The organism is Streptomyces sp. NPDC025721 (assembly GCF_055558595.1).
This window is the reverse complement of sequence record NZ_JBVHMF010000018.1, coordinates 57672-113514: the sequence shown is the minus strand read 5'-3', so window position 1 is coordinate 113514 and position 55843 is coordinate 57672. Positions and strand designations below refer to the sequence as shown.

Here is a 55843-nt window from a genome sequence, read left to right as displayed (position 1 = left end):
ATCCTCGCCGATCTGCGCCTGCCCGACCACCAGCGGCAGCTCGCCGAACTCGGCGTCGAGCCGTTCGAGCTGGTCGTCGTCAACCTCTACCCGTTCAAGGAGACCGTCGCCTCGGGCGCGAGCCCTGACGAGTGCGTCGAGCAGATCGACATCGGCGGCCCCTCGATGGTCCGCGCCGCCGCCAAGAACCACCCGTCGGTCGCCGTCGTCGTCAGCCCGAACCGGTACGCCGACGTCCTGGCCGCCGTCCGCGACGGCGGCTTCGACCTCGCCGCCCGCAAGCGGCTCGCCGCCGAGGCGTTCCAGCACACCGCCGCGTACGACGTGGCCGTCGCCTCCTGGTTCCTGGACGGCTATGCGTCCAACGAGGAGTTCCCCGAGTTCAGCGGGCAGACGTACGACCTCCAGCAGACGCTGCGCTACGGCGAGAACCCGCACCAGGGCGCCGCGCTCTACAGCGACGGCAGCGGAAAGGGGCTGGCCGGGGCGGAGCAGTTGCACGGCAAGGAGATGTCGTACAACAACTACGTCGACACCGACGCCGCCCGCCGTGCCGCGTACGACCACGAGGGCGTCTGCGTCGCGATCATCAAGCACGCCAACCCGTGCGGGATCGCGGTCGGCACGGACGTCGCCGACGCCCACCGCAAGGCGCACGCCTGCGACCCGGTCTCCGCGTACGGCGGCGTCATCGCCGTCAACCGGCCCGTGTCGGTGGCTATGGCCGAGCAGGTCGCCGAGATCTTCACCGAGGTGATCGTCGCTCCCGGGTACGAGGACGGCGCCGTCGAGATCCTCGCGCGCAAGAAGAACATCCGCGTCCTGCGCTGCGCCGACGGGCCTGAGACCGTCACCGAGTACAAGCCCATCGAGGGCGGCCTCCTCGTCCAGGCCAAGGACCGCTTCCAGGCCGAGGGCGACGACCCCGAGACCTGGACCCTCGCCACCGGGGACGCGCTGACGGCGGCCCAGCTCGCCGAACTGGCCTTCGCCTGGCGCGCCTGCCGCGCCGTCAAGTCCAACGCCATTCTTCTCGCGAAGGGCGGCGCCACGGTCGGCGTCGGCATGGGGCAGGTCAACCGGGTCGACTCCGCCAGGCTCGCCGTCGAGCGCGCCGGGGCCGAGCGCGCCACCGGCTCCTACGCCGCCTCCGACGCCTTCTTCCCGTTCCCCGACGGGCTTGAGGTCCTCACCGCCGCCGGGGTCGCCGCCGTCGTCCAGCCGGGCGGGTCCATCCGCGACGAAGCCGTCATCGAGGCGGCGGCCAAGGCGGGAGTCACGATGTACCTGACGGGGACGCGGCACTTCTTCCACTAGGACCCTGGCGGTACGCCGATCCTTCACAGGGCGCGGGGACCGCGCGCCCGGCCGTGACGTGCTCGCACGTCACCACCGGCCCCGGCGGGGCGGACCGGTGGTCTTCGGACCACCGGCCGGTGGGGCAGGCCGCGCGGTTCCCCGCGCACGCGGCCCCGCGGGTCGGCCGATGACCCGTTCGTCATCTACACCGCTCGCGGCCCCGCGCACGCGGCCCCGCGGGGTCGGTCAGGACTGGTCCTTGATGACCACGGTGTGGACCATCTTGTCGGCGAAGGTCTGCTTCTTCGCGTCCCACAGCGGCCAGAGGAACCCGAGGTAGCACGGCAGGCCGTCCAGGACGTGGAGCAGGCGGCGGCCGAAGGCGAGGCCGAAGCCGAGGGTGGAGCCGTCGTGTTCGCGCAGGAGGCGGATGCCGACGATCTTCTTGCCGGGGGTCTGCCCGGTGCTGCCCTCGCGGTAGCAGAGGAAGAGCATGGCGACGAGGCTGAGCAGGCCGCCGATGAGGATCAGCGCGACGGAACCGCCGGAGACGTGCGGGTTGGGGCACGCGTCGCGGGGGATGCCCGCGTCGTCGCAGTCCTGCCAGCGGTCGGCGAGCTTGACGGACATCTGGGTGTAGCCCGCGATGACCAGGCCGCCCGGTACGAGGTTGAACATCAGCGCGTCGAGCAGCGTGGCACCGAGCCGGGCGCCCCAACCGGCCAGCGGGGGCATGCCGGGCGGCAGGTTCCCCTGCGGGTAGCCGTACGGCGCCTGGCCCGGGTAGCCGCCGCCGGGGTAGCCGTAGCCGCCGGGCTGCTGCTGTTGCTGCGGGTATCCGGGGTAGCCGCCGGGCTGCTGCTGGTACGGGCCCGGCTGCTGCGGGACGCCCTGGCCGTACGGGTTCTGCGCGTAGGGCGGCTGCTGCGGCGGCTGGGACGGTCCGCCGTACGGGTTTCCGGGGCCGGGAGGGCCGGGGGGTTGGCTCACGTGCTGCTTCCTTACGCGCGCGGCTGGGACGACAGGGCCGGTCGGGACGGCGGCGGCCGGACCGCATCCGTCGTATATCCGTCGTACTGGCCCAATCGGGGGACGAGGCCACATCGTGGGGCCCCTGTGCCCCGGCGCGCAAGGGACCAGAGGTGTCGGACCGAGGTCGGGACGGTGCCTCCACGGTGCGGCGGTCCGGGCAGCGGCCGGGGCACCGGTCGAGGCACCCGTCCGGGCGTCGGCGGGCGTCGGCGGGGGCCGGGCACGGCACAGGCGGCGCTCAGGTGGCACCCAGGCGGGGTTCGCGCCGGGGGCGGATTGGTCCGGCGCGGGTCCGATCCGCGAGAATGGCGGGCATGACCGCCCAGATTCTCGATGGCAAGGCCACCGCCGCCGCGATCAAGTCCGAACTCGCCGAACGCGTCAAGGCGCTGAAGGCCCGCGGGATCACCCCCGGCCTCGGCACGCTGCTGGTCGGCGACGACCCGGGCAGCAAGTGGTACGTCGCGGGCAAGCACCGCGACTGCGCGCAGGTGGGCATCGGCTCCATCCAGCGTGAACTCCCGGACACCGCCACGCAGGAGGAGATCGAGGCGGCCGTCCGCGAGCTGAACGCGGACCCGGCCTGCACCGGCTACATCGTGCAGCTCCCGCTCCCCAAGGGCATCGACACCAACCGGGTGCTGGAGCTGATGGACCCGGCCAAGGACGCGGACGGGCTGCACCCGATGAGCCTCGGCCGACTCGTGCTCAACGAGACCGGGCCGCTGCCCTGCACCCCCAACGGCATCGTGGAGCTGCTGCGCCGCCATGGCGTGGAGATCAACGGCGCCGACGTGGTCGTGGTCGGCCGCGGCATCACCGTGGGCCGCTCGATCGGCCTGCTGCTGACCCGTAAGTCGGAGAACGCGACGGTCACCTTGTGCCACACCGGCACCCGTGACCTCTCCGCGCATCTGCGACAGGCCGACATCGTCGTGGCCGCCGCCGGTGTGCCGCACATCATCAAGCCGGAGGACGTGAAGCCGGGCGCGGCCGTCCTGGACGTCGGCGTGAGCCGCGACGAGAACGGCAAGATCGTCGGTGACGTGCATCCGGGCGTGGCCGAGGTGGCCGCCTGGATCTCGCCGAACCCCGGTGGCGTCGGCCCGATGACGCGGGCGCTGCTCCTCCAGAACGTGGTGGAGGCGTCCGAGCGGGCCGCGGGCGATGTCGGCTGATCCGGGTCCTGCGGCAGGGGCCGCGGACTTCGGCGCCGGGGGGCCGGGGACCGGCCGGACGCCGGGGGAGGGCCGTGAGAACGGCTCGGGCCCGGCGCCGGTGCCCGCGCCCGCGTCCGCCGGGCACTCCTCTGGGCACTCCCTCGGACAGGCGGCCGGAATCACCGGGGAGCACGGCAGGCACGAGGCCGGGCCCGGCAGGACCACCGCGCGTCCCGAGGGCGGCGGCCGGGCGGCGGGCAAGGACGCCCCCGCGCCCGCCCGGCAGTGGCCGATCCTGCTGGTCATCTGCGGCGCGGCCATCGGGCTGATCGTCACGGCGGCCGGCGCCTTCCGCGCGGGCACGATCGTGATCGGGGCGTCGCTGCTGGTCGGCGCCGCGCTGCGCTGGGGCGTGACGGCGGTCGGCATGCTCGCGGTCCGCAGCCGGTTCACTGATGTGATCACGTACGGGCTGTTCGGTCTCGCGATCGTGCTGCTGGCGCTGATGGCGCAGCCGGATCCGCTGATCAGGATTCCGTTCCTGGAGGACATCATCCACTTCTCGGTGCGGTAGCCCGGAACGGTGGGCTGACGCGGGGCCAGGTTCTTTGGGGGCGCCGCCGCGTGGGCGCTCCGCTTAGGTCGCCAGCGGCCCCCGGCGGGGCACCCCGGTTGTTTCCCGACCAACGGCCGGTGGTGGGTTGCTCGCGCGGTTCCTCGCGCCCCTGGCGGGGCGGGGCCCCTTTTGCATGGGGGGCGGGCCGGTCTTTTTGGGGGCGCGGGGAACTGCGCGGCCAGCCATGGCGCTTCGCGCAGGTCGCCAGCGGCCCCCGGCGGGGCAGCCCGGTTGTTTCCCGGCCTCCGGCCGGTGGTGGGTTGCGCGCGCGGTTCCTCGCGCCCCTGACGGGGCGGGCCCTCTTTCGTATGGGGGGCGGGCCGGTCTTTTTGGGGGCGCGGGGAACTGCGCGGCCAGCCACGGCGCTCGCGCAGGTCGCCACCGGCCCCCGGCGTGGCAGCCCGGTTGTTTCCCGGCCACCGGCCGGTGGTGGGTTGCGCGCGCAGTTCCTCGCGCCCCTGGCGGGGCGCATCCCCCGGGGCGGGCGCTGGGCCGCGACAGCGGTGGCGCGGACGAAGAGCTGGCCTCGGAGGCGGCCGGGGCCCGGCACCCGGCAATAGCAGGTCCGGACGAGTTCGGGGAGGCTGTCCGGAAAGTCCCCCCGACAAGGGGACACCCGTTCTAGCGTTGCCCCCGGCGGGGGACTCGTTGAGATAGGGGGCACGATGGGGCAGTGGGAGCCGTTGGCGGAGCGGATTCCGGTGGATGTGCGGCGGCTGGCCGTGCAGTTACGCCGGATGAAGGACCGCGGCGGCCTGACGGTCCCGGCGCTGGCGGCGCGCACGGCGCAGTCCGCGGAGTCGTGGGAGAAGTACCTCAACGGCAGGCAACTGCCGCCGCTGGACGCGGTGGAGGTGCTGGCGCAGGCGAGCGGCGCGGACTACGACCGGGTCGGCGCGCTGTGGAAGCTGGCGGAGAAGGCCGCGACCGGCACCGGCGACAGGGGCCGGGGCAAACCCGTACCGCATCCCGATCCGCTGGACCCGCTGGGCCCGGAGGAGGGCCTGCCGGGCAACCGCCGCCGCAGGGCGCTGCTGTTCGGTACAGCGGGGGTGCTGGCGATCGGCGCGGCGGTGACGGTGCTGCTCGCGGCGGGCCCGAGCACCGGGCGGGCCCCGGCGCCCGAGGCGGCGCCGACGGTGACCGACCGGGCGGGCGCGCCGCTGACGCCGGGAGCGAAGGGCGCGGCGCCCCGTACGTCGCCCGGCACGGGCGGCGCGCCGGGAAGAACCGCCCCCACGGCCGAGCCCTCGGTGACGGTGATGACGGGCGACGGCTCCCCGTCCGCCGGTCCGCCGGGAACACCCGGTGCCACGGCCACCCACGGCGCGGGCCCCGGCAGCGCGCCGAGCGGTGGCGCTCCCGGCACCGTACCGACCGATTCCGGGTCCCCTTCGGCGCCCGCCTCCGGAGGAACCGTTTCTCCTACGAATACGCCCACGGGTCCGCCGTCCCCGACCGCGAGCGCCACCGGCCGCGGCGGCCTGTGCCTCGGCCTGCTCGTCGTCAACCTCTGCGTGGGCGGCCAGGGCTGAGACGCGCGGACCCGCGGCGCACCGCGCAAACCCGCGGACGCGGGTCCCGCGCGGCACGGGAACGTCACCCGGCGGCCTTCCCGGTGACCGGGGCCACACGCCCTCGCGTCACCGGCGGCGCCGCCGCGCGATAGCCTGACAGACGGCTCTCTTGACGACGAGAGAGTCACGTTCCGGGGCCGCTCGGGCCACTGCCGGGGCGGCAATGCCAGGTACCCGCAGGAAAAGGCCAGGAGAAGGCAATGACTCGCACCCCCGTCAACGTCACCGTCACCGGAGCGGCAGGCCAGATCGGCTACGCCCTCCTCTTCCGCATCGCCTCGGGCCACCTGCTCGGCGCGGACGTGCCGGTGAGGCTCCGTCTGCTGGAGATCCCCCAGGGCCTGAAGGCCGCGGAGGGGACCGCGATGGAGCTGGACGACGCCGCCTTCCCGCTCCTCCAGGACATCGACATCACCGACGACCCGAACGTGGCCTTCGACGGCGCCAACGTCGCGCTGCTGGTCGGCGCCCGCCCCCGCACCAAGGGCATGGAGCGCGGCGACCTGCTGGAGGCCAACGGCGGCATCTTCAAGCCGCAGGGCAAGGCCATCAACGACCACGCGGCCGACGACATCAAGGTCCTGGTCGTCGGCAACCCGGCGAACACCAACGCGCTCATCGCGCAGTCCGCCGCCCCCGACGTACCGGCCGAGCGCTTCACCGCGATGACCCGCCTGGACCACAACCGCGCGGTCGCGCAGCTCGCGAAGAAGACCGGCGTGCCGGTCTCGGAGATCAAGCGGCTCACCATCTGGGGCAACCACTCGGCGACCCAGTACCCCGACATCTTCCACGCCGAGGTCGCGGGCAAGAACGCCGCCGAGGTCGTCAACGACGAGCAGTGGCTGGCCGACACCTTCATCCCGACCGTCGCCAAGCGCGGCGCCGCGATCATCGAGGCGCGTGGCGCGTCCTCCGCCGCCTCCGCCGCGTCGGCCGCCCTCGACCACGTCCACACCTGGGTCAACGGCACCGCGGAGGGCAACTGGACCTCCATGGGCATCGTCTCCGACGGCTCCTACGGCGTCCCGGCCGGTCTCATCTCGTCCTTCCCGGTCACCACGAAGAACGGCGCCTTCGAGATCGTCCAGGGCCTGGAGATCAACGAGTTCTCCCGCGCGCGCATCGACGCGTCCGTGAAGGAGCTGGAAGAGGAGCGCGCCGCCGTGCGCGAGCTGGGCCTCATCTGAGTCCCGCCTCTTTTCCGTCGGTAAGGGGTCCCGCCCTGGTGCGGGGCCCCTTACGTTTGCCCCATGGACGTCATCCTGCGCGAGGTACGCGACTCGGACCTGCCCGTCTTCTTCGTTCAGATGCAGGACCCCGAGGCGGTACGGATGGCCGCGTTCACCGCCGAGGACCCGTCGGACAGCGCCCGCTTCCACGCCCACTGGGCCCGCGTCCGCGCCACCCCCGGCGTCGTCAACCGCACGGTCGTCGCGGCCTCCGACGGTACGGTCGTCGGCCACGCCGCCGTCTACGGCCCGCCCGAGGAGCGCGAGGTCACGTACTGGATCGGCCGCGAGTTCTGGGGCCGCGGCGCCGCCACCGCCGCCCTCCGCCAACTCCTCGCCGTCGCCCCCGAACGCCCCCTGCACGCCCGCGCCGCCGCCGACAACCCCGGCTCGATCCGCGTCCTGCGCAAATGCGGCTTCCACCCCACCGGCACCGACCGCGGCTTCGCGAACGCCCGCGGTGAGGACATCGACGAAGTCCTCCTCACCCTCCCCGCCTGACCTCGACTCCCTTCTCCGCCGGCCCACTTACCCGGGCGACAGGACCTCGCACAGGCGGGAGAGGGCGCCGGAGAAGGCGTGGTCGGGGGGCGTGGCGTAGCCGATGACGAGGGAAGTGGGGGCGTGGGCGGTGGGGGCGCCGTAGACGGGGAGGCCGCTGAGGGCCAGGCCGAGGGCGTGGGCGCGGTCCACGAGGGCTTGCAACGGGCCGGTCTCCGGGGGGAGTTCGAGTACGGCGTGCAGGCCCGCGGCGATGCCGGAGACCCGGACGTGGGGCGCGTGTTCGGCCAGGGCCGCCACCAGGCGGTCGCGGCGGGCGCGGTAGTGCAGGCGCATGCGGCGTACGTGGCGGTCGTACGCGCCCGATCCGATGAATTCGGCGAGGGTCAACTGGTCGAGCACCGGCGAGTGGTGGTCGGCCATCCGCTTCTCGCGCACGACCGCGTCCAGCAGGTGCGGCGGCAGCGCGAGCCACGCCAGCCGCAGGCCAGGCGCGAGGCTCTTGCTGGCCGTGCCCGCGTACACGACGTGTCCGGGCGCGAGGCCCTGGAGGGCGCCGACGGGCTGCCGGTCGTAGCGGAACTCCCCGTCGTAGTCGTCCTCCAGGATCACCGCGCCGGTGCTCCGCGCCCACCCCGTGACGGCCGTCCGGCGCCCGGGGGACAGCGGCACACCGGTCGGGAACTGGTGCGCGGGGGTCAGCAGCACCGCCTGCGCCGAGCCGTCCAGGCGGTCCACCCGCGCCCCGTCGCCGTCCACGTCCAGCGGCACCGTCTCAAGTCCCGCCGTGCGCAGCAGCGTTCGGGTGTCCGGGAAGCCCAGCGCCTCGACGGCGATCCGGCGGGCGCCCCGGCCGTACAGCGCGCGGGCCAGCAGACCGACGCCCTGCACGTACCCCGTGCAGATCATCAGGTGCTCCGGGTCGGTCCGCACCCCGCGCACCCGCGCGAGATACGTACTCAGCGCCGCCCGCAACTCCGGCCGCCCGCGCGGGTCGGTGTACCCGAACGCCTCGTTCGGCGCCGCGGCCAGCGCCCGCCGCGCCGCCGCCGACCACGCGGCGCGCGGAAAGGACGACAGGTCGGGCGAGCCGGGCCACAGGCTGTACGGGAGGCCGGTCGCGTTGTCCGGCACCAGCTCGACCGGGGTGACGGGCGTACGGCGCACGGGGGCGCGCTCCGCCCGGCCGGGGACCGCGGCCGGGCGCGGCGCCACCGTCGTGCCCGAGCCCTGCCGCGCGGTCAGCCACCCCTCGGCGACGAGCTGCGCGTACGCGTCCGCGACCGTGTTGCGCGCGAGGCCCAGATCCCCGGCCAGCACCCGGCTGGACGGCAGGCGGGTACCGGGGGAGAGGCGGCCGTCGCGCACGGCCTCGCGCAGGGCCCGCTCAAGACCGGCCCGCGCGCCGCCGCCCGCCGCGGCCCGCGCGGCGGGGAGGTCGAGCAGCAGGTCGTAGTCGGCGGTGCGCTCACCGCGAGTGGCCCAGTCGTTCATGCTCCAAGTGGACCACGGCATGGAGCCACTTTCCTCCTACGGTGGAGGCATGACGACGATGACCGACGACACCGCTACCGTTCCCGCGCCCGCGCGCCGGATCGACCTCAACGACAAGGCCCCCGACTTCTACGCGGCCATGGCCGCCCTCGACAAGGCCGCCGCCCGCGGCCTCGACCCCGCCGTCCGCGAACTCGTCCGCGTCCGCGTCTCCCAGCTCAACGGCTGCGCCTACTGCGTCGACAAGCACAGCGCCGACGCCCGCACCCTCGGCCTCACCGAGCAGAAGCTGTACGGCGTCACCGTCTGGCGCGAGACGCCCTTCTGCACCGCCCGCGAGCGCGCCGCCCTCGCCCTGGCCGAGGCCGTCACCCACCTCGGTGACCACGGCGTCCCCGACGCCGTCTTCGACGAGGCGGCCCGGCTCTTCGACGCCGACGAATTCCCCCGCCTCCTGGCCATGTGCGTCACCATGAACGCCTGGAACCGGATCGGCGTCTCCTGCCGGATGTCCCCAGCGGTCCGCGCGTAAGGCGCGGTACGGCCGCCGGTCAGGTCACGCGCCGGGCGGCGGTACGGCCGCCGGTCGCGTCACGCGTCGGGGTGGCGCGCCGCGTCGAGCAGGGAATGGGCGCCCCGCGCGGCGAGTTCCGAGGCCAATTCCCTTCCGAGCCTTTCCGGCCGCTGCGCCGGACCGCTGACGGTGGCGGAAATCTGCGTCCTGCCGTCGAGAGACGTGACCTGTCCGAACAGCCGCAGATTTCCGGCCGGGTCCAATTCGGCGTAACCCCCGACCGGAACGCTGCACCCGCCGTGCAATTCGGCGAGGAAGGCGCGTTCGGCGCGGACCCGCGCGTCGACGGAGGCGTCACCCGCGCAGGCGAGCAGGTCGCGGACGGCGGTGTCGTCCGCACGGATCTGGATGCCGAGGGCGCCCTGGCCCGGACTCGGCGGGAAGAGGTCGAGCGGCAGCACCTCGCTCACAGCGCCGTCGAGACCGAGGCGGCGCAGGCCCGCCAGGGCCAGCACGACCGCGTCCAGCCCCTCGGTCGCCAGCTTCTCCAGGCGCGGCGGTACGTTGCCGCGAATCGGCACGATCCGCACGTCAGGGCGTACGGCCAGGAGTTGGCCGATCCGGCGGGCCGCCCCCGTACCGACCCTGGCCCCCTCCGGCAGCCCGGCGAGCGTCGCCCCGCACAGCGCGTCGGCCACGTCCTCCCGCCCCGGCGGCGGCAACAGGGTCAGGCCCGGCGGATTCGACGTCGGCAGGTCCTTGAGGGAGTGGACGACCACATCCACGTCACCGCGTGCCAGCGCGGCCTCCTGCTCGGTGCTGAACGCCGAACCGCCGCTCACCGCCGACACGTTGGCCAGCGGTGAGCGCCGGTCGCGGTCGCCGCCCTCCACGATCACCCGGTGCGTGAAGGTCACCTCGGGAAACCGCTCCCTCAACGGCGCCAGATATTCACGCACTTGCGCCCTGGCGAGGTCGCTCCCGCGCGATCCGACAATGCAACGGCCCTGCTTCACATTCGCCAATTGGCCATGCCTCCAAGCGTTTCCGCTTCACCCTAAACCCGGCCGCCACCTCCTTTTGCACACACGTTGTCGGCAATACCGCGCGCCAGTGGACCGACAGGGGACCGGCCGTCAACCGGCCGTGGAGCGGCCGTCAACGGGCGGTGCCTCAGAAGCCGATGGGCTCGCGGAGCAGCAGTACGGTGCCGCGCCCCGGCACGTACTCCGCGTTGAGGACCAGGAGGCGGTTCACGGTGCTCGGCCAGCCGTGCACCTCCATGGTCCTGGCGCTCTCCAGCGGCAGGCAGTGCTCCTCCACCCGGCGCAGTGCCGTCTCCAGGTCCGGCACGACCTTCTGCGCGCCCACCACCCAGATCGCGCGCCCCGCCCCGCCCGCGTACCCGGGCAACTGGCTCCCGCTGCCCGACGCGATCACCAGCGACCCCGTCTCGGTGACGGCGGCGACGCTCCCGACGCTGACGTCCGGAGCGGCCAGCGCCCGCCGGATCGCGTCCGCCTCGCTCGCCCGGTCCATGGCCAGCACGCGCGGCTTGACCGCCTCGTACCGCCCGCTCCCGTTGATGTCCTCCTCGATCCCGGACAGCCGCAGCGTCTCGCTGGCCCCGGTGAACACGCTCGCGCCCGGCGGGATCAGCTCGCCCACCCGGACCCGCGCGGCGGCCACGTCGTCGAGGATCTCCGCGTCGAAGCCGTGCAGCACCAGAGCCTCCGCCGCCCGCTCCAGCCGCTCCGCCGCCACCGCTTCCGTGAACGTGACGGCCGATGTCCGCGTACCCATGATCACTCCCGGCTTTCTGCCCGACCTGACGAATCAGCGCACCGCCCGTGGGTGGGCGGTGCGCTGATGTGTCGCACGGAAGCGGCCGAATGTGACCGACGGGGACGGCTTACGGTCGAAGCGCGGTCGAAGCGCGGCAGGAGTCGCGGCCGGGCCGCCCCCGCAGCGCCGTTACAGCCGCGTCGCGGCCTTGGCGGACTGCTGGTGCGGGACGGCCGAGAGGCCCTCACGGCCGAAGGGGTACTCGCGCATCTTGCGCCAGACGCCGTCCTCGCCCTGCTCGTAGAGGGCGAAGCTGATCGCGGTCCAGGCGGCGGAGAAGGTGGCGAGCTCGGACTGGGCCAGGTCCATGGCGGGGTCGGGGATGCCGTGGGCGACCGTGACGTGCGGGTGGTACGGGAACTGGAGCTCGCGGGAGACGGGTCCCGAGCGGACCTGCTCCTGGAGCTGGGCGCAGGCGTCGCCGCCGTCGGCGAGGCGGACGTAGACCACGGGGGAGAGCGGCCGGAAGGTGTCCGTGCCGTGCAGCCGCATCAGGAAGGGGCGGCCGTCGGCGGCGACCTGCGCGAGGTGGCGGCGCAGCGCCGGAAGCGCGCCGCAGTCGACCTCGGTGGGCGGCAGCAGCGTGACGTGGGTGGGGATCGCGTACGCCGCCGGATCGCCGAAACCGGCGCGCCGCTCCTGGAGCAGGCGCCCGTACGGCTCCGGGACCGCGATGGACACGCCGATCGTGGTGGTCGTGGAGGTCCCCACTGCGCTCACCCCTTTCCCCGTTCAGCCGGCCGCGTGGTCACCCCCGCGCGATGACCCCGCATGGTCATACAGCCATCATGCGGGACAATCATGCGAGAGCAGAAAAATCGTCCTCGGTACCGCCCCGTACCGTACTCAGTGCTTGGCGGGCAGGAACCCGACCCGGTCGTACGCCCCGGCCAGCGTCTCCGCCGCCACGGCGCGCGCCTTCTCGGCACCCTTCGCCAGCACCGCGTCCAACGTCTCCGGGTCCCCCAGATACTCCTGCGTACGCTCACGGAACGGTGTGACCCACTCCACGAAGATCTCCGCGAGGTCGGTCTTCAGCGCACCGTAGCCCTTGCCCTCGTACCGCTCCTCGAGTTCCGGAATTCCGGTACCGGTGAGCGCGGAGTGAATCGTGAGCAGATTGCTGATGCCCGGCTTGTCTTTTTCGTCATATTTGACGACCGTGCCGGTGTCCGTCACCGCGCTGCGGAACTTCTTCGCCGACGTCTTCGGCTCGTCCAGCAGATTGACCAGGCCCTTCGGCGACGCCGCCGACTTGCTCATCTTGGCCGTCGGGTCCTGGAGGTCGTAGATCTTCGCGACCTCCCGCACGATGTGCGGCGCCGGGATGGTGAAGGTCGGGCCGAAGCGCGTGTTGAACCGCTCCGCCAGGTCCCGGGTCAGCTCGATGTGCTGCCGCTGGTCCTCGCCGACCGGCACCGCGTCCGCCTGGTACAGCAGGATGTCCGCGACCTGGAGGATCGGATACGTGAACAGGCCGACCGTCGAGCGGTCCGCGCCCTGCTTGGCCGACTTGTCCTTGAACTGCGTCATCCGGGACGCCTCACCGAAGCCGGTCAGGCAGTTCATCACCCAGCCGAGCTGGGCGTGCTCGGGCACATGGCTCTGGATGAACAGCGTGCAGCGGTCCGGGTCGAGCCCGGCGGCCAGGAGCTGGGCGGCGGCCAGCCGCGTGTTCGCCCGCAGCTCGGCCGGGTCCTGCGGCACGGTGATCGCGTGCAGGTCGACCACCATGTAGAAGGCGTCGTGCGTCTCCTGGAGCGCCACGTACTGGCGGATCGCCCCCAGGTAGTTCCCCAGGTGGAACGAACCGGCGGTGGGCTGGATACCGGAAAGCGCGCGCGGGCGATCTGTTGCCATGTCCATCATTCTCTCAGGTGGTGACCCCGCTCCCATACCCCTGGTGGACACCACTGGCCGCCGTCGGTGAGGTTTCGCCGTGATCGCGGCGAGCGACGATAGAAAGGGGCGTCACCCCGCCCCTTCGCCCTGGCCTCCGACGTACAACGAACGGAGAACGCACGTGACCACCACCACCGCAGGTCCTTCCGGCACCGCAGGTACCACCGGCACCACCGGTGAGCGGATCGCCGCCGCCGAGGCGCACAGCGCGCACAATTACCACCCGCTTCCCGTCGTGGTCGCCACGGCCGAAGGCGCGTGGATGACCGACGTCGAGGGCCGCCGCTACCTCGACATGCTCGCGGGCTACTCGGCGCTGAACTTCGGCCACGCCAACCCCCGGCTGATCGCGGCGGCCAAGGCGCAGCTCGACCGGGTCACGCTGACCTCCCGCGCCTTCCACCACGACCGCTTCGCGGACTTCTGTACGCGGCTCGCCGAGCTGTGCGGCATGGAGATGGTGCTGCCGATGAACACCGGAGCCGAAGCAGTGGAGACCGCCGTGAAAACGGCGCGCAAGTGGGGCTACCGGGTCAAGGGCGTACCGGACGGCCGGGCCAGGATCGTCGTCGCGGCCGGGAACTTCCACGGGCGCACCACCACGATCGTCAGCTTCTCCACCGACCCCGAGGCGCGGGCGGACTTCGGCCCGTACACCCCCGGCTTCGTGACCGTCCCCTACGGCGACCTCGCCGCGCTCGAAGCGGCCGTGGACGACGAGACCGTCGCCGTGCTGCTGGAGCCGATCCAGGGCGAGGCGGGCGTCCTCGTGCCGCCGCCGGGCTATCTCGCCGGGGTGCGCCGGGTCACCGCCGAGCGCGGGGCGCTCTTCATCGCCGACGAGATCCAGTCCGGCCTCGGCAGGACCGGCCGCACCTTCGCCTGCGAGCACGAGGACGTCGTCCCCGACATGTACGTCCTCGGCAAGGCGCTCGGCGGCGGGGTCGTGCCCGTCTCGGCCGTGGTCTCCTCCCGCGACGTCCTCGGCGTCTACCGGCCCGGCGAACACGGGTCCACCTTCGGCGGGAACCCGCTGGCCTGCGCCGTCGGGCTCGAAGTCCTCGCCATGCTGCGCACCGGGGAGTACCAGGAGCGCGCCGCCGAACTCGGTGACCACCTGCACCGCGAGCTCGCCCTCCTCACCGGCTCCGGCAAGGTCACCGAGGTGCGCGGGCGCGGGCTGTGGGCCGGGGTCGACATCGATCCCGCCGTGGGGACCGGGCGCGAGATCTCCGAGCGGCTCATGGCGCTCGGGGTTCTCGCCAAGGACACCCACGGCAGCACCATTCGGCTGGCGCCGCCGCTCACCATCTCCAAGGACGACCTCGACTGGGGCCTCACCCAACTCCGCACGGTCCTCTCCGCCTGACCTTCCCCCCTCCCGCCGGCGGGGGCAATCCCTCCTCTCCGGACCACCGGCCGGTGGGGGCTTGTCGCGCAGTTCCTCGCGCCCCTGGCGGGGTGGGCCGGTTTTTTAGGGGCGCGGGGAACTGCGCGCTCAGCCACATTGCTGCCGCAGGTCACCACCGGGCCAGGAGGGGCAATTCGGTTGGCTTCGGGCTACCGGCCCGGCGGGGGCTGGCCGCGCAGTTCCCCGCGCCCCTGACGGGGCGGGTCGTCTCTCGGTCGGGGGGTGGGCCGATCTTTTGAGGGGCGCGGGGAACTGCGCGCTCAGCCACATTGCTGCCGCAGGTCACCACCGGTCCCAGAGGGGCAATTCGGTTGGCTTCGGACCACCGGCCCGGCGGGGGCTGGCCGCGCAGTTCCTCGCGCCCCTGGCGGGGTGGGCCGGTTTTTTGGGGGCGCGGGGAACTGCGCGACGCGCCACGACGTGCGTGCGGGGCACCACCGGGGCCGGAGGGGCGATTCGGTGGGATTCCGGCCACCGGCCGGTGGGAAGGGACGGCTCGCCGTCCGCGGCGGAGGAAGCGGTCGGGGCGGGGCCCGGGGTGCTGGACGCCCTAGAGTCAGTGGCGTGCTTCTGGGAATGGTGTGTGCGCTGGGCGCGGCCGTGTGTTTCGGGGTGGCGTCCGTGCTGCAAGCGGTGGCGGCGCGGGCGGCGGCGGAGCCGGGCGGAGGCTCGGGCTCGGCGGTCGACGCGCGGCTGCTGGGCAGGGCCCTGCGCGAGTGGCGCTACGTGGCGGGCCTGGGCCTCGACGGCGTGGGCTTCGCGCTGGAACTGGTCGCGCTGAGGTCGCTGCCGATCTACGCGGTGGGCGCGGCCCTGGCGGCGAGCCTGGCCGTCACGGCGGTCGCGGCGGCGCGGCTGCTGGACACGCGGCTGTCGCCGCGCGAGTGGGGCGCGGTCGCGGCGGTGTGCGGCGGCCTGGCGCTGCTGGGCATGGCCTCGGGCAGCGAGGGGGCCGGCGCGGACCACGGCGGTACGGCGCTGCGCTGGGGCACGCTGGCCACGGCCCTCGCCGTCCTCGCGGCGGGCACGGCGGCCGGCCGCCTCCCCGAACGCTCCCGCGCGGCGGCGCTGGGCCTCGGCGCGGGCCTCGGCTTCGGCGTGGTCGAGGTCGCCGTCCGCGTCATCGACGGCATGACCCCGGTGGCGCTGCTCACCAACCCGGCCGTGTACGGCCTCCTCGTCGGCGGCGGAGCCGCCTTCCTGCTGCTGACCTCCGCCCTCCAGCGCGGCTCGGTGACGGCCGCCACCGCGGGCATGGTCATCGGCGAGACCGTAGGCCCCGCGCTCGTCGGCGTCCTGGCCCTCGGCGACCGCACCCGCCACGGCTGGGCCCCGGTCGCGGTCGCGGGCTTCGCCCTCGCGGTCGTCGGCGCCCTGGCCCTGGCCCGCTTCGGCGAGGTCGCCCCGCCGGGGGAGGACGCGGAGAACACGACGGACGAGGCGACCCCCAGCCGCCTGTGAGCGGGGGTACGGACGCTCAGCCCGCCGCGCGCGGCGTCAGCGGAGCCGTCAGCGTACGGAGATCGATCGCGTTCGCCATCGCGCGGTAACCGGCGTCGTTGGGATGCAGGTGGTCGCCGCTGTCGTAGGCGGGGGACAGGCGGTGCGGCCGGGCGGGGTCGCGCAGCGCGGCGGACAGGTCGAAGACGGCGTCGAAGGCGTGGCCGCCGAGCATCCAGCGGTTGACGGTCTCGCGGACCCGCTCACCGGCGGGGGTGTAGGGGCGGGAGCCCTGGAAGGGCGGCAGGGTCGCGCCGTAGATCCGTACGCCCGCCGCGTGCGCCTGGCGGATGAGGGTGCGGTAGGCGTCGATGAGGTCGGCCGCGGCGAGGTGCCCGTGCGGGCCGCGGTCGACGCTGATGTCGTTGATGCCCTCCAGCAGGACCACGGCCGTGACACCGGGCTGGCCGAGGGCGTCGTGGGCGAAGCGGTGCAGGGCGCTGGTGCCGAAGCGGGTGCCGGTGTCGGTGAGCACCCGGTTGCCGCTCAGGCCCGCGTCCACGACGCCGAGGAGCGGGCCGCCCGGCCGGTCGCGCAGCCGCCGGGCGAGGACGTCGGGCCAGCGGGCGTTGGCCGACGTGCTGGAACCCGCGCCGTCCGTGAGGGAGTCGCCGAAGGCGACCAGGGTGCCGCGGGCGGTGGCGGACTCGACGTCGAGACCGCTGAGGTAGTACCAGACGCCGTTCGAGACGGGGTAGTGCGCGGTGGTGTCGGCGGCGGCGAAGTCGCCGGGCGCCGAGTAGTACGTGGTCTCGGCGGCCAGCCAGTGCCGCCCCGACGCGCCCGCGTCACCGGGGAAGTAGACGCTGACCAGCAGATTCTCGTCCGCGTTGACGGTCATCGCGAGGGGGTCGGTCGCCGCGTCCCGCCCCGCCGGGATCGTCGTGGCGCCCGCCCCGGAGAACGTCGCGGTGTGATGCGTGCCGGGTACGGCGTCGCCGCCGTGCGCCTGGACGGCCACGTCCACGGCCCCGACCGGCAGCGGCCCGGTCCCGTACCGGTTCGACAGCCGCACGCGTACGCCCGTCCCGCCGATCGTCGGGTGCACGACCATGCGGACCGTGCGGTGGCGGACCCGCTGGCCGCCGCCCGCCAGCGCCGCCGTCCACGCGCCGACCCGGGTGAGCACGGGCCTGGGCGGGGCCGCGCTCTGCACGGCCGACCTGGCGCCGGTCCCGGACAGCCCCGCGACGGCGAAGACGGAGCTGACGACGACCGCGAAGGCCACGACCGGCGGGGTCAGCCACCGCAGCCGCCGACCCCGAAGTCCTCTCCCGTCAGCGGGAGTCGCCCCCATGGCCCCCTCCTCCGGAACGCGGTGTCACCGTCTGTGGAGCGTACGACACGGCCGCCCGCCGCCGACGGCGCGCGCCGCGGAGCCGGTGCCGGGTCAGACCGGCAGGCGGCGGAAGAGCGGCCTCGGGACGTGCCGCAGGGCCGACATGACCACGCGCAGGGTGCCGGGCACCCAGACCGTTTCGCTGCGGCGGCGCAGCCCGGTCTCGATGGCGACCGCGACGGCCTCGGGGGTGGTGGCCAGCGGGGCCTCTTCGCGCCCCGCGGTCATCTTGGTGCGGACGAAGCCGGGGCGGACGATCATGACGTGCACGCCGGCCCCGTGCAGGGCGTCGCCGAGGCCCTGGGCGAAGGCGTCGAGCCCGGCCTTGCTGCTGCCGTAGATGAAGTTGGCGCGGCGGGCGCGCTCGCCGGCCACGGAGGACAGCACGACCAGCGAGCCGTGGCCCTGGGACTGGAGGGCGCCCGCGCAGACCAGGGAGGCGGAGACGGCGCCGGTGTAGTTGACCTGGGCGACGTGGACGGCCGAGAGCGGTTCCTGCTCGTCGCGGGCCTGGTCGCCGAGGACGCCGAAGGCGAGCAGCACCATGTCGATGTCGCCCTCGGTGAAGAGCTTGCCGAGGACCTCCTCGTGCGAGGCGGGGTCGAGGGCGTCGAAGCCGACCGCGTGGACGTCGGCGCCGAGCGCGCGCAACTGCGTCGCGGCGGCGTCCAGCGCCTCGGAGGGGCGGCCCGCGAGATAGACGGTGCGGGTGCGGCGGGCGATGAGGCGGCGGGCGGTGGCCAGCGCGATCTCGGAGGTGCCGCCGAGGATCAGCAGGGACTGGGGGGCGCCGAACGCGTCCTTCACGGGAAGCTCCTTCGAGGCTGTGGCGGCGGGCCCTAGAGGGCCAGGCGGCGGGCGAGGTCGGACGTGATCACGCCGCGCGGGTCGTACGTGGCGCGCAGGGTGCGGAAGTCGTCGAGGCGCGGGTACATCCGGGCCAGGAGTTCGGGCCGCAGCCGCGCGTCCTTGGCGAGGTAGACCCGGCCGCCCGCCTCCGCGACCTCCTCGTCCAGCTCGTCGAGGAACGCGCCGAGGCCGGGGAGCGCGGCGGGGATGTCGAGGGCGAGGGTCCAGCCCGCCATCGGGAAGGAGAGCCAGCCGGGATCGCCCTCGCCGAAGCGCTTGAGCACGGCGAGGAAGGACGGGCAGCCGCGGGCGCCGATCCGTCCGACGATGCGCCGCAGCGCCTCCTCCTGGCCGTGGCCGACGACGAACTGGTACTGGACGAAGCCGCTGCGGCCGTAGATCCGGTTCCAGTGCGGCAGCCCGTCCAGCGGGTGGAAGAAGGCGGACAGGCGCTGGAGTTCGCCGCGCCGCTCGCGCGGGGCCCTGCGGTACCAGAACTCGTTGAACAGGCCGACGCTGGTGCGGCCGAGCAGGCCCTCGGGGACGAAGCGCGGGGCGGCGGGCAGCCGTCCGGGGCGGAAGGCGAGCGGGTCGCGGCGGGCGCGGGACGTGGCGGGCAGCGCGTCGAGCGGGGCGTGGTCGCCGCGGGTGAGGACGGCGCGGCCGGTCTTCGCGCCGCGCGCGAGCAGGTCGATCCAGGCCACCGAGTAGCGGTACGTGTCGTCGGTCGCGGTCAGCCGCGCCATCAGGTCGTCCAGGTCGGTGGCGCGTTCGGTGTCCACGGTCATCAACGACGTCTGGACCGGCAGGAGCTGGAGGGTCGCGGCCAGGATGACGCCGGTCAGGCCCATGCCGCCGGCCGTCGCCCAGAACAGGCCCGGCTCGTCCTCGGGCGTGACCAGCCGGGTCTCGCCGTCACCGGTGAGCAGTTCGATGGCGCGCACATGGCGGGAGAAGGACCCGGAGCCGTGGTGGTTCTTGCCGTGGATGTCCGCGCCGATCGCGCCGCCGACCGTCACATAGCGGGTGCCGGGCGTGACGGGCACGAACCAGCCGAGCGGCAGCAGCACCTCCATCAGGCGGTGCAGCGAGACGCCCGCGTCGCACACGACCAGGCCGTTGACGGCGTCGATCTCGTGGACGCGGTCGAGTCCGGTCATGTCCAGGACGGCGCCGCCCGCGTTCTGCGCCGCGTCCCCGTAGGCCCGGCCCAGGCCCCGCGCGATGGCGCCGCGGCCGTCGCTGCCGGTGACCGCCGCGACGGCCGCCTCGTACGTCAGGGGGCGCAGGACGCGGGCGGTGGTGGGGGCGGTGCGGCCCCAGCCGGTGACCGGGCCGACGCGGCTGGGGAGGTCGGCGGGGCCGGAGCCGCGATCGAGGGGGGCGTCGGTGGGGTCGGTCGAGGCGTCGGTGGGGTCGGCCGAGGAGTCGGCGGCGGTGCGGCCCTCGCCGGTGACGGGGACGGTCGTCGCGGAGGGTACAGGCATGTCCGTGACCGTAGCGCTCTGAGTGGTGCGAAAGATCACGAATAGTGCGTTATGCGGCTTTTCTCACTGAAAAGGGTGAGTGGTGGTGCGTGAGGAGCCGTCGCGCACGGTAAGCACTCGGGGTCCAAGTGTGATGACCCGACAATTCGCCCAGGTGGGGCGGCCGGTCGCCCAGCTGTGGCGGCCCCGGGTCACGAGCCGTCGCTGCGAGGGAGTACCGACCAGTGCGCTACCCCGACTCCGCCGCGGAACGCGCGGACCACCACCTGCTGGCCGCGCTGCGCCGCCGCGGCACCGACCCCCGCGTCGCGGGCGCGGCCCGCGCGCTGTCCTGGGCGGGCGAGCACGGCGCGGTCTGGCTGGCCGCCGGTCTCGCCGGCGCCTGCGCCGACCCCGGCCGCCGCGGCGCCTGGCTGCGCGCCACCACACTGGTCGGCGCGGCCCACGCGGCGAGCATGGGGGTCAAACGGGTCGTCCGCCGCCCGCGCCCGGTGCTGCCGGACGCCGAACCGCTGGTCCGCACCGCCGGACAGCACAGCTTCCCCAGCTCGCACGCCACCTCGGCCGCCGCGGCCGTCGTCGCCTTCGGGGCACTGATGCCCCGTACGCCGTTCGCCGCGCCGCTCCCGCCGCTCGCCGCCGCCATGTGCGTGTCCCGGATGGTCGTCGGCGTCCACTACCCGAGCGACGTGGCCTGCGGCGCGCTGCTCGGCGCCGTCACCGCCCGGCTCGGCCGGAACTGGGCCCTGCGCGGAGGGCGGCCGTCATGACGGAACGCACCGCCGCGCTCATCGACGACGTACCGGCGACCGCCGTCCCCTCGGCCGGACGCTTCCCGCCCCCGGTCTCCGTACGGGGCCTGCCCGCCGGTCTGGTGCGGACCGCCCGGCCCCGGCAGTGGGTCAAGAACGTCCTCGTGCTGGCCGCGCCGCTGGCCGCCGGGCGCCTGCTGTCCGCGCACGCCGTCCTCCAGCTCGCCGTCGTCTTCGTGCTCTTCACCGGCTGCTCCGCCGCCGTCTATCTGATCAACGACGCCCGCGACGCCGACGCCGACCGCGCCCACCCCGTCAAGTGCCGCCGCCCGGTGGCCTGCGGACAGGTCCCGGTGCCGGTCGCGTACGCCGCGGGCGGCGCCCTCGCGGTCCTCGCGCCCGCGGCGGCCGGGGTGCTCTGCAACCCGGACACGGCCGGGCTGCTCGCCGGATACGTGGTCATGCAGCTCGCCTACTGCGTGTGGCTCAAGCACATGCTGGTCGTCGACCTCGTCATCGTCACCACCGGCTTCCTGATGCGCGCCATGGCGGGCGGCCTCGCCCTCGGCATCGACCTGTCCCGCTGGTTCCTGATCACCTCGGGCTTCGGCGCGCTGTTCATGGTCGCCGCCAAGCGCTACTCCGAACTCGTCCTGATGTCGCGGCTCGCCGAACGGGCCACGGCGGCGGCCCCCGCGGCCCCGACGGTCGGACCCCAGCCGGACGCCACCGCCGCGGCGGCCCCCGCGCCGCCCGAGGACTCGGAGGGCTCCGAGGTCGGCGCCTCCCGCGCCCTCCTCGGCGCGTACACCACCGGCTACCTCCGCTTCGTCTGGCAGCTCGCCGCGGGCGGCGCCGTACTCGCCTACTGCCTGTGGTCGATGGAGACCGGCGCCTCGCCCAACGGCTGGCTCCCCTGGCGGCAGCTCTCGATGATCCCCTTCATCCTCTCCGTCCTGCGCTACGCCGTCTTCGCCGACGCGGGCTCCGCGGGCGCCCCCGAGGACGTCGTCCTGCGCGACCGCGCCCTGGTCGTCATCGCCCTGGCCTGGGTCGTCCTCTACGTCCTGGCGGCGGTCAACCGGTGAGGGCGCGCTCCCCTCGGGGCCTGAGCTCGGAAGTCCTCGGCTTCGCCCTCGCGGGCGGCGCCGCGTACGCCGCCGACCTCGGGCTGTTCGTCTGGCTGCGCGGCCCCGGCGGGTTCGGGCCGATCGGGGCGAAGGCGCTGTCGTTCCTCGCCGGGTGCACGGTGGCGTATCTCGGCAACGCGCTGGGGACCTACCGGGGCCGGACCCCGGCGGTCGGCAGGGCGCGGCAGTACGGGGTCTTCTTCGCGGTGAACGTGGCGGGCGCGCTCGTGCAGTTGGGCTGTCTGGGCGTATCCCACTACGTGCTCGGGCTGGCCAGTGCGCGCGCCGATGTCGTGTCGGGCGCGGGGATCGGCATGGCTCTCGCGACCGCGCTGCGCTTCTGGGGAACCCGCACCTTCGTGTTCCGCGGGACTGCGCGGGCCGGGGGAGGGTAGGCCCCTCGTTATGGACTGGTTGACAAGGTTGCCCTGGATCGGCCCGCGCATCGCCGCGGCGATGCGGACACACGGCTGGCGCGCCTTCGCGCACCTCCAGACCGTCCACTGGACGCGGCTGGCCGCCGCGATGACCTTCACCAGCTTCCTCTCGCTCTTCCCGCTGCTCGCGGTCGTCGCCGCGATCGGCGCCGCGCTGCTGTCGCAGCATCAGCTCGACACCCTCCAGCACAAGATCTCCGACCAGATCCCCGGCATCGCCGACCAGCTCGACATCAACGGCCTGGTCGCCAACGCCGGGACCATCGGCGGGATCGCCGGTGCCGCGCTGCTCTTCACCGGTATCGGCTGGGTCGGCTCGCTGCGCGACTGCCTGCGCGCCGTCTGGGACAAGGACGACGAGGAGCGCAACCCCGTCGTCGCCAAACTGGTCGACGGCGGCATCCTGCTCGGCCTCGGCGCGGCGGCCCTGCTCTCGCTCGCCGCCTCCGGCTTCGCGACCGCGGCCGTCGACTGGACCGTCCACAAGGCCGGGCTCGCCGACCACGGCCCCGGCCGCGCGCTGCTGACCGTCCTCGGCTTCTGCATCGCCGTCCTGGCCGACTTCCTGATCCTGACCTACCTGCTGACGCTGCTGCCGGGCGTCGAACCGTCGCGCCGCGCCGTGGTCCAGGCGGCGTTCATCGGCGCGGTCGGCTTCGAACTGCTGAAGGTGCTGCTCAGCGGCTACCTCCAGGGCGTCGCGGGCAAGAACGTGTACGGCGCCTTCGGTACGCCGGTCGCCCTGCTGCTCTGGATCAACTTCATGGCGAAGCTGCTGCTGTACTGCGCCGCGTGGACGGCGACGCCCAGGCACGCGCCGCCGCCCGAGAAGGACGGCGGGGACGGCGGGGACGGTGGTGACGGCGACGCCGCCGGGGAACCGGTGGAAGGCGTCGAGACCGTGGAGGTCGTCGAGGTGATCGAGGTCCACGGGGCCACGCGGGCCCCGGAGTCCGTCAGCCCTTCCGGCGCCGGGAGCGGCGGTCGGGACCGGACGCCGGACCGGACGCCCGATCGGGATCGGGATCAGGGCCAGGATCAGGGTCAGCACCGGGACGCGGAGCGGGATCAGGACGCGGGGCAGGATGAGGACCACCGCCGGCCGGGGACGGCAGCGGGCGGAGCTTCCGTACCACGATGAACGCCACGGCCAGGACGAGCAGGGAACCGGCGGCGACGCCCAGCGCCGTCCACAGGCCGTCGTGGGAGGAACCGGCCGTGGCGGAGGCGGTGGCCGGTCCCTTGTCGCCCTCGGGCGCCTTCGTCGTGGCGGTCGGCGGCGGCAGTTGGCTCAGCGGCGGGACCAGCGTGCCGACCGGCTTGACGGTAGGGGCGGCCTTGAAGCCCCAGTCCAGCAGCGAGGCGGCCTCGCGGTAGACCAGGTCGTGCTCGGCCTTCGGCGTCATGACGGTGACCAGCAGCGTACGGCCGTCGCGCTGCGCGACCCCGGTGAAGGTGGCGCCCGCGTTGGTGGTGTTGCCGTTCTTGACGCCCGCGATGCCGGGGTAGGGGGACAGGCCGTAGTCGCCGCTGAGCAGCCGGTTGGTGTTCTGGATGCCGAACGACTCGCGCTTCTTGGTGGTCTTGCCGGTCTTCTTGTTCTTGTCGACCTTCCACTCGCCGGGGAACTGCGCGCTCACCGTCGAGCAGTACTCGCGGAAGTCGGCGTTCTGGAGCCCCGAGCGAGCGAACAGCGTGAGGTCGTACGCGCTGCTGACCTGCCCGCGCTCGTCGTAGCCGTCGGGCGTGACCACATGCGTGTCGGCCGCCTGCAACTCCTTGGCCCGCGCGTTCATGTCCGCGACGGTCTTGGCGACGCCGCCGTTCATGGCGGACAGCACGTGCACCGCGTCGTTGCCCGAGCGCAGGAAGACACCGAGCCACAGGTCGTGGACGGTGTAGGTCAGATTCTCCTTGATGCCGACGAGGCTACTGCCCTCGCCCATGCCCTGGAGGTCGCTCGGCAGCACCTTGCGCACGGTGTTCTTCGGGAACTTCGGCAGCACCGTGTCGGCGAACAGCATCTTCAGGGTGCTGGCCGGGGGGAGCCGCCAGTGCGCGTTGTGCGCGGCGTAGATCTCGCCGGTCTTGGCGTCCGCCACGATCCAGGACTTCGCCGTCAGCTTCGCGGGCAGCGCGGGCGCGCCCTGTCCCGGGTCCACCTGCGTGCCCGGCACGCCCAGCCGGTCGCCGCCCACCGTGGACATGTGCTCGGGCGGTCTCGGCGCGGGCTTGGTGCCGGCGGCCGGAGCCGCGCTCGCGGCCCCCGTCAGGACGGTGCCGCCGAGCAGCGCGGCGACGGCGGACACGGCGAGAACGGCCAGGGCGGAACGGTGCGGCGCGGTGCGGCGCGCGGCGGTCGTAGGCATGGGCACCCGAGGAAACGTACATGTCCTTTCCTGGCCGCCGCGCCCCCGGGTGCGGGCCGTCCGCCGTGACGATCCGCACGTCCCGCGCGGGGAACCGGCCACCCCCGTCGGCCCTCCTACCGGGGGGCCCGCACATACTGGGACGCATGAAGCTCAGTCGGCGCGTGTCCTGGTTCCTGGTCGCTTTCGGTGTGTGGTCGTGGATCGTCTGGGTCACCTTTGTCAAGAATTTGTGGAAGGACACCAGCGGTCTGGCCTTCCACGACGGCGACCACGGATCGCCCACCGCCTACTTCTGGATCCACCTCACGCTCGCGATCGTCTCCTTCCTCCTCGGCACCGCCATCGCGGCCCTCGGCGCGCGGAGCCTGCGGGCGCTGCGCCGCGAGGCGGCGCAGGCCGGTCCGGCCGACCCGGCGGAGGCGACCGCCCCGACTAGCCCGGCTGCCCCGGCTGCCCCGGCTGCCCCGGCTGATCGGGAGTCGGCCGACTCGACGGTGTGACCGCGGTGCGGCCGATCGTCGGGAGGATGAAGTCCTGGATGAGGGACTTGGCGTCGCGGACGACGGGGCGGAAGACCCGGTAGCGGGACAGGCCGATGACGCGGGCCGCCACGGGGGTGGAGCGGTGCACGAACTCGCGGGTCCGCGCGGTGTCGGGGGTGCGGTCGAAGACCCAGTAGAGGACGACGACCATGAGGTGCAGCCAGAGCAGTTCGGGGAGCAGCTCGGCGAGTTCGGAGTCGAGCTTGGGGGCGAGGTCGGAGCCGGACAGCACGTCGCGGAAGAGTTCGACGGCGGTGGCGCGGGCCGGGTGCGACTCGTTCGAGAACGGGCTGAGCGAGCTGTCCGGGTCGGCGGCCGTGCGGAAGAACTGGGCGGCGAATTCGTGGTACTCGGCCGCGGTGTCCAGCCAGGACGCGAGCGTGATCTCCAGGCGCTCCGCGAAGTCGGTCACCCCGCGCATGCGCACCCGGGCGTCGGCCGCGTGGTGGTGCGTCATCCGGTCGTAGAACCCCTGGATCAGGAATTCCTTGGACTGGAAGTAGTAGTAGGCGTTCCCGACCGAGACGCCCGCCTCCTGGGCGATGGCGCGCATCGTGGTCTTGTCGTAGCCGCGCTCGCGGAACAGCCGCATCGCGGTCTCCAGGATCACCGCGCGGGTCTGCTCGCTCTTGCCGGTCTTGGGCCGGGCCCGGCCGCCGGGCAGTTCCTCGCCCAGGCCGGGGCCCGGCTCCGCCGCCGGACCCGTGGCCGCGGGCTCCGGCTGGTCTGTCACGTGCTCCACCCGGGTGAGCCTATCCGTCGCCCGCACAGCCGTCGGCGCAGTCCTCGCCCCGGCCGCGCCGCGGGTCGGCCGGCGGTACGGCCGGCGGTGCCGACGGGGCGCCCGGGTCGCTCTGCGTCCAGCCGGTCGCCTTGTCGTAGATCCAGCCGGGTACGGACCTGACCGGCGCGGGGCCGGGCGCGCCCGCCGCGTTGCGCCCGGGGAACCAGGTCGGGGCCGCGGCCGAACGCTGCTTGCTCTCGCGGTACTTGGCCGCGGTCAGCACCGCCGCGCGGGCGAGCCTGCGGCCCGCGGGGGTGGCCAGGGTGTGCGAGAAGGCGCGGTGGTCGGCGAGCGCCCACAGGCACACCACCCAGGCGGAGTCGCCCCGGTAGAGCTGGCCCGCGTCGCCGACGACGGTGATCTCGCGCCCGGTCGCCGCGTGGTCGAGGCCGGGGAAGCGGTGCATGGCCTCGGGGGAGCCGACCGGCACCATGTCGAGTCTGACGAGCTGCCGCTGCCGGACGAGCCAGTCCCGTACGAAGGCGCACAGTCGGCAGGCGGGGTCGTACAGCACGGTGAGCCGCCGTACGGGCGGGCGGGGCGTCCGCGCCACGGGCCGCGCCGTCGGCCGGTCGGGCCGCGCGGTCACCGCGCTCTGCGTGAGGCGCGTCATGTCACACCCCGGCCGGGGTCGGGCCGTTCGGCTTCGTCCAGCCGTCGCTGTCCACCGGCGGGTACTGCTCGCGCTCCATCAGCCCGCGCCGCCGGATCTTGTTGAGCACGTAGACGTTGCCGAGGTGCATTACGCCGAGCACCAGCAGCACGACGCCGAGCTTGACCGACAGCGCCTCGAACAGGCCGCGCGCGTTGTCGACGGCGTCGGCCGACTTCAGGTAGAGGGCGACGAAGCCGAGGTTCACCAGATAGAAGCCGACCACCAGGAGGTGGTTGACGGCGTCGGCGAGCTTCTCGTCGCCGTGCAGCACGTCGGCGAGGAAGATCCGGCCGTTGCTGCTGAGGGTACGGGCCACCCAGACGGTCAGGCCGATGCTGACGGCCAGATAGATCACATACGCGAGGACGGTCAGGTCCATAGCGGGTCCACCCCTTGTTTGAACGTGTTCAAACCTGCTGACGCGACGACTCTAGACCCGGTTTTGAACATGTTCAAGGCCGGTGCTCCGGGCATACGGAAGGGCCCGGCTCCGAAGGTTCGGAACCGGGCCCTGACGACGGGCGCCGCCGGGGGAGCGGCGGCGCCCGGCCGCGGTCAGTCCTGCGAATAACTCAGCTCCAGATCGACGTCACCGTCCCCCTCGCCGCCGTCGTCCGGGACCCGGACGGTGGCGGGGAAGGGCGGATAGCCCATGGTCAGCAGCGTGTACCGGCCGGGGTAGAGATTGCCGAAGGCGTACGAGCCGTCCTTGCCGGTCCGCGTCTCCGCCACCTCGTGGCCGTCCGCGTCGTGCAGCACGACCCGCGCGTCCTCGACCGGCTGGCCGTCCGCGCGCCGCACCGTACCGGTCAGCGCACCCGTCCCCGTGAGGCGCAGATCACACTCCACCGGGCGGTCGGAGGCCAGCACGCTCGCCGTCTGCGGGTGGTGTCCCGGCGCGTTGGCGACCAGGACGTACGAGCCCGCGCGCGGTGTCGGCAGAGCGAAGGCGCCCTCGTCGTCCGCCGCCGCGCGGCCCACCTGGCGGCCGTCCGCCGCGATCAGCGTCAGCTCCGAGCGCGGCACCGGCAGCCCTGCGGCGCCCGTGACCCGGCCGCGTACGGCGGGCCCGGAGACGATGTCGGTACCGGCCCCGGCGGCCATCAGCGTGCCCGTCGGCGCGCCTGCCGCGGGGTCGTCGTCCTCGGCCGGCTCCACCGCCAGGTGCGGCAGCCGCTTGTCCAGCCACGCGGGCAGCCACCAGTTGGAGGTGCCGAACATGTGCATCAGCGACGGCACCAGCACCGTCCGCAGGATGAACGCGTCCAGCGCGACCGCGCCCGCCAGGCCGATGCCGAACATCGCCAGCACCCGCTCGCCGCTGAGCACGAAGGCGCCGAAGACGCAGATCATGATGACCGCCGCCGAGTTGATCACCCGGCTGGTCTCGGCGAGCCCGACCCGTACCGCCCGCGCGTTGTCCTTGGTGTGCACCCACTCCTCGTGCATCCGGCTGACCAGGAAGACCTGGTAGTCCATCGACAGGCCGAAGAGCAGCGAGAGCATGATGACCGGCAGGAAGGCGTCGATCGGCCCCTCGCGCCCGGCCAGCGAACCGCCCCAGCCCCACTGGAAGCAGGCCACCAGCACCCCGAAGGAGGCCGCCGCCGCGATCAGGTTCATCGCGGCGGCCGTCAGCGGCACCACCAGGCTGCGGAAGGCGACCAGCAGGAGCAGGAAGCCCAGCACGATGATCACGCCGATGAACAGCGGCAGCTTGTTGAACAGGACCGTCGCGAAGTCCTCGAAGATCGCGGTCTGGCCGCCGACGTACGCCCGCATCGTGCTGCCCCGCTCGGCGGCCGGGACGACGTCGTCGCGCAGGTGGTCGATCAGGTCGGAGGTCGCCTTGTCCTGCGGCGAGGTGGTCGGCACCGCCTGGATGAACGCCACCTTGTCGCCCGGCTTCATCGGCAGGGCGGCGGCGTACGCGATGCCGTCGGTGTCCTTCAACGTCGTGACCAAGCCGTTCAGCGCGGTCCTGTCCGCGCCGGTCGGCACCTCGGCGAGGATCGTCAACGGCCCGTTGAAACCGGGGCCGAAGCCGTCCGCGAGCATGTCGTACGCCTTGCGGGTGGTGGTCGTCGTCGGGTTGTTGCCCTGGTCGGAGGAGCCCAGGCGCAGGCCGAGCGCCGGGATCGCCAAGGTGGCCATCACGGCCACCGCCGCCACCGCGAGCACCCGCGGGTGCCGCTGGAGGAACGACGACCAGCGCGCCGCCGCGCCCGTCGCGACCTCCGGCTGCGGTCCCTCGGCCGCCAGCGCGCGGCGCTGCCCGCGGCTGAGCACCCGCATGCCCAGCAGGCCGAGCAGCGCGGGCAGCAGCGTCATCGCGGCGGCGACCGTGATGACGACGGTCAGCGCCGCCGCGACGGCCACACCGTCGAGGAAGGTCAGCCGCAGCGTGAACATGCCCAGCAGCGCGATGCAGACCGTGCCGCCCGCGAACAGCACGGCCCGGCCCGAGGTGTTGAGCGCGGTGACCGCCGCGTCCTCGGGGCTCTTCCCGCGCAGGATTCCCTTGCGGTGCCTGGTCACGATGAACAGCGCGTAGTCGATGCCGACGCCCAGACCCACCAGCGTCGCGAGCTGCGGCGAGAAGTCCGCCACGTCCATGCCGTGGCTGAGGATGATGATCGCCGACGACGAGATGCCGATGCCGAACAGCGCCGTCACGATCGGCAGCAGCATCCCGAACAGCGAGCCCAGTGCCAGGAACAGCACCACGGCCGCCGCCGCGATGCCGACGCCCTCGGCGAGGCCCGGCAGCGGCTGCTCCGCCTGCGCGGGCTTGTTGCCGCCGACCTCGACCCTCAGGCCCTTGGCCGCCGCGTGGTGCGCGGTGTCGATCAGCTTCTGCGCCTGGTCGTCGGAGAGGTCACCGCCGAGCTTGGTGTACGTCACCGTCGCGTACGCCGTACGGCCGTCCTTGCTGATCTGCGCCGCGCCCGCCGGGTCGTACGGGCTGACGACCTGCCCGACGTCCTTCTGCCGGGCGATGTCCGCCAGCGCCGGGTCGAGCCGCGCCCGTACCGAAGCGTCGCGCACCGTACCGGAGTCGACGTGCCACACCACCGTGTCGGCCTCGCCGGACCGCTCGGGCACCACCTGGTCCATCAGGTCCAGGACCTTGGTGGACTCGGTGCCCTTGAGCGAGAACGCGTTGGAGTAGCCGCTGCCGAGCGCGTTGCCCACCGCGCCGACGCACAGCAGCGCCGCCAGCCAGAACGACATCACCAGCCATTTGTGCCGAAAACACCATCGAGCCACAACGGCCACGACCACATCCCCCATCAACGAGCGTTCCACGACCGACGAGTTGACCAACGGGACCCGCGCACTGACCGACGGACCCGCGGACTGACCAACGAGCCTCTTCAGCCTCCGTGGCTGTCGCGCCGACCGCCAAGCCGATCCCGCTTCTCTCAAGGAACTCCAAAGTTCCGGCCGGGACGGGGCCCCGGGGGGAGTGCGGATACTGGTGGGCATGGACGCCACCGTGCTCATCGTGGAGGACGAACCGGGGATCGCGGACATCCTGCGCATCACCCTGAAATACAACGGCTTCACGGTGCACAGTGCCGCGACCGGGCGCGAGGCGCTGGCCGCCGCGCGCGAACACCGGCCCGACCTCGTACTGCTCGACGTGATGCTGCCGGACGGCAGCGGCTGGGAGGTCTGCCGCGCGCTGCGCCAGGAACGCGCCGCCGAGACCGACGCCGACGACCTCGCCGTCATCTTCGTCACCGCGCGGGACGCCCCGCGCGACGTGGTCGCCGGGCTCGCGCTCGGCGGCGACGACTACATCACCAAGCCGTTCGGCGTCGACGAGGTGGTGGCCCGCGTGCACGCGGTGCTGCGCCGCACCCGGCGCCGCGAGGGCGCCGACGGGCGCGTCCTGCGCCACGGCGACCTGGAGATGGACGAGGCCACGTACACCGTCCGCAGGTGCGGGCAGCCCGTCGAGCTGACGCCCACCGAGTACAACCTGCTGCGGCACCTGCTGCGCAACGCCGGGCGGATCGTCACCAAGGAGCAACTGCTCCAGCACGTCTGGCAGTACGACACGGCTGTCTCGTCCACGGTCGTCGAGACGTACATCTCGTATCTGCGGCGCAAGCTCGACCGGCTCGGGCCGCCGCTGATCGAGACCCGGCGGGGGATCGGATACGGGCTGCGCGCGGCGGAACCGGGCGCCGCCACGGACGGGGGAGCGGTGTGAAGGTGAACAAGTGCGGCCTGTGGCCCCGCCCGCACTCGCTGCGCGGGCGCTTCACGATCGCCAACGTGACCTTCCTCGCGGTCGGCCTGCTGCTCGCGGCCTGCGCGAGCATCGCCGCCACGTACATGGTGCTGGTCGGCGAGATCGACGACTCGCTGAAGGGCTCGCAGTCCTCGCTCGCCAAGACCTCGATCGACGCGGACATGGTGCGGCGGCTCTGCCAGCTCGCCGACCTCCTGCAGAGCGGGCAGGGCGGGCAGAACGGGGGCGGCGGGCAGGGGAGTTCGGCGATCGCGGTGGCGTTCCAGCAGGATCTGTTCGTCATGCTCGACCGGCGCGGCGAGCCCGCCGCCGTCTGCCAGGACGGCACCATTCCGGTCAGCTCCGAGCAGCGGCGGCTCGCCGAGGCGATCCCCGACCCGGCGGGGCTGGTCCGCAGCGGCGGCGCGAAGACCGTGAAGACCGGCTCGATGGAGTACCGGGTGGTCGCGATCCGGCTCTCCGACGGCACCATCGTGGTCAAGGGCATACGGCTCAGCGGCGTCAAGCACGCGATCGGCAATCTGCTGATCGTCGAATCGGTCGTCGGCGTGGTGCTGCTCGCGCTGCTCGCCACCGGCTCGCTGACCGCGGCCAGGCGGCGGCTGAGCCCGCTGGAGGACATGGTGGAGACCGCGTCCGCCATCGCCGGGGGCGACCTCGGGCGGCGGATCGGCACCGCGCGGCACGGCTCCAGCGAGGTCGAACAGCTCAGTGGCGCGCTCAACGCGATGCTCCAGCAGATCGAGACCGCCGTGACCGAAAGCGAGCGCGCCACCACACAGTTGCGTCGATTTCTGGCCGACGCCTCGCACGAGCTGCGCACCCCGCTGGCGTCGGTGCGCGGCTACCTCCAGCTCTACGAGAAGGGCATGCTCGACGCCGACGAGAAGGAGCGGGCGCTGAGCCGGGTCAGCTCCGAGGCGCTGCGGATGAGCCGCCTGGTCGACGAACTCCTCGCGCTGGCCAGGCTCGACGACCGGCCCGCGCTGCCGCACGGCGCCGTCGACCTGTCCCGGCTGGTCCGCGACGCCGCCGCCGACCTGGCCGCGCAGCAGCCGGAACGGCCGCTGACGCTGATGGTGCCCGACTGCCGGGCCGACGGCGGACCGCTGCCCGAAGTCCTCGGCGACGAGGCCGCGTTGCGGCAGGTCGTGGGCAATCTGCTGAGCAATGTGCGGGTGCACACGCCGGCCCGCTCCCCGGCCAGCGTCGAAGTCGCCGCGCGTGGCGAGAAACTGCTCTTGCGGATCACCGATTCGGGTCCCGGTATGAGCGAGCGGGACGCGGCCCGCGTCTTCGACCGTTTCTTCCGCGCCGACGCAGGACGCGCCCGCGACAGCGGCGGCGCGGGCCTCGGCATGGCCATCGTGCAGGCCGTCGTCCAGGCGCACCACGGCACGGTCGCGCTGGAGACGGCGCCCGGCCGCGGCCTCACGGTCTGCGTGACGCTGCCGACGGTGGGCGCGGGGACGGCGGTCGGCGAGGACCCGGCGGCGGACGCGGCGAGGGGCCAGGAGACGGTGGTAACCGGTGCGAAGTCCACTGTCCCCGCCGCTACTTGACCAAATCTATAACAAACGGAAACCCGTACAACCCCGGTGCGACATCGGCCGTCCAACTCCCCACAACGAACCACCACTCGAAGTGACGGGGAGACACCATGCGAGGTCGCGCATTCACCGGACGGCTGCGCCCGGCGGCGCTGGCCCTTGGGGCGGCCGGGGTGTTGACGCTCGGCGGCGGAGCCGTGGCGTTCGGAGCCGACGGGCCGCCGGCGGACACCGCGCCGGCCGATTCGATCGACCTGGGCCTGCGCGCCTACGACGTGACCTTCGCGCCCACGGCGGCCGGGGCCGAACCGGTCACCCGCTCGATGGCGGTCACGATGTTCCACCACGACCCGAACGTGGCCGTGCCCGCACAGCGACTGACCTTCTCCGCGGCGGGCATGAAGAACGTCGCCGAGGTCGTCTGGCCGCAGGGCTGTACGGTGACCGGCGCCGACGCCGTCTGCACCGTGCCCGGCGCGCCCGTCGGGCAGCTCGACCTGCCCGACGTCGCGGTGAAGATCCGGCCGCTGCCGGGCGTGGCCGCCGGGGCCAAGGGGTCGTTCAGCGTCAGCCACCGCAACACCAACGGCAAGACGCAGACGTTCAAGCCGACGGTGACGCTGGCCGACGGCCCGTCCCTGGTCGTCGGCCGGGCGGCGGCCACGACCCTCGCCCCCGGAGCGAACGGCGACGTGCCGGTCACCGTCACCAACGAGGGCAACGCCGACGTCGCCTCGGTCCAACTGGAGCTGCGGTGGTCGCACGGCCTCACCCCGGTCGAGCGCTTCTCCAACTGCGTGTACGACACCTCCCGCGACCCGCGGCAGGGCGTGGACCGTACGGTGGCGCGCTGCGCCATCGACCAGCCGCTCGCCGCCGGCGCCAGCTACGGCGTGCGCGACACCGTCTCGATGAAGGCGAACGCGGACGCCTACGCGGAGAGCGTGGACGTCACGGCGTTCACCCCGAAGGAGGCCACCGCGCACCCCGCGGGCGAGCCGGGCACCGGGCCCGCCCTGCACCTGGTGCCGGTTCCCGGCGGGACCCCGGGGGCGGACGGCCGTAACGACACCTCGTACGGCGGCGCGGACTTCACGGTCACCAACAGCGCGGACTTCGGGATCTCCGCGCCCGAGGTCACCGGTGCGAACGGCGCGCAGGTCAAGCTCACCGTGCACGTGGACAACCACGGACCCGCCTCGATCGACCCGCTCGAGTACTTCACGCCGGTCACCCGCTTCGACGTCCGCGTGCCCGACGGCACCGCACTCGTGCAGTGGCCCGTGACGTGCGCGCCGCGCGACACCGCGAAGCGGTACCTGCGCTGCGCGTCGGACACGGAGTCCGACGTCGAGCACCCGGTCACCCTCTACAGCGGGAAGTCGTACGACTTCCCGCTCACCCTGCGCGTCACGTCCACCGGCGTGCACCGGGGCGAGGCGGCGCTGCTGACGACCGGGCCGAACCGGATCGAGCTGCCCTTCGACCACAACGCGGCGAACAACACGGTCGCGCTCGTGGTCAAGACGTCGGCCTCGAACGCCTCGGCCACCGCCGGTTCTTCCGGCTCTTCCGGTTCCAACGGGACCACCGGATCGGCCGGGTCCTCCGGCGCGGTGTCCGGCGGCGCGGGCAACGCCTCGCTGCCCGCCACCGGCGCGGGCGCGACCCGGCTGATCGGCGCGATCGCGGTCGGCGCCGTCGCGTTCGGCGGCGCGGTGCTGTTCACCGCGCGCAACCGCCGCCGTACCGCGTAGTCCGCGGGTTCCCGACAGCTCCCCCCACGGGGTGATCAGACGGTGACCGGTGCCCGCTCCCTGGGGGCGTCGGTCACCGTCGTCGCGTGCCGCACACCGGGGACGGCCGCCGTCCCCAGGCACAGGGCGCCGACCAGCGCCGCCGCCACGTACAGCGGCACGGCGGGTCCGAAGGCGTCGCAGGCGAGCGGCGCGAGCGCGTATCCGACCGGCATCGCGCCGAGCGAGAGCAGCCAGTCGTACGAGGTCACGCGGGCCAGCACCCCGGCGGGCACCGAGCTGAACACGTAGGACTCCCAGACCGGGTTGAAGAAGCCGAGCGCGCCGAGCGCGAGGCCGTAGGAGACGATCAAGGGCACGGCGGGGGCATCGGCGGCGAGCAGGACCAGCGGCAGCGCGTAGCTGGTCAGGGCCAGATTGCCGGTGAGCACGGGGCGGCGCAGCCGGGCGCGGGAGGCGAGCAGCGAGCCGGTCAGCAGGCCGACGGAGCCCGCTTCGAGCATCAGCACCCACATGCCGTCGCCGCCGCGCCGGTGGTGCGCGATCAGCGGGCCGAGGGTGGCCAGGACGGCGGCGGCCCCGTTCCACACCGCGTGGGCGATCAGGCTGGTCCAGTACCAGTCGCGGGCGCGGACCTCGGTCCAGCCCTGGACGAGGTCGGCGCGCATCGAGCGGCGCGGGATGGGGGTGCGGCGCACCCGGACGAGGGTGAGCAGCGCCGCACTCGCCGCGAAGGACGCGGCGTCCAGCAGGAACGCCCAGCCGGGCCCCGCGGTGAAGATCAGCAGTCCGGCGAGCGCGGGGCCGCCGAGCCGGGTCGCGCTCGCGGCGGACGCCATCAGGGAGTTGGCGCCGAGCAGGCCGTCCTCCTCGACGGTGCCCGCGACCAGCGGCGCGGAGGTCGGGATGGCGAAGGCGGAGGCGGCCCCGCCGACGGTCTCGGCGACCGCGAGGACCAGGATGCTCGGGTCGCCGCCGACGAGTTCGAGGCCGACGAAGATCTGCGCGGCGCAGCGGACGAGGTCGGTGGTGAGCGCGACCTTGCGCGCGTCGAACCGGTCGGCGATCACGCCGCCGACCGGCAGCAGCAGGAGGCGCGGCACCATCGCGCAGCCCAGCACGACCGCGAGCGCGGACGCCGAGCCGGTCGCGCGGCTGATGGCGATGGCGAGCGCGGCCGGGACGACGGCGTCGCCGAGGGCGGAGAGCGTCCGGCCGAAGAAGAGCAGGCGGAACGAGCGGTGCCGGAGCGGGTGCCGGGGCTTGGTGGGCGGGGCGACGGGGTCCTGGCGGGAGCCGTCGCGGGGGGCGTCGTGCCGGTCGTCGCGGAGGTCGTCACGCGGGTCGTCGTGCCGGTCTTCGTGCGGGGGCGGGGTGGTCACGGCGAACAAGGTATTTCGGTGTCGAACATTTCGTCAACGAATATTTCGGCACCGACGTATCTCCGGTGGGTAGGCATAGGATCGGCCCATGCCCACCCCGCACGACTGGACCGACGGCCACGTCGCCCGCTGGCAGCCCGTACTGCCCGACCTCGACCCCGACGTCGAGGGCGCCGCCACCCGCGCCATGCTGTTCACCGACCACATCCGCAGGGTCAAACAGCGCTCGCTCGTCGACCACGGCCTGCACAAGCACGAGTACGAGACGCTGCACACGCTCGCCGGGCGCGGCGGCCGTACCGTTCCCTCCGAACTCGCCGCCGACCTCAAGATGGCCCCCGCCTCCATCACCGGCCGCCTCGACGGCCTGGAGCGGCGCGGGTACGTACGCCGTACGCCGTCGGCCGCCGACCGCCGCCGGGTCGACGTCGAACTCACCGAGGCGGGGCGGCAGGCGTGGCTCGGGGCGCTGGAGTTCCAGGGCCAGGAGGAGCGCCGGCTGCTGGGCGTGCTGACCCCGGCAGAACGGCGCACGCTCTCCGACCTGCTGCGGCGGGTGATGCTGGCGGCCGAGGGGAACGGGGACGGCAGACGCGACTGCACGGGCTGAGCTGGCGTGGGGCTTGCGCTGGAGTCGACTCCAACCCCTAGCGTCGTCGTCATGACCCCCGCAGACGGCTCCGACCCCACCGACCGCGCCGAATCCGCTCCCGCCGACGACCGGTACGCGCGCGGCCTGGCCGCCCTCCGCACGGTCACCGGCGACGAGCGCCCGGCCCTGCTCGACTCGGTCGCGGAGATCGCCCCCGACCTGGCCCGGATGACCATCGAGTTCGGCTACGGCGACATATGGTCACGCCCGGGCCTCACCCCGCGGCAGCGGCAGCTCGCCACCGTCGCCGCGCTCGCCGCCCTCGGCAACGCCGCCCCGCAGCTCCGCTTCCACATCGCCGGGGCGCTCAACGTCGGCTGCACCCGGCGCGAGATCGTCGAGACCTTCATCCACACCACCGTCTACGCCGGTTTCCCCGCCGCGCTCAACGCCCTCGGCGCCGCCCGTGAGGTCTTCGCGGACCACCCGGCCGACGACGACCCGGTCGTCAAGGAGCCGGTCGACGGCGGCCGTTACGAACGCGGCCTGGACGCGCTGCGCACCGTCGACGGCCCCGACGGCGTCCGCGTCGTGGCCACCCTCGACGACATCGCCCCCGACCTCGGCCGCTACATTGTCGAGCACGTCTTCGGCGACATCTACTGCCGCACCGGCCTGGACCTCGTCACCCGCGAACTCCTCACCATCGCCATCTGCACCGCCCTCGGCACCGCCGCCCCCCAGCTCCGCATCCACATCCGCGCCTTCCTGCGCCTCGGCGGCACCCGCACCGAAGTCGTCGAAACGCTCACCCAAATGGCCGGCTACGCCGGTTTCCCCGCCGCCCTCAACGGCGTCACGGCAGCCCGCGAGATCTTCACCGAGCACGACGCGGCCGGGACCGCGGGCTAGCGCGCGCGAGGAGGACCCGCGTACGGGCACGCGAAAGGGCCCGCCCGTGGCCGGAGACGACCGGTCGGGGCGGGCCCTTGGGGACGCAGGGGTCAGAAGCGGCGGGTGATCAGGGCGCGCTTGACCTCCTGGATCGCCTTCGTCACCTCGATGCCGCGCGGGCACGCGTCGGTGCAGTTGAAGGTGGTGCGGCAGCGCCAGACGCCGTCCTTGTCGTTCAGGATCTCCAGGCGCTGCTCACCCGCCTCGTCGCGGGAGTCGAAGATGAAACGGTGCGCGTTGACGATGGCCGCGGGGCCGAAGTACTGGCCGTCGTTCCAGAAGACCGGGCAGGACGACGTGCACGCGGCGCACAGGATGCACTTGGTGGTGTCGTCGAAGCGCTCACGGTCCTCGGCGGACTGAAGGCGCTCACGGGTCGGCTCGTTGCCCTTGGTGATCAGGAAGGGCATCACATCGCGGTACGCCTGGAAGAACGGGTCCATGTCGACCACGAGGTCCTTCAGCACGGTCAGGCCCTTGATCGCCTCGACCGTGATCGGCTTGTCCGGGTTGATGTCCTTGATCAGCGTCTTGCACGCCAGCCGGTTCTTGCCGTTGATCCGCATGGCGTCGGACCCGCAGATGCCGTGCGCGCACGAGCGGCGGAAGGTCAGCGAGCCGTCGATCTCCCACTTGACCTTGTGCAGCGCGTCCAGGACGCGCTCCTTCGGGTCGATGGCCAACTGGTAGTCGACCCACTCCGCGTCCGCCGCGACCTCCGGGTTGAACCGGCGGATCCGCAGCGTGATCGTGATCAGGTGTGCGTCGGTCACCTCGGCGGCGTCGAGGGCCGCCGAGTGCTTGTCGAGCGTCGGGGTGCTCATCAGTACTTACGCTCCATCGGCTGGTAGCGGGTCTGCACGACCGGCTTGTAGTCGAGGCGGATCGACTCGACGCCGGTCGCGTCCACCTCGCGGTAGGCCATCGTGTGCCGCATGAAGTTGACGTCGTCGCGGTTCGGGTAGTCCTCGCGGTAGTGACCGCCGCGCGACTCCTTGCGGGCGAGCGCGGAGACCGCCATGACCTCGGCCAGGTCGAGCAGATTGCCCAGCTCGACGGCCTCCAGCAGGTCGGTGTTGAACCGCTTGCCCTTGTCCTGGATCGCCACGTTCAGATAGCGCTCGCGCAGCTCGCCGATCTTCTCGACGGCCGTCTTGATGGTCTGCTCGGTGCGGAACACCATCACGTTGGCGTCCATGCACTCCTGCAGCTCCGTGCGGATCACCGAGACCCGCTCGGTGCCGGTGGACGCGCGCAGCCGCTCCACCTGCGCCTCGACCAGCGACGCCGGGTCGTCGGGCAGCGGCACGTAGTCGTGCGCGTGCGCGTACTCGGCGGCGGCGATGCCGGAACGGCGGCCGAAGACGTTGATGTCCAGCAGCGAGTTGGTGCCCAGCCGGTTCGCGCCGTGCACCGACACGCACGCGACCTCACCGGCCGCGTAGAGGCCCGGCACGACGGTGCTGTTGTCGCTCAGCACCTCGCCCTGCACGTTGGTCGGGATACCGCCCATCGCGTAGTGCGCGGTCGGCTGGATCGGGATCGGGTCGGTGTACGGCTCGATGCCCAGGTACGTCCGCGCGAACTCGGTGATGTCCGGCAGCTTCGCGTCGAGCTGCTCCGGCGGCAGGTGCGTGAGGTCGAGGTAGACGTGGTCGCCCTCGGGACCGCAGCCGCGGCCCTCACGGATCTCGGTGTAGATCGCGCGGGAGACGACGTCACGCGAGGCGAGGTCCTTCATGACCGGCGCGTACTTCTCCATGAAGCGCTCGCCGTCCTTGTTGCGGAGGATGCCGCCCTCACCGCGGGCGCCCTCCGTCAGCAGGATGCCCATCCGCCAGATGCCCGTCGGGTGGAACTGGAAGAACTCCATGTCCTCCAGCGGCAGCCCGCGCCGGTACACCGCGGCCTGACCGTCACCGGTCAGGGTGTGCGCGTTCGACGTCACCTTGAAGAACTTGCCGGTGCCGCCCGACGCGTAGATCACGGCCTTCGCCTGGAAGACGTGGATCTCGCCGGTGGCCAGTTCGTACGCGACCACGCCCGCGGAGCGCTTGACGCCGTCGACCTCGACCAGGAGCTGGTCCAGGACGTAGAACTCGTTGAAGAACTCCACGCCCTCCTTGACGCAGTTCTGGTACAGCGTCTGGAGGATCATGTGGCCGGTGCGGTCCGCGGCGTAGCAGGCGCGGCGCACCGCGGCCTCGCCGTGGTTGCGGGTGTGGCCGCCGAAGCGGCGCTGGTCGATCCGGCCCTCGGGCGTCCGGTTGAACGGCAGGCCCATCTTCTCCAGATCGAGGACCGCGTCGATGGCCTCCTTCGCCAGGATCTCGGCGGCGTCCTGGTCGACCAGGTAGTCACCGCCCTTGATCGTGTCGAAGGTGTGCCACTCCCAGTTGTCCTCCTCGACGTTCGCGAGGGCGGCGGCCATGCCGCCCTGGGCGGCGCCGGTGTGGGAGCGGGTCGGGTACAGCTTGGTCAGAACGGCGGTGCGGCTGCGCTTGGTGGCCTCGATGGCCGCGCGCATGCCGGCGCCGCCCGCGCCGACGATGACGGTGTCGTACTTGTGGATCTGCATGGGGGTCGCTTCCCTGTTCCAGCCCTGGCTCAGCGCTTGGCGTCAGCGGCTTCGCGGCTTGGCGGTGATGGCCGTGTCGGCCGCGTTAGCGGATGTTCGGGTCGAAGGTGAAGATCACCAGCGAACCGAGCACGATGGTGAACGCCGTCGCGGTGAACAGCAGCGTCTTCAGCCAGATGCGGGTGTTCGGCCGCTCGGCGTAGTCGTTGATGACGGTCCGCAGGCCGTTGCCGCCGTGCAGCATGGCCAGCCAGAGCATCACCAGGTCCCAGCCCTGCCAGAACGGCGAGGCCCAGCGGCCCGCGACGAACGCGAAGCCGACCTTGGTGACACCGCCGTCGAGCACGAGCTGGATCAGCAGGTGGCCGAGGACCAGGACGACCAGCACCACACCGGACAGCCGCATGAACAGCCAGCCGTACAGCTCGAAGTTGGTGCGGGAGCTGCGCGGGGTCCGCTTGGTGCGGGCGCGCGGCGGCTCGATGACCGGGGCCGGGTTGTCCGGGCTGTACGTGACGCTGGAGCCGGTCAGCTCGACCGCGTCCGCGGGAGTGATTTCGGTGGACATGTGCGGTCAGCTCCCGAACAGGACTCGTGCGGCGTGGCCGAGGACGGGGTAGATCGCGCCGACCATCAGGAGAGCCCACAGGCCGAGCACCGTCCACAGCATCTGCTTCTGGTAACGCGGGCCCTTGGTCCAGTAGTCGACCGCGATGATCCGCAGGCCGTTCAGCGCGTGGAAGAGGATCGCGGCCACGAGGCCGTACTCCAGCAGGCTGACGATGGGGGTCTTGTAGGTCGCGACGACCTTGTCGTAATCCTCGGGGGAGACCCGCACCAGGGCGGTGTCGAGGACATGGACGAACAGGAAGAAGAAGATGAGGACACCGGTGACTCGATGAGCCACCCAGGACCACATGCCTTCCCGGCCGCGGTACAGCGTTCCAGCCGGCACGGAAAAAACCCTCCGGGAGCGGGGCGAGGGGTGCCGGCTTCGGTGTCGGTCACGCCCGGCCGGGTACGGTCCACCGGCCCCGGCCATCGTAGCGACGCGATGTCGGCTCCGGACCGCGGGGTAGGCCAGGTGTGATCGATCCCGCACGGTCGGGTGAACCGGCGGGGGTCTTTCGCGGGCCGGACTCGGCCAGATGCCCACCGGTGTCCGCGAGTCGCAGCAGCCGCGCGCGGCAGATCCGGCGCAGCTGCTCGGCCGTCGCCACCGACTCCTCGTCCTCGTCGTGCCCCAGGCGCTGGCGCAGGCTCGCCAGCGTCAGGTCGAGGGCGGCGGCCGGATCGTCGGGGTCGTCCAGGTCGGTCAGCGCGATCACGAAGGCGTGGCCGAACTTCGCCTCGTACGCCGCGTTCGCGGCCCGCAGCGCGGTGTGCACGGTCAGGCCGCCGCGGTCGGGCAGCGCGGTGGTGGCCTCGCCCGCCAGCGCCTCGGCGAGATCGCCCGACGTCAGGTCGTACGCCGCCTCGTCGGCCGCGGCGAGCAGCGCCTCGACCGTCGGATACGGCCGGTGCGCGGCCACCCGGCGGGCCCAGCGGTGGCTGCCGCAGCAGGTGCGCAGCGCCGCCTCCGCGACCAGGGAGGGGGCCCGGTTGAGCAGATACAGCCCCTCGGGCGGGGTGTCGCTGGACAGCGCTGGGCTCCTGGATCGGGTGGACCGGGGGTACGGAATCGGCACGGCGGTACGACAGGTGCGGATTCGGTACGGCTTCGGCTCGGGAAGGTACGGCAGGGGGAGTGCTCCCACTTTAGGGGCAGCCGGTTCGAACATGTCCGACGGGACCTTGAACTTCACTCGTACGTGAGGCGGCGCGCCCTCCGTTGACGCGCCCCCCGTTGACGCGCCCCCCGTTGACGCGCCCCCGTTGACGCGCCCCCCGTCGGCCCGCCCCGGCCCGGCGCCGCTCAGTCCCACCAGAACGACCACAGCCGCTCCCCGCGCAGCGCCTCGGCGTAGTCGGGGAACGGAAACGTCCCGTCGTTCAGATTCGACGCCCCGGTCAGCACGTGTTCGAGCGCGACGTGCCCGGCGTGCGCGGAGGCCAGCGGCGGCGAGGCCACCGACACGAAGACCGACGAGCCCTCGAAGCCGATCACCCGCGCCCCGAACCGGTCCTCCCACGTACGCAGCAGCGCCGACAGCTCCAGCGCGGGCGCCTCGGTCTCCCAGCCCGCCAGCGCCGGGATGTCGGCGCTGCGCTCGGCGCGGACCAGCGCGATGTGTGCGATGAAACGGGTCGTGAAGTAGTGCAGCATCTGCCCGACGGCCGCGCGCGCCACCGCGTCGGGCGAAGGGCCGGGATGCGGCGGCGAGGCGGCGGCGAGCCCGGGAAAGGCGGTGAACGGCGGCCCCGGATCGGCCGCCAGCAGCGCCGCCGCGTCGTCCGGCCACACCTCGTCGATCGCCGGGTGCGGCGGGAGCAGCGACCGCGCCTCCTGGTACGTCCCCCACGACTCGCGCAGCGACGCCTCCGCGTCCACCGCGTCGATCTCGGCCGCGCGGTGCCCGAAGCCGTTCGCGCACGGCCACGCCATCAGCACCGGCCGCCAGCCGGTCTCCTCCTGCTGCGCCTGGTAGCGGGCCCACAACCGGCCCGGTGCGACCACGGGTTCGTCGCTCAGCCACAGTCCCGGCGCGGAGCCGGGGACCAGCCGTCCCGGCGGCAGTCCGCCCGGGAGCCCGTCGAGGAGGCGGTCCAATGACATCGGAGGACTCCTCAACGACCGTTCATGAGGGGACTGCGTGGGGGAAGTTGACGACGGCCGGGGGCCGCCTCCCCCCACAGGAGCGTCCCCGGCCGCCGTCTTGTACGGCGTATCCCCGTTCAAAAGTGTCACCGCTCCCATGGTTCAAAAGTGTCAGCGCTCCCACATGAGGCAGGATGGGGCGAGTGTTCGAGGGGGTGGGGCCAGAGGTGGACCTGGAGACCGCGGTAGCCGGGGCGCAGCGCGGGGACGAAGCCGCGTTCCGCGTCGTGTACCGCGCTGTGCAACCGCAGTTGCTGCAATACGTCCGCAGCCTGGTCGGACCGGTGGACGCCGAGGACGTCGCCTCCGAGACCTGGTTGCAGATCGCCCGCGACCTCCCCAACTTCCGCGGCGCGGGCGACTCGGTGCGCGGCTGGGCGGCGCGCATAGCCCGCAACCGCGCGCTCGACCACATCCGTGCCCGCGCCCGGCGGCCCGTCTCCGGCGCGGGGGTCGACGAACTCGTCCAGCTCCCCGACCGGGCCGACACCGCGGGCGAGGCGCTGGACGCCGTCGCCACCGACCGCGCCCTGGCCGCGATAGCCGCCCTGCCGCGCGAGCAGGCCGAGGCCGTCCTGCTCCGCGTCGTCATGGGCCTGGACTCCACCAGCGCCGCCCGCGTCCTCGGCAAGCGCGCCGGGTCCGTCCGGATGGCCACCCACCGCGGCCTGCGCCGCCTGGCCGAACTCCTCGAACACGACGACGACCCGCGCGCCGACGCCGACCACGTCGGCGTGACCTTCTCGACCTCCAAGGCCCTGTGACGCGACCCGCGGGGCTCGGTACGGCGCCGCGCGGGGCGCTTCCGGGGCCCGCGGCCCCGGCCGCCGACCCCTCCGACGAATCATGGGACGGCCGGGGCGGGTGCGGCCAGGTGACACTTCCGCGTGCCGGTGCGCTGTAGGAAGTGGACCGACTGGTCATCGGTCCTGCGGACCCCGGTTCTCCCCGTATCGGGGTCCGTGCAAAGGGCGCGGCCGGGCGCATTCCCCCTGCCCGGCCGCGCCCGTCACCACAAGGACCGGCGCCGCCCGCGTCACCAGTAGACGACGACCTTGTCACCCACCTTGACCTGGTCGAACAGCGCGGAGACCGCCGCCTTGTCCCGTACGTTCACACAGCCGTGCGAGGCGCCCGCGTAGCCGCGGGCCGCGAAGTCCGAGGAGTAGTGCACGGCCTGGCCGCCGCTGAAGAACATCGCGTACGGCATCGCCGTGTTGTAGAGCGTCGAGACGTGGTCGCGGCTCTTGAAGGTGACGTGGAAGAGCCCCTCGCGCGTCGGGGTGTACTGCGACCCGAAGCGGACGTCCATGGTGGCCCTGACCTTGCCGTCGACCACCCACGACAGCGTGCGAGTGGTCTTGCTCACACACATGGCGCGGCCGGTCATGCAGCGCGGGTCGAGCTTGCCCGCGGGCTTGGGCGGCGCGACCGGGTACAGCTCCTTGTGGGTCGGGGCGTGGGTCAGCGAGCGCAGCTTCGTCCAGGTGTCCTGGGTGACGCGGCCGGTGATGGCCAGGCCGTGCCGCTCCTGGAAGTCGCTCACCGAGTGCTGGGTGACGGTGCCGTAGTAGCCGGTGGGGGACTGGCTGAAGAGGTGGAGCTGGGCGAGCCTGGCCTGGAGTTCGCGGACCTTGGCGCTGGTCGAGCCGGTGGCGATCACGGCGGGGACGACGGGCGGCGCGGTCGTGGCCGGAGCCGTCGGCGAGGCCGGTGCGGTCGTGGTGGGCGCGGCCGACGTCGTCGGGGGCGCGGTGGTGGCCGGCGGCTCCGACGACGGCTGCGCGGTCGTCGCGGTCGGCGACGGCGCGGCCGAGGTGGCCGGCGGCCTGTCCTTGCCCGAGGCCCCGGTGTCCTGCGGTCCGCAGCCCGCCAGCACGGCCGTCGAGAGCGCCGCCGTCACGACCGCCGCGGCCACCGCCAGCGGCGATCTGCTGCCCGTCCCCGTCATCGTCCTCATCCCCTGCGTCCCCCCGCTCGTACTTCCTGTTCTTCCCTAGACATCGATTCCCGGCCGTGCGGTTGCGCGAACCGCGGGGAAGACTGTGAGGAAGGTCCCAGGCCGCCGCGGTGCACCGCACGCAGGGCCGCCGCTACAGTCCGTTACGCCAGCCACACAGCCATTCAGCAGCACACGGAGGCGTGAAGATGACACGCGAGTCGGAGTCGGGACTGCCGATCGAGCCCGTTTACGGGCCGGGTGTGTTGGAGGGCTGGGATCCCGCGGCCGAGCTGGGGGAGCCGGGCGCGTTCCCGTTCACCCGCGGTGTGTACCCGTCGATGTACACCGGCCGTCCCTGGACGATGCGGCAGTACGCGGGCTTCGGCACGGCGGCGGAGTCCAACACCCGCTACAAGGGCCTGATCGCCAACGGCACGATGGGCCTGTCGGTCGCCTTCGACCTGCCCACCCAGATGGGCCACGACTCCGACGCGGTGATCGCGCACGGTGAGGTCGGCAAGGTCGGCGTGGCGATCGACTCGGTCGAGGACATGAAGGTCCTCTTCGACGGCATCCCGCTGGACCGCGTGTCGACGTCGATGACGATCAACGCGCCCGCCGCGCTCCTGCTGCTGATGTATCAGCTCGTCGCCGAGGAACAGGGCATCGAGGCGTCCGCGCTGACCGGCACGGTGCAGAACGACGTGCTGAAGGAGTACATCGCGCGGGGCACGTACATCTTCCCGCCCAAGCCGTCCCTGCGGCTGATCGCGGACATCTTCGGATACTGCCGGACCGAGATCCCGAAGTGGAACACCATCTCGATCTCCGGCTATCACATGGCGGAGGCCGGTGCCTCGCCCGCGCAGGAGATCGCGTTCACCCTCGCCGACGGCATCGAGTACGTGCGCACCGCCGTCGCCGCCGGGATGGACGTGGACGATTTCGCACCGCGCCTGTCGTTCTTCTTCGTCGCCCGCACCACGATCCTGGAAGAGGTCGCGAAATTCCGGGCCGCGCGGCGCATCTGGGCGCGGGTGATGCGCGAGGAGTTCGGGGCGAAGAACCCGAAGTCGCTGATGCTGCGCTTCCACACCCAGACCGCCGGTGTGCAGCTCACCGCGCAGCAGCCCGAGGTCAATCTCGTACGGGTGGCCGTCCAGGGCCTGGCGGCGGTGCTGGGCGGCACGCAGTCGCTGCACACCAACTCCTTCGACGAGGCCATCGCGCTGCCCACCGACAAGTCCGCCCGGCTCGCGCTGCGCACCCAGCAGGTGCTGGCGTACGAGACGGACGTGACCGCGACCGTCGACCCCTTCGCCGGGTCGTACGTGGTGGAGAAGCTGACCGACGACGTCGAGGCCGCCGCGCTGGCGCTGATGGCGAAGGTCGAGGACCTCGGCGGCGCGGTCGCGGCGATCGAGAACGGCTTCCAGAAGTCGGAGATCGAGCGCAGCGCGTACCGGATCGCGCTCCAGACGGACTCCGGCGAGCGCGTGGTGGTCGGCGTGAACCGCTACCAGCTCGACGAGGAGGAGCCGTACGAGCCGCTGCGCGTCGACCCGGCCATCGAGGCCCAGCAGGCCGCCCGGCTGGCGGCCCTGCGCGCGGGCCGCGACCAGGACGCCGTGGACGCGGCGCTGGCGGCCCTCCAGAAGGCCGCGCAGGGCACCGACAACGTCCTCTACCCGATGAAGGAGGCGCTGCGGGCCCGCGCCACCGTCGGGGAGGTCTGCAACGCGCTGCGGGAGATCTGGGGCACGTACGTCCCCACGGACGCCTTCTGATCCGCGCCCGGGCCCGCCGACACCGTCACGCGGGCCTCCGGAGCGCCGTCAGAGCAGGTGGATCTGCGTGATCAGCATCGCCACCAGCACGGTGAGCGTCCAGCCCAGCACCTGCTCCATGAGGTGCTTGCGGTCCTTGGGCCCGCCCGTGCCGGTGCCGGGCTCGGTGTGCGGGCGGGGTGCGGCGAAGTCGCTCACGGTGTCGGTCCTCATCGTGTGGGTGTACGGCCCCTCAGGCCGGTGCGGCCCCCGGAAGTCCTCCACGATGCGCCGTCCGACGCCGCCGGTAAAGGGGCGAATGCCCCACCGGCGGCGATCGTGAGGGATGTCACCCCATGGTGGCCTTCTTCAGGGCGCGCGCCCTGCGGGCCACCCTGCGGACCGTCCGATTGCGCGGCACGAACGCCAGCCGGGCCGGTACCGCGCCCGGCAGCCCGAGCGAGGTCAGCCGCCGCCGCTTGAAGTACGGCCAGGTCGCCGCGCTCAGATGACCCGTCAGATACGCCTCCGCCCCGGCCCGCAGCTTCGGGTACGCCTTCGGCTGCATGCAGAAGCCCACCGCGTGCAGCAGCGGCGTCAGCTCCGCCGCCACCCGCTCGGGCGACGGCGACGACCAGGACCGTACGGCCGAGGCGTCCGCCAGGTCCGGCAGCAGCGCGTGCACGATCGTCACGGGCACCCGGTTGCTGTTCTGGTACGGCGACAGGCGCTCCAGCAGCAGCTTGGTGCCGGTACGGGCCACCGGGATGCCGTACAGCGCCGACGCGGTCAGCAGCGCGGTGGAGAAGCAGCCGACGACCAGCGCGGGGCGGGCCCGCTGGTAGACCACCTCGGCCAGCACCGGCGTGTTGAGCACCGTCAGCCTCGCGCCCAGCCGCTCGGCCTCCGCGCGCAGCGGCTCCGTCCAGTGCGCGGGGGCCGTGGGGTGCGGCTTGAAGACGATCGCGCGGTGCCCGAGGGCGGCGGCGCCGCGCACCATCGACAGGTGCAGCTCCTCCTCCTCGGCCACGGAGAGGATGCCGAGCGCCGACAGGTACTGGCCCAGCAGCAGCGCCGCGCCCTCCGGCACGTCCGCCAGATGCTCCTCGGCGAGGTCGGCGGAGCCCTCCGCGACCTCGGAGAGCACCTTGGTGAAGCCCTCGGTCGGCACCACCTGCGGCTCCACGCCGTGCTCGGAGAGCAGCAGCGGACGCAGTCCCGGCACCAGGTCCAGGTGGTAGAGCCGGTCGATCCGGGTGTCGACCAGCAGCCCCAGCTTGTTGCGGGTCGGGCCGTACGACATCAGGCCGTCCGCGTACACGCTGATCGGGGCGCCGGTGAAGACCTGCACGAGGGAGAGCGCGGGCGCGACCTGGAGGGACTCGACGATCAGCTCCACCGCGTCGTCGCCCAGGCTCCACAGCATCCGCAGATGCCGTTCCCACAGCGGCACGTCGTCCGGGCGCGGGACCCAGCCGCCCGGGTGCAGCGGGGTGATCGTCTCGTTCCACGACACGATGCGGTCGAAGCGGTCGCGCAGCACCTCGAAGCCGGGGGCCTGGTCGAGCCCCGGATTGGTCTCGGGCACCGACGCGTTGTTGCTGACCACCAGGATGCGGCGGTCGGCGGGCGGGAACGACCCGGAGTCCAGGCCGGCGGCCAGCGTGGCGGCGCCGTACAGCGTGGAGGCCATGAAGAGCTGAGTGGTACGTGCCATCACGCGACCGCCGATCCGTTGTCCGTGGCGTCCGGATCGTCGTCGGCCTCGGGCTTCGCGGCGCCCGCCCCCGCTCCGGCGGCCGGGGAGGCGGAGGCCGCGGTGCGCCGTGCGGCGGGCGACAGCTCCGGGTAAGGATCGGCGTCCAGGCCGTCGGTCCTTACCGGCACCCGCCAGCGCAGGCGGCGGATCTTCACACTGCGCTCCAGGTCCATCGAGTCCAGCGCGTCGGTGAGCACATCGTGCGGCAGCCGGTTCAGCGCGGCGGCGCTGATCGCCTTGAGCTTGCGGGCCAGCACGGGCTCGAAGCGGTCGATGTTGTCGAGGTGGTGGGCGATGATCGCGCAGTAGGTGCGGACCGCCTTGGGCAGGAACAGCTCCGCGTCCCGGTCCGCGGTGATCTCCGCGATGACCTGGTCGAAGGAGCGGACGAAGTCGAGCTGCCGGATGTCACCGATCTGGGTGAGCGAACTGGCCACGCCGCGCCGGTAGTAGACGCCCAGCAGGCCCAGCACCGCGCAGGACTTCGCCTCGCGGTGCAGCCGCCAGATCCACGGCCGGTCCTCGGCGGTGCGCAGGTGCTCGGGGAAGTGCAGCAGCCCCTCGTCCACGATCCGCCGGTGGTAGGCGCCCGCCCAGGAGTACGGGTAGTCGACCAGCGTCGGGCGGTCGGCGGGCAGGATCGTCGCGCGCGGGTCGAGCCGCTGACCGCGGCGGCCGTACGGCGCCCGGATGATGTTGCGGGTGCTGCCGGTGCACTGCACATGGTCGGTACGGATGAAGTCGACGTCCAACTCCTCCATCGCCCGCACCAGTTGCGGCAGATAGCCCGGGGCCATCCAGTCGTCGCCGTCGAGGAACGTCAGATACGTCCCCCTGGCCGCGTCGATGCCCGCGTTGCGCAGGCTCGCCACCCCGGTGTGGTCACGCCGGATGATCCGTGCGCCGGGCAGCGAGCCGACCCCTTGCTCCAGAAGCTCCGGAGTCCGGTCGGTCGACCCGTCGTCCATCAGCAGGAACTCGAAATCCGAGCGTGCATTGGCACGGAGACTGCGCAGCGCGTCGGGCACGAATTGCTGCACATTGAAAAAGGGCACGATAACGGTGAGCTTGACCACCCGCCGTACCTTAGGGCGTTTGCCTGTCCTTTTGCTTTGCGTCGAGCGTACATCTGGGTAAACGGCAGATGTCGGAGCGATGAAGCAGGCCCCGCACGGGCTCTTCTGCCGGTCGGAGAACTCCTGGCCTATCCACGGCAGACGGCTAAGTGGCGGCTCTATGTTTACCTGCTGTTGGTCGCCAATTAGCACGATGAACTCAACGGCTTCCTAAGGTCTTGCCGTGCCAAAACGTAAGCCCGGCCCATTGCGGGTCACTGTGATCGCCGACTCGGACACCCGGTGGAAGTGGGGTGCGCTGACCGCGCGCCGGATCGACCCCGAGGCCCGACTCGACGCGCGGCTGCTGCGCGGCCGGGCCACCCCCACGCCCCGCCAACTGGCGGAACTCGGTATTCCGGCCGACTCCATGGAGGAGGCGACCGCCGCCGAGATGCTGGCCGACATCGACGAGGAGAGCTGCGACGTGGTCGTCATCTCCTGCGTCGGCGGCACCGTCCAGGCGCTCCTGCACGGCTTCGCGCGCGCCTGGGAAGGCCGCCCGCAGCGACCGCTGGTCGTCACCGGATACGTCGGCGTCGTATACGAGAAGCTCGCCGACGGTCTCCTGCTGCGCGCCGGGGCCGATGTCGTCCTCGCCAACAGCGCCGACGACGCACGGCGGTTCAGGGACGTGTACGAAGGCGTCGGCTACCGCACCACGAGCATCGTCGAGACCGCGCTGCCGTTCCTCGGCGGCGAGCCGTACCGGCCCGACGACCAGCGGCCGTTCACCGTCACCTTCGCCGTGCAGCCGTCCGCGCCCGAGGGCCGGGCCGACCGGACGCACCTGCTGCGCCGCACTGTCGACCACGCGCGGCGGCACACCGAGCGCGAGGTGCTGGTCAAGCTGCGCAGCAAGCCCGGCGAGCACACCACGCACATCGAGGAACACCCGTACCAGAAGCTGGTCGCCGCCCTCGATCCGCCGGACAACCTCCAGTTGGTCTACGGCAACATGGCCGAGGTCCTGGACCGTACGGACCTGCTGGTCACGGTCAGTTCGACCGCCGCGCTCGAATCGCTGCACCGGGGCATCCCGACCGCGATCCTCACCGACCTCGGCATCCGCGAATCGCTCGGCAACCACCACTTCCTCGGCTCCGGCTGCTTCGCCTCCTGGGACGAACTGGACGACGGCCACGTGCCGCACGCCCACCCCGACTGGACCGCGGCCCACGGTGTCGCCGCCCTCGCGCCCTTCGCCGCCCTGCGCGCCCGCGTCCAGGCACTGCTCGCCGAACCCGAACTGCCGCGGATCACGCCGTACTACACGCTGCGCACCGCCCCCGGTTACCTCCCCGGCGTCCTCGCCCGCCACGGCCTCGACCCCAAGGGCGAACCCGTCGGCGGCCTCGCCCCGCGCGACCCCGGCCCCGTCCGCCGCGCGGTCCGCGACTTCGTCCGCAACTCCGCCCGCACCGCCTACCGCCAGGGCGTCCAGCGCGTCGCCCCCACCATCCGCCGCTGGGGCCAGCTGTGACGGCCCGCACGCGATTCCCGGCCGAGCGCGCGGTTCCCCGCGCCCCTGGAGCGGCCGTCCTCCGCATACGCGGCGAAAGCACAGAGCCCCTCGCGGGAGCGGGGCGCCGGGGCCGCCGGGCCCGAAAGACGACAGGAGTCACCCGATGAGCGACCGATCCACCACCCCGGCCGGAAGCGTCCTTGCCGTCATCCCCGCGCGCGGGGGGTCCAAAGGGGTGCCCGGGAAGAACCTGGCGCCGGTGGGCGGGGTGCCGCTGGTGGCGCGGGCGGTGGCGGCCTGCGTCGAGGCCGGGCGGGTGACCGCGGTCGTCGTCTCCACCGACGACCCCTCCATCGCCGAGGTCGCGCGCGCCGCGGGCGCCGAAGTCGTCCTGCGCCCGGCGGCGATCGCGGGCGACACCGCGACCAGCGAGGCCGCGGTGCTGCACGCGATGGACGCCCACGAGGCGATGAGCGGCGCGGCCACCGACGTCGTCCTGCTCGTCCAGTGCACCAGCCCGTTCATCACCGCGGAGGAGGTCGACGGCGTCGCCGCCGCGGTGCTGGACGGCGGCGCGGACACCGCCCACACCGTCGCCCCCTTCCACGGCTTCATATGGCGCGAGGCCGGGGACGCGGCGGCGGCCGACACGTCGCACGAGTCCGTGAACGGGACCGCGGAAGCCCCATCGGGCAGGACGGCCGACGTCACCGCGCCCGCCTCCGCCGTCACCGCGCCCGCCGCCGGGGGCGCCGTCGGCGTCAACCACGACAAGTCCACCCGGCCGCGCCGCCAGGACCGGCCGCAGGACCTGCTGGAGACCGGCACCGCGTACGCGATGCGCGCCGACGGCTTCCGCGCCGCGAACCACCGCTTCTTCGGCAGGACCGCGCTGGTGCGCACCGACCCGGCCCGCGTGCTGGAGATCGACGAACCCGCCGACCTCGAACGGGCCCGCGCCCTCGCCCCGCTGCTCGACCCGCGCACGACGACCCCCGGCTGGGGCGACGTCGACGCGGTCGTCCTCGACTTCGACGGCACCCAGACCGACGACCGGGTGCTGATCGACGCCGACGGGCACGAGTCGGTCACCGTGCACCGCGGTGACGGCCTCGGCGTCGCGGCCCTGCGCCGCGCCGGAATGCCCGTCCTCATCCTGTCCACCGAGACCAACCCGGTCGTCGCCGCACGGGCCCGCAAGCTCAAGGTCCCCGTGCTGCACGGCATCGACCGCAAGGACCTCGCCCTCAAGCAGTGGTGCGAGGAGAACGGCATCGCGCCCGAGCGGGTGCTCTACGCGGGCAACGACGTCAACGACCTGCCGTGCTTCGGCCTGGTCGGCTGGCCCGTCGCCGTCGCCGGTGCCCACGACGTGGTGCGCGCCTCGGCCCGCGCCATCACCACCGCCCAGGGCGGTCACGGCGCGATCAGAGAGATCGCCGCCTGGCTGCTGGGCCCCACTCTCGCCCGCTGACAAGCAGCCGCCGACGACCGCCGACCCCGGCCCCGCCGGCGGCACACATCCATCCCCCCGACAGTCCCAACCCGTAAGGAACACCCTCGTGACCACATCCATCCCCGCAAACCTCCGCCGCGTCGGCTCCCGCCACATCGGCAACGGACAGCCCGTCTACGTCACCGGCGAGATCGGCATCAACCACAACGGCGACCTGGAGAACGCGTTCGCACTGATCGACGCGGCCGTCGCCGCGGGCTGCGACGCGGTCAAGTTCCAGAAGCGCACCCCGGAGATCTGCACCCCGCGCGACCAGTGGGAGATCGAGCGCGACACCCCCTGGGGCCGTATGACGTACATCGACTACCGGCACCGCGTCGAGTTCGACGAGGCCGGCTACCGGTCGATCGACGAGTACTGCCGCAAGCGCGGCATCGACTGGTTCGCCTCCCCGTGGGACGTCGAGTCCGTCGCCTTCCTGGAGAAGTTCGACGTGCCCGCCCACAAGGTGGCCTCCGCCTGCCTGACCGACGACGACCTGCTGCGCGCCCTGCGCGGCACCGGCCGCACCGTGATCCTGTCCACCGGCATGTCCACGCCGAAGCAGATCCGGCACGCGGTCGAGGTGCTCGGCAGCGACAACATCGTGCTGTGCCACGCCACGTCGACGTACCCGGCCAAGCACGAAGAGCTGAACCTGCGCATGATCAACACCCTCCAGTCCGAGTACCCGAACGTGCCCGTCGGCTACTCCGGCCACGAGGTCGGCCTCCAGACCACGCTCGCCGCGGTCGCGCTCGGCGCCGTCTTCGTCGAGCGGCACATCACCCTCGACCGCGCCATGTGGGGCTCCGACCAGGCCGCCTCGGTCGAGTCGACCGGCCTGGAGCGCCTGGTGCGCGACATCCGGATCATCGAGACCTCCCTCGGCGACGGCGTCAAGAAGGTCTACGAGGGCGAGCTCGGCCCGATGAAGAAGCTGCGCCGCGTCGCGGGCGTCGTCGCCGAGTCCGAGGCCGCGGGCGTCGAGGCACCCGCCGCCGTCTGACCCCGGAAGGGCGGCGGGGATCACTGACCAGGACCGGCGGGACCGCGGGACCTTCGGGTCTCCCGGTCCCGCGCACAATCGCAGAGGAAAAGGGGAACGGCCATGACCGGTAAGCCCGCAGTCGCGGCCGGGCAGGTGCCCGCACCGGGTATCGGCGCCGTCGCGCTCGTCGAGTCACCCGTCCAGCTCCTCAACGTCCTGGAGTGGGCGCACATCCATCCGCCCACCGTCCCCGCCGCCCGCACCACCGGTGAACCGGCGGTACCCGCCGAACCGGAACCGGTCGCGCGACCGCTCACCGTCGTCGTCCTGTCCCCGGTCGACCCCACCAGCCGCGGCCAACTGCGCCGCATGGCCGAACTCGCCCGCGACGAAGGCGCGGTGGTCCGCTGGTTCGAGGCCCGCGGCAGCCGCGGCGGCCTCCTGCGTACGGCGGTCTCGCTCGCGCCGCTGCTCTTCCGGGTCGAGCACCTCGTGATCGGCGACCCGTTCTCACGCCTCGTCCAGGTGCTGCTCCCGCTGTGCCGCGCCCGTGAGCTGACCGTCGTGGACGACGGCACCGCGACCATGGAGTTCACCGAAATCCTCTCCAGAGGCGGCCGGTTGGTGCGCTGGCACCGCTCGGGGCGGCGCCGTTCGCCCGTCGACGCGGCCTTCGGGATCTTCTCCTCCGCGGCCCGCCGCCGCCTGACGCCCGGCAAGCGGCGCCATGTCGAACTCTTCAGCGCGATGCCCGCGACGCCGCCTCCGGGGATGGCGCTGCGCACCAACCGCTTCGCCTGGACCCGCAGCCGCTTCGGGCCGCCGCGCACGCTGGCGGGCACCGACCTGATCGGCACCTCCCTCGTCGAGACCGGCGTCGTCGACCCCGAGCGGTACCTCGCCGTCGTCCGCTCGCTCGCCGAACGGCACGGCGCCAAGCGGTACTTCGCGCACCGCCGCGAGGCCGTCGACAAGCTCCACCGGCTCGCCGCCGAGACCGGCCTGGAGATCGTCCGGCCCGACCTCCCGCTCGAACTCGTCGCCCGCCGCGGCCCGATCGGCCGTACCGTCCTGTCCTTCCCGTCCACGGTCGTGCACACGCTGCCGCTCGCGCTCGGCGGTACGGGAGTCCGTATCGTCGTCATCGACATCGACCAGGAGTGGCTGACGGCCGCCGCCTCGCCGCGCGCCCACACCTTCCTGACCGGTATCAACCACTCGGCCCGTGACCTGCACGGCCTGAACGGGGCCGAGTCCCCGAGCCCGGCCTGAGTCCCGGGTCCCGCCTGAGTCCCGAGCCCGGCTTGAGCCCCAGGTCCCCGGGTCCCGCCTGAGTCCCAGGGCCCCGGGTCCGGCTCAAGTCCCGCCGCCTCAGGGGACTTTGGTGACTTTGGTGACGGCGGTGTCGTCGGCGTCGAGCCGCCGCCCGTCCGCGGCGTGGACCTCCAGCGTGCGCAGGGGACGTCCCTGGCGGAGGTCGGTCAGCTCCGAGTGCGGCTCGTCGGGGGCGAAGAGATTGCGCTCGCCCCACTGCCGCAGCGCGACGACGACGGGGAACAGGTCCTTGCCCTTCGGCGTCAGTACGTACTCGCGGTAGGCGCTGCCGTCCGAGGCGGGGACGGTGTCGAGCACCCCGGCGGCGACCAGCGAGCGCAGGCGCGCGGTGAGGATGTTCTTCGCGACGCCGAGACCGCGCTGGAACTCCCCGAAGCGGCGGCTGCCGTCGAAGGCGTCCCGCACGATCAGCAGGGACCACCAGTCCCCGATGGTGTCGACCGAGCGCGCGACGGGGCAGTCGCTGTCGTCGAAGCGGGTCCGCTCCACCATGTCGCCCTCCCTCTGTGACGTGTTCCGTCCTGGTTGCATCATGCTACCGGATCGGCCTATGGTCCACCTGGTAGCAAGATGAAACCAGTGAGGGAGGGCGTGGCGTGGGACGAGCGTGCGAGGTCGTGGGGGAGGCCGTTCCTGTCGATACGGCGCGGGTCGCGGGGCCCGGCGCGGCGAAACCCGGATTCACGCTGACCCGAGGCGTCACCCTGCTCTTCGCGGTCGCCTGCGGCACCTCCGTGGCCAACGTCTACTTCGCGCAGCCCCTCCTGGTCACCCTGGGCCGCGACTTCTCGATCGGTACGGCGACGGTCGGCGCGATCGTGACCCTCACCCAGGTCGGTTACGGCCTCGGCCTCTTCTTCCTCGTACCGCTCGGCGACCTGCTCGACCGCAGACGCCTCGTCGTGGCACAACTCCTGCTCCTGGCAGGGGCGTTGACGGCGGTCGGCACGGCGGGCGACGCGGCGCTCCTGCTCGTGGGGCTCGCCGCCGTGGGACTGCTCGCGGTGGTCACCCAGACGCTCGTCGCCTTCGCCGCGTCGCTGGCTCCGCCCGGCGAACGCGGGCGCGTCGTCGGCCTGGTGACCAGCGGCGTGGTCACCGGCATCCTGCTCGCCCGTACCGCCTCCGGCGTCCTGGCCGACCTCGCGGGCTGGCGCTCGGTCTACCTCACCTCCGCCGTCCTGACCTGCGTGCTCGCCCTGGCCCTGCACCGCCTGCTGCCGTCCCGTCCCGGCGCTCCGCGAACGTCCGGGGGATACGGGCGGCTGCTGCGCTCCACCGTCACGCTGTTCGCGCGGGAACGCCTGCTCCGGATACGAGCCCTGCTCGCGCTCCTGGTCTTCGCCGCCTTCAGCGTCCTGTGGAGCAGTGTCGCGCTGCCGCTCAGCGAGCCCCCGCTCTCCTTGTCCCACACCGCGATCGGCGCCTTCGGCCTGGCCGGGGCCGCCGGCGCCCTGGCCGCCACCGCGGCCGGCCGCCTCAACGACCGCGGCCTGTCCCAGCGCACCACCGGCATCGCCCTGACCCTGCTCACCGCCTCCTGGCTGCCCCTCGCCTTCACCCGCCAGTCGCTCTGGGCCCTCGCCGTCGGCGTCATCGTCCTCGACCTCGCCGTACAGGCCGTCCACGTCACCAACCAGACCCTCGTCCACGCCCTCCGCCCCGAAGCCGGCAGCCGCCTCATCGGCGGGTACATGGTCTTCTACTCCC

52 protein-coding genes and 1 pseudogene (2 of these 53 only partly in view) are annotated in these 55843 nt (G+C 72.9%); 27 read left to right on the top strand and 26 right to left on the bottom strand.

What is annotated here, in order from left to right; all coding sequences use genetic code 11:
- Positions 1-1317: the 3' portion of a bifunctional phosphoribosylaminoimidazolecarboxamide formyltransferase/IMP cyclohydrolase gene (gene purH, locus ACZ4EF_RS24130; protein WP_355336845.1), read on the top strand. The gene continues 234 nt to the left of window position 1, outside the view; 1317 of the gene's 1551 nt are visible here — the last part of the coding sequence; the start codon falls outside the window, past its left edge; its stop codon occupies positions 1315-1317.
- 228 nt (positions 1318-1545) lie between these two features.
- Here purH and ACZ4EF_RS24125 read toward each other — a convergent pair whose 3' ends face one another.
- A complete protein-coding gene (locus ACZ4EF_RS24125) occupies positions 1546-2289 on the bottom strand; it encodes an RDD family protein (RefSeq protein WP_355336846.1) in 744 nt (247 codons plus the stop codon).
- 356 nt (positions 2290-2645) lie between these two features.
- Here ACZ4EF_RS24125 and ACZ4EF_RS24120 point away from each other — a divergent pair, with 356 nt between their 5' ends.
- From ACZ4EF_RS24120 to ACZ4EF_RS24100, 5 genes are all read left to right on the top strand, one after another.
- Positions 2646-3509 (top strand): bifunctional methylenetetrahydrofolate dehydrogenase/methenyltetrahydrofolate cyclohydrolase, encoded by an 864-nt coding sequence (locus ACZ4EF_RS24120; RefSeq protein ID WP_467506369.1) that lies wholly within the window; start codon positions 2646-2648, stop codon positions 3507-3509.
- Positions 3499-4065, top strand: coding sequence for a DUF3017 domain-containing protein (locus tag ACZ4EF_RS24115; RefSeq protein ID WP_467506368.1), 567 nt, complete (start codon positions 3499-3501; stop codon positions 4063-4065). The genes ACZ4EF_RS24120 and ACZ4EF_RS24115 overlap by 11 nt, the downstream gene beginning before the upstream one ends.
- Before the next feature lie 707 nt (positions 4066-4772).
- Entirely contained in the window at positions 4773-5642 is an 870-nt protein-coding gene (locus ACZ4EF_RS24110; RefSeq protein ID WP_467506367.1) for a helix-turn-helix domain-containing protein, read from the top strand.
- 242 nt (positions 5643-5884) lie between these two features.
- Positions 5885-6874 carry a malate dehydrogenase gene (locus ACZ4EF_RS24105; RefSeq protein WP_467506366.1) on the top strand — a complete coding sequence of 330 codons (990 nt, stop codon included), beginning with the start codon at positions 5885-5887 and terminating at the stop codon, positions 6872-6874.
- A 63-nt stretch (positions 6875-6937) separates the two neighbouring features.
- Positions 6938-7417: a GNAT family N-acetyltransferase gene (locus tag ACZ4EF_RS24100; protein WP_391050479.1), complete on the top strand. Its 480-nt coding sequence runs from the start codon at positions 6938-6940 to the stop codon at positions 7415-7417.
- A gap of 27 nt (positions 7418-7444) precedes the next feature.
- Here the strand turns inward: ACZ4EF_RS24100 and pdxR are convergent, their stop codons facing one another.
- Entirely contained in the window at positions 7445-8932 is a 1488-nt protein-coding gene (gene pdxR / locus ACZ4EF_RS24095) for a MocR-like pyridoxine biosynthesis transcription factor PdxR (protein WP_467506365.1), read from the bottom strand.
- A gap of 28 nt (positions 8933-8960) precedes the next feature.
- On the opposite strand from pdxR, the gene ACZ4EF_RS24090 reads away from it, so the two are divergent.
- Positions 8961-9443, top strand: a complete 483-nt coding sequence (locus tag ACZ4EF_RS24090; protein WP_467506364.1) for a carboxymuconolactone decarboxylase family protein — start codon at positions 8961-8963, stop codon at positions 9441-9443.
- Positions 9444-9502: 59 nt separating this feature from the next.
- Here the strand turns inward: ACZ4EF_RS24090 and hemC are convergent, their stop codons facing one another.
- The 4 genes from hemC to trpS all read right to left on the bottom strand — a co-directional run bounded on the left by hemC (position 9503) and on the right by trpS (position 13130).
- Positions 9503-10441 carry a hydroxymethylbilane synthase gene (hemC, locus tag ACZ4EF_RS24085; protein WP_467506388.1) on the bottom strand — a complete coding sequence of 313 codons (939 nt, stop codon included), beginning with the start codon at positions 10439-10441 and terminating at the stop codon, positions 9503-9505.
- A 157-nt stretch (positions 10442-10598) separates the two neighbouring features.
- Positions 10599-11228, bottom strand: coding sequence for an LUD domain-containing protein (locus tag ACZ4EF_RS24080; protein ID WP_391163345.1), 630 nt, complete (start codon positions 11226-11228; stop codon positions 10599-10601).
- A gap of 171 nt (positions 11229-11399) precedes the next feature.
- On the bottom strand, positions 11400-11981 hold the full coding sequence (locus tag ACZ4EF_RS24075) for a 2'-5' RNA ligase family protein (RefSeq protein ID WP_355336854.1): 582 nt from the start codon (positions 11979-11981) through the stop codon (positions 11400-11402).
- Between the two features lie 135 nt (positions 11982-12116).
- Positions 12117-13130: a tryptophan--tRNA ligase gene (gene trpS, locus ACZ4EF_RS24070; RefSeq protein WP_391050482.1), complete on the bottom strand. Its 1014-nt coding sequence runs from the start codon at positions 13128-13130 to the stop codon at positions 12117-12119.
- Between the two features lie 226 nt (positions 13131-13356).
- Here trpS and rocD point away from each other — a divergent pair, with 226 nt between their 5' ends.
- Both rocD and ACZ4EF_RS24060 read left to right on the top strand, forming a co-directional pair.
- A complete protein-coding gene (rocD, locus tag ACZ4EF_RS24065) occupies positions 13357-14541 on the top strand; it encodes an ornithine--oxo-acid transaminase (RefSeq protein WP_355337199.1) in 1185 nt (394 codons plus the stop codon).
- Between the two features lie 618 nt (positions 14542-15159).
- On the top strand, positions 15160-16044 hold the full coding sequence (locus ACZ4EF_RS24060) for a DMT family protein (RefSeq protein ID WP_355337201.1): 885 nt from the start codon (positions 15160-15162) through the stop codon (positions 16042-16044).
- A 16-nt stretch (positions 16045-16060) separates the two neighbouring features.
- Here the strand turns inward: ACZ4EF_RS24060 and ACZ4EF_RS24055 are convergent, their stop codons facing one another.
- From ACZ4EF_RS24055 to ACZ4EF_RS24045, 3 genes are all read right to left on the bottom strand, one after another.
- Positions 16061-17380 (bottom strand): SGNH/GDSL hydrolase family protein, encoded by a 1320-nt coding sequence (locus ACZ4EF_RS24055; protein WP_467506363.1) that lies wholly within the window; start codon positions 17378-17380, stop codon positions 16061-16063.
- Between the two features lie 93 nt (positions 17381-17473).
- Complete coding sequence (locus ACZ4EF_RS24050; RefSeq protein ID WP_355336857.1) at positions 17474-18229, bottom strand: decaprenylphospho-beta-D-erythro-pentofuranosid-2-ulose 2-reductase; 756 nt, start codon at positions 18227-18229, stop codon at positions 17474-17476.
- Positions 18230-18261: 32 nt separating this feature from the next.
- Entirely contained in the window at positions 18262-19758 is a 1497-nt protein-coding gene (locus ACZ4EF_RS24045) for an FAD-binding protein (RefSeq protein ID WP_467506362.1), read from the bottom strand.
- Between the two features lie 224 nt (positions 19759-19982).
- Here ACZ4EF_RS24045 and ACZ4EF_RS24040 point away from each other — a divergent pair, with 224 nt between their 5' ends.
- From ACZ4EF_RS24040 to ACZ4EF_RS24025, 4 genes and pseudogenes are all read left to right on the top strand, one after another.
- Complete coding sequence (locus ACZ4EF_RS24040; protein WP_391050485.1) at positions 19983-20528, top strand: phosphatase PAP2 family protein; 546 nt, start codon at positions 19983-19985, stop codon at positions 20526-20528.
- Positions 20525-21598 (top strand): decaprenyl-phosphate phosphoribosyltransferase, encoded by a 1074-nt coding sequence (locus ACZ4EF_RS24035; protein WP_467506361.1) that lies wholly within the window; start codon positions 20525-20527, stop codon positions 21596-21598. The genes ACZ4EF_RS24040 and ACZ4EF_RS24035 overlap by 4 nt, the downstream gene beginning before the upstream one ends.
- A complete protein-coding gene (locus ACZ4EF_RS24030; RefSeq protein WP_355336861.1) occupies positions 21595-22035 on the top strand; it encodes a GtrA family protein in 441 nt (146 codons plus the stop codon). The genes ACZ4EF_RS24035 and ACZ4EF_RS24030 overlap by 4 nt, the downstream gene beginning before the upstream one ends.
- Before the next feature lie 10 nt (positions 22036-22045).
- Positions 22046-22954: pseudogene (locus ACZ4EF_RS24025) on the top strand (YihY/virulence factor BrkB family protein); the annotation flags it as partial.
- 79 nt (positions 22955-23033) lie between these two features.
- Here the strand turns inward: ACZ4EF_RS24025 and ACZ4EF_RS24020 are convergent.
- On the bottom strand, positions 23034-24446 hold the full coding sequence (locus tag ACZ4EF_RS24020; protein ID WP_467506360.1) for a D-alanyl-D-alanine carboxypeptidase family protein: 1413 nt from the start codon (positions 24444-24446) through the stop codon (positions 23034-23036).
- 146 nt (positions 24447-24592) lie between these two features.
- Here ACZ4EF_RS24020 and ACZ4EF_RS24015 point away from each other — a divergent pair, with 146 nt between their 5' ends.
- A complete protein-coding gene (locus ACZ4EF_RS24015; protein ID WP_467506359.1) occupies positions 24593-24949 on the top strand; it encodes an SCO4848 family membrane protein in 357 nt (118 codons plus the stop codon).
- On the opposite strand, the gene ACZ4EF_RS24010 is transcribed toward ACZ4EF_RS24015, so the two are convergent.
- From ACZ4EF_RS24010 to ACZ4EF_RS23995, 4 genes are all read right to left on the bottom strand, one after another.
- Positions 24882-25733, bottom strand: a complete 852-nt coding sequence (locus ACZ4EF_RS24010) for a TetR/AcrR family transcriptional regulator (protein ID WP_467506358.1) — start codon at positions 25731-25733, stop codon at positions 24882-24884. The two genes, ACZ4EF_RS24015 and ACZ4EF_RS24010, sit on opposite strands and share 68 nt — an antisense overlap.
- 10 nt (positions 25734-25743) lie before the next feature.
- Positions 25744-26388, bottom strand: coding sequence for a thiol-disulfide oxidoreductase DCC family protein (locus ACZ4EF_RS24005; RefSeq protein ID WP_355336865.1), 645 nt, complete (start codon positions 26386-26388; stop codon positions 25744-25746).
- Between the two features lies 1 nt (position 26389).
- On the bottom strand, positions 26390-26809 hold the full coding sequence (locus ACZ4EF_RS24000; protein WP_391050490.1) for a hypothetical protein: 420 nt from the start codon (positions 26807-26809) through the stop codon (positions 26390-26392).
- Positions 26810-26985: 176 nt separating this feature from the next.
- Positions 26986-29664 carry an MMPL family transporter gene (locus ACZ4EF_RS23995; protein ID WP_467506387.1) on the bottom strand — a complete coding sequence of 893 codons (2679 nt, stop codon included), beginning with the start codon at positions 29662-29664 and terminating at the stop codon, positions 26986-26988.
- 253 nt (positions 29665-29917) lie between these two features.
- On the opposite strand from ACZ4EF_RS23995, the gene ACZ4EF_RS23990 reads away from it, so the two are divergent.
- From ACZ4EF_RS23990 to ACZ4EF_RS23980, 3 genes are all read left to right on the top strand, one after another.
- Entirely contained in the window at positions 29918-30652 is a 735-nt protein-coding gene (locus ACZ4EF_RS23990; protein ID WP_402711154.1) for a response regulator transcription factor, read from the top strand.
- On the top strand, positions 30649-32256 hold the full coding sequence (locus tag ACZ4EF_RS23985; protein WP_467506357.1) for a sensor histidine kinase: 1608 nt from the start codon (positions 30649-30651) through the stop codon (positions 32254-32256). Before ACZ4EF_RS23990 ends, ACZ4EF_RS23985 begins: the two co-directional genes overlap by 4 nt.
- A gap of 98 nt (positions 32257-32354) precedes the next feature.
- On the top strand, positions 32355-34001 hold the full coding sequence (locus ACZ4EF_RS23980) for a COG1361 family protein (protein ID WP_467506356.1): 1647 nt from the start codon (positions 32355-32357) through the stop codon (positions 33999-34001).
- A 35-nt stretch (positions 34002-34036) separates the two neighbouring features.
- On the opposite strand, the gene ACZ4EF_RS23975 is transcribed toward ACZ4EF_RS23980, so the two are convergent.
- Positions 34037-35383, bottom strand: coding sequence for an MFS transporter (locus ACZ4EF_RS23975; protein ID WP_467506355.1), 1347 nt, complete (start codon positions 35381-35383; stop codon positions 34037-34039).
- Positions 35384-35471: 88 nt separating this feature from the next.
- Between ACZ4EF_RS23975 and ACZ4EF_RS23970 the strand changes: the two genes are divergently transcribed.
- Together ACZ4EF_RS23970 and ACZ4EF_RS23965 are read left to right on the top strand one after the other, a co-directional pair.
- Complete coding sequence (locus ACZ4EF_RS23970) at positions 35472-35993, top strand: MarR family winged helix-turn-helix transcriptional regulator (RefSeq protein ID WP_391050496.1); 522 nt, start codon at positions 35472-35474, stop codon at positions 35991-35993.
- Positions 35994-36044: 51 nt separating this feature from the next.
- Positions 36045-36887, top strand: a complete 843-nt coding sequence (locus ACZ4EF_RS23965) for a carboxymuconolactone decarboxylase family protein (protein WP_391050498.1) — start codon at positions 36045-36047, stop codon at positions 36885-36887.
- A gap of 92 nt (positions 36888-36979) precedes the next feature.
- Here the strand turns inward: ACZ4EF_RS23965 and ACZ4EF_RS23960 are convergent, their stop codons facing one another.
- From ACZ4EF_RS23960 to ACZ4EF_RS23935, 6 genes are all read right to left on the bottom strand, one after another.
- Positions 36980-37753, bottom strand: coding sequence for a succinate dehydrogenase iron-sulfur subunit (locus ACZ4EF_RS23960; RefSeq protein ID WP_355336872.1), 774 nt, complete (start codon positions 37751-37753; stop codon positions 36980-36982).
- Entirely contained in the window at positions 37753-39507 is a 1755-nt protein-coding gene (gene sdhA / locus ACZ4EF_RS23955; RefSeq protein WP_391050500.1) for a succinate dehydrogenase flavoprotein subunit, read from the bottom strand. The genes ACZ4EF_RS23960 and sdhA overlap by 1 nt, the downstream gene beginning before the upstream one ends.
- Positions 39508-39592: 85 nt before the next feature.
- Positions 39593-40075 (bottom strand): succinate dehydrogenase hydrophobic membrane anchor subunit, encoded by a 483-nt coding sequence (locus ACZ4EF_RS23950; RefSeq protein WP_355336874.1) that lies wholly within the window; start codon positions 40073-40075, stop codon positions 39593-39595.
- A 6-nt stretch (positions 40076-40081) separates the two neighbouring features.
- Positions 40082-40462, bottom strand: a complete 381-nt coding sequence (sdhC, locus tag ACZ4EF_RS23945; RefSeq protein WP_188279402.1) for a succinate dehydrogenase, cytochrome b556 subunit — start codon at positions 40460-40462, stop codon at positions 40082-40084.
- A 49-nt stretch (positions 40463-40511) separates the two neighbouring features.
- A complete protein-coding gene (locus tag ACZ4EF_RS23940; RefSeq protein ID WP_355336875.1) occupies positions 40512-41195 on the bottom strand; it encodes a 2-oxo-4-hydroxy-4-carboxy-5-ureidoimidazoline decarboxylase in 684 nt (227 codons plus the stop codon).
- Positions 41196-41422: 227 nt separating this feature from the next.
- Positions 41423-42223: a DUF4253 domain-containing protein gene (locus ACZ4EF_RS23935; RefSeq protein ID WP_355336876.1), complete on the bottom strand. Its 801-nt coding sequence runs from the start codon at positions 42221-42223 to the stop codon at positions 41423-41425.
- A gap of 185 nt (positions 42224-42408) precedes the next feature.
- On the opposite strand from ACZ4EF_RS23935, the gene ACZ4EF_RS23930 reads away from it, so the two are divergent.
- On the top strand, positions 42409-43029 hold the full coding sequence (locus ACZ4EF_RS23930) for an RNA polymerase sigma factor (protein ID WP_317452472.1): 621 nt from the start codon (positions 42409-42411) through the stop codon (positions 43027-43029).
- Positions 43030-43301: 272 nt separating this feature from the next.
- On the opposite strand, the gene ACZ4EF_RS23925 is transcribed toward ACZ4EF_RS23930, so the two are convergent.
- Positions 43302-43928 (bottom strand): L,D-transpeptidase family protein, encoded by a 627-nt coding sequence (locus ACZ4EF_RS23925; protein WP_355336877.1) that lies wholly within the window; start codon positions 43926-43928, stop codon positions 43302-43304.
- On the opposite strand from ACZ4EF_RS23925, the gene ACZ4EF_RS23920 reads away from it, so the two are divergent.
- Both ACZ4EF_RS23920 and ACZ4EF_RS23915 read left to right on the top strand, forming a co-directional pair.
- Complete coding sequence (locus tag ACZ4EF_RS23920; protein ID WP_355336878.1) at positions 43900-44265, top strand: hypothetical protein; 366 nt, start codon at positions 43900-43902, stop codon at positions 44263-44265. The genes ACZ4EF_RS23925 and ACZ4EF_RS23920 overlap by 29 nt on opposite strands.
- Before the next feature lie 148 nt (positions 44266-44413).
- Positions 44414-45994, top strand: coding sequence for an acyl-CoA mutase large subunit family protein (locus ACZ4EF_RS23915; RefSeq protein ID WP_355336879.1), 1581 nt, complete (start codon positions 44414-44416; stop codon positions 45992-45994).
- A gap of 48 nt (positions 45995-46042) precedes the next feature.
- On the opposite strand, the gene ACZ4EF_RS23910 is transcribed toward ACZ4EF_RS23915, so the two are convergent.
- The 3 genes from ACZ4EF_RS23910 to ACZ4EF_RS23900 form a co-directional block, all read right to left on the bottom strand.
- Positions 46043-46207, bottom strand: coding sequence for an SCO1431 family membrane protein (locus ACZ4EF_RS23910; protein WP_355336880.1), 165 nt, complete (start codon positions 46205-46207; stop codon positions 46043-46045).
- A 115-nt stretch (positions 46208-46322) separates the two neighbouring features.
- Complete coding sequence (locus ACZ4EF_RS23905; protein ID WP_467506354.1) at positions 46323-47690, bottom strand: alpha-2,8-polysialyltransferase family protein; 1368 nt, start codon at positions 47688-47690, stop codon at positions 46323-46325.
- Positions 47690-48808 (bottom strand): glycosyltransferase family 2 protein, encoded by a 1119-nt coding sequence (locus tag ACZ4EF_RS23900; RefSeq protein ID WP_391050505.1) that lies wholly within the window; start codon positions 48806-48808, stop codon positions 47690-47692. Before ACZ4EF_RS23900 ends, ACZ4EF_RS23905 begins: the two co-directional genes overlap by 1 nt.
- A gap of 223 nt (positions 48809-49031) precedes the next feature.
- Here ACZ4EF_RS23900 and ACZ4EF_RS23895 point away from each other — a divergent pair, with 223 nt between their 5' ends.
- The 4 genes from ACZ4EF_RS23895 (at position 49032) to ACZ4EF_RS23880 (ending at position 54070) form a co-directional block, all read left to right on the top strand.
- The gene (locus ACZ4EF_RS23895; RefSeq protein WP_355336883.1) at positions 49032-50330 is read left to right on the top strand and encodes a DUF6716 putative glycosyltransferase; all 1299 of its coding nucleotides are present in this window, start codon (positions 49032-49034) and stop codon (positions 50328-50330) included.
- Positions 50331-50475: 145 nt separating this feature from the next.
- Positions 50476-51786, top strand: a complete 1311-nt coding sequence (locus tag ACZ4EF_RS23890; protein WP_391163315.1) for a cytidylyltransferase domain-containing protein — start codon at positions 50476-50478, stop codon at positions 51784-51786.
- An 88-nt stretch (positions 51787-51874) separates the two neighbouring features.
- Positions 51875-52816 (top strand): N-acetylneuraminate synthase family protein, encoded by a 942-nt coding sequence (locus ACZ4EF_RS23885; RefSeq protein WP_355336885.1) that lies wholly within the window; start codon positions 51875-51877, stop codon positions 52814-52816.
- A 102-nt stretch (positions 52817-52918) separates the two neighbouring features.
- A complete protein-coding gene (locus ACZ4EF_RS23880; protein WP_402711149.1) occupies positions 52919-54070 on the top strand; it encodes a hypothetical protein in 1152 nt (383 codons plus the stop codon).
- A 99-nt stretch (positions 54071-54169) separates the two neighbouring features.
- Here ACZ4EF_RS23880 and ACZ4EF_RS23875 read toward each other — a convergent pair whose 3' ends face one another.
- Positions 54170-54625, bottom strand: coding sequence for a winged helix-turn-helix transcriptional regulator (locus ACZ4EF_RS23875; protein ID WP_355336887.1), 456 nt, complete (start codon positions 54623-54625; stop codon positions 54170-54172).
- Between the two features lie 194 nt (positions 54626-54819).
- Between ACZ4EF_RS23875 and ACZ4EF_RS23870 the strand changes: the two genes are divergently transcribed.
- Positions 54820-55843, top strand: the 5' portion of a protein-coding gene (locus ACZ4EF_RS23870; RefSeq protein ID WP_467506386.1) for an MFS transporter. 146 nt of this gene lie beyond the right edge of the window; the window shows 1024 of its 1170 coding nt (coding positions 1-1024); the start codon lies at positions 54820-54822; its stop codon lies off the right edge, out of view.

Bases quoted from the DNA above. Each gene is read 5' to 3' on its own strand.
- ACZ4EF_RS23915 (WP_355336879.1), top strand. From the start codon at position 44,414: ATGACACGCGAGTCGGAGTCGGGACTGCCGATCGAGCCCGTTTACGGG.
- ACZ4EF_RS24105 (WP_467506366.1), top strand. From the start codon at position 5,885: ATGACTCGCACCCCCGTCAACGTCACCGTCACCGGAGCGGCAGGCCAG.
- ACZ4EF_RS23935 (WP_355336876.1), bottom strand. From the start codon at position 42,223: ATGTCATTGGACCGCCTCCTCGACGGGCTCCCGGGCGGACTGCCGCCG.
- ACZ4EF_RS23965 (WP_391050498.1), top strand. From the start codon at position 36,045: ATGACCCCCGCAGACGGCTCCGACCCCACCGACCGCGCCGAATCCGCT.
- ACZ4EF_RS24060 (WP_355337201.1), top strand. From the start codon at position 15,160: ATGGTGTGTGCGCTGGGCGCGGCCGTGTGTTTCGGGGTGGCGTCCGTG.
- ACZ4EF_RS23875 (WP_355336887.1), bottom strand. From the start codon at position 54,625: ATGGTGGAGCGGACCCGCTTCGACGACAGCGACTGCCCCGTCGCGCGC.
- sdhA (WP_391050500.1), bottom strand. From the start codon at position 39,507: ATGCAGATCCACAAGTACGACACCGTCATCGTCGGCGCGGGCGGCGCC.
- ACZ4EF_RS24055 (WP_467506363.1), bottom strand. From the start codon at position 17,380: ATGGGGGCGACTCCCGCTGACGGGAGAGGACTTCGGGGTCGGCGGCTG.
- ACZ4EF_RS24115 (WP_467506368.1), top strand. From the start codon at position 3,499: ATGTCGGCTGATCCGGGTCCTGCGGCAGGGGCCGCGGACTTCGGCGCC.
- ACZ4EF_RS24020 (WP_467506360.1), bottom strand. From the start codon at position 24,446: ATGCCTACGACCGCCGCGCGCCGCACCGCGCCGCACCGTTCCGCCCTG.
- trpS (WP_391050482.1), bottom strand. From the start codon at position 13,130: ATGGCAACAGATCGCCCGCGCGCGCTTTCCGGTATCCAGCCCACCGCC.
- ACZ4EF_RS23990 (WP_402711154.1), top strand. From the start codon at position 29,918: ATGGACGCCACCGTGCTCATCGTGGAGGACGAACCGGGGATCGCGGAC.
- ACZ4EF_RS24000 (WP_391050490.1), bottom strand. From the start codon at position 26,809: ATGGACCTGACCGTCCTCGCGTATGTGATCTATCTGGCCGTCAGCATC.
- ACZ4EF_RS23950 (WP_355336874.1), bottom strand. From the start codon at position 40,075: ATGTCCACCGAAATCACTCCCGCGGACGCGGTCGAGCTGACCGGCTCC.
- ACZ4EF_RS24110 (WP_467506367.1), top strand. From the start codon at position 4,773: ATGGGGCAGTGGGAGCCGTTGGCGGAGCGGATTCCGGTGGATGTGCGG.
- ACZ4EF_RS23910 (WP_355336880.1), bottom strand. From the start codon at position 46,207: ATGAGGACCGACACCGTGAGCGACTTCGCCGCACCCCGCCCGCACACC.
- ACZ4EF_RS24080 (WP_391163345.1), bottom strand. From the start codon at position 11,228: ATGGGTACGCGGACATCGGCCGTCACGTTCACGGAAGCGGTGGCGGCG.
- ACZ4EF_RS24120 (WP_467506369.1), top strand. From the start codon at position 2,646: ATGACCGCCCAGATTCTCGATGGCAAGGCCACCGCCGCCGCGATCAAG.
- ACZ4EF_RS23970 (WP_391050496.1), top strand. From the start codon at position 35,472: ATGCCCACCCCGCACGACTGGACCGACGGCCACGTCGCCCGCTGGCAG.
- ACZ4EF_RS24015 (WP_467506359.1), top strand. From the start codon at position 24,593: ATGAAGCTCAGTCGGCGCGTGTCCTGGTTCCTGGTCGCTTTCGGTGTG.
- ACZ4EF_RS23880 (WP_402711149.1), top strand. From the start codon at position 52,919: ATGACCGGTAAGCCCGCAGTCGCGGCCGGGCAGGTGCCCGCACCGGGT.
- pdxR (WP_467506365.1), bottom strand. From the start codon at position 8,932: ATGCCGTGGTCCACTTGGAGCATGAACGACTGGGCCACTCGCGGTGAG.
- ACZ4EF_RS24005 (WP_355336865.1), bottom strand. From the start codon at position 26,388: ATGACGCGCCTCACGCAGAGCGCGGTGACCGCGCGGCCCGACCGGCCG.
- ACZ4EF_RS24045 (WP_467506362.1), bottom strand. From the start codon at position 19,758: ATGCCTGTACCCTCCGCGACGACCGTCCCCGTCACCGGCGAGGGCCGC.
- ACZ4EF_RS24100 (WP_391050479.1), top strand. From the start codon at position 6,938: ATGGACGTCATCCTGCGCGAGGTACGCGACTCGGACCTGCCCGTCTTC.
- ACZ4EF_RS23960 (WP_355336872.1), bottom strand. From the start codon at position 37,753: ATGAGCACCCCGACGCTCGACAAGCACTCGGCGGCCCTCGACGCCGCC.
- ACZ4EF_RS23995 (WP_467506387.1), bottom strand. From the start codon at position 29,664: ATGTCGTTCTGGCTGGCGGCGCTGCTGTGCGTCGGCGCGGTGGGCAAC.
- ACZ4EF_RS23980 (WP_467506356.1), top strand. From the start codon at position 32,355: ATGCGAGGTCGCGCATTCACCGGACGGCTGCGCCCGGCGGCGCTGGCC.
- ACZ4EF_RS23890 (WP_391163315.1), top strand. From the start codon at position 50,476: ATGAGCGACCGATCCACCACCCCGGCCGGAAGCGTCCTTGCCGTCATC.
- ACZ4EF_RS23905 (WP_467506354.1), bottom strand. From the start codon at position 47,690: ATGGCACGTACCACTCAGCTCTTCATGGCCTCCACGCTGTACGGCGCC.
- ACZ4EF_RS24090 (WP_467506364.1), top strand. From the start codon at position 8,961: ATGACGACGATGACCGACGACACCGCTACCGTTCCCGCGCCCGCGCGC.
- ACZ4EF_RS24035 (WP_467506361.1), top strand. From the start codon at position 20,525: ATGACGGAACGCACCGCCGCGCTCATCGACGACGTACCGGCGACCGCC.